Source organism: Blautia acetigignens (assembly GCF_025566865.1).
GTDB lineage: Bacteria > Bacillota > Clostridia > Lachnospirales > Lachnospiraceae > Blautia_A > Blautia_A acetigignens.
Genome location: NZ_JAOQJM010000008.1, coordinates 1 through 57,671, shown reverse-complemented (window position 1 = coordinate 57,671; position 57,671 = coordinate 1). Strand labels below are relative to the sequence as shown.

Here is a 57,671-nt window from a genome sequence, read left to right as displayed (position 1 = left end):
TGTAAAAATGGAGACAACAATATTTACGGACAGTTTTACTATCCAGCTGATTTTGACGAAAACCAGACTTATCCGGTGGTCATTATGAGTCACGGAATCGGCTCCACTTCCCAAATGATGGAGCGTGCGAAATGGCCGGAAAAAGCAGCACAGGACGGCTATGTGGTTTATACCTTTGATTTCTGCGGCGGTTCCCAGAATGGAAACAGCGATATGGATTTTATGGACATGACGGTTATGACAGAGAAGTCTGATTTAAGCGCAGTTATGGATTTTGTGAAATCAAAGGATTATGTGGATCAGGATCATCTGTTCCTTCTTGGACAGAGCCAGGGCGGACTTGTCAGTGCGCTGACAGCGGCAGACCGTGCGGATGATGTGGCGGCTATGATCCTAGTTTATCCGGCACTTTGCATTGCGGACAATGCAAAGGAGACCTATGCATCTGCAGAAGATATTCCAGAAGGCGAGGCGGAGATGCCAGTTGGAACGGTTGGCTCTGAATATGTGAAGGCAGTTTATGATTTAGATGTTTATGGAACCATCAGTGCGTATGACGGAGATGTTATGCTAATTCACGGAATTAATGACAGCCTGGTTCCATATAGCTATTCTGAAAAAGCACTGGAAGAGTCTTATACAAGTGAAGGCTCTGTTCTGGTTCCGATATATGGAAAGCGTTCTACTCATGGATTTGAGATGAACTTCGAAGAGGGAAGGGATTATGCGGAAACGGTAGGCTTGGAATTCCTGGATGCTCACTTAGAGGAAAAATAATCTCAGATTGAATTGCTGGAAATAAAATATGGGGTGCTCTTATCGAGTGCCCATTTTTTAAAAGGAGGAGAAAAGTGAAAAGGAAAAAATTTGAGGCCGCAGCTATGGCAGCAATTCTGGCTGCCATGTCTTTGAATGGATCACTGATACACGTAAGTGCAGCAGAAAATAACGGAAGTGAGGACGACTTTGCCAATCAGATTGCAGCGGAATTTTCCCAGCCGGAAATGAAATATAAACCTTATGCCCGCTGGTGGCTGGCAGAAGGTTCTCATACAGATGAGACTTTGCGGGAATCTGTGCAGGAACTTTATGACGATGGTTATGGCGGAATTGAGTTTGTAACTCTGGATGAGTCCCGGTATTTGGACAAGGAAACCTACGCGTGGGGTTCTCCAGAGTGGATTCATGACACGAAAGTGATTATTGAGGAATGCAACCGTCTTGGGATGAGCGTAAGCATGACAAGCGGAACCCACTGGTCCACAGCCAACCTGATTTCCATTACACCGGATGAGGAAGCGGCATCTCAGGAGCTTGGGGTATCTCCAAGAGTGGAGTACAAGGAGGCAAATACAAAGCTTCTTCCGGTTATGAGAAGTGCAGAGGATGCAGATTATCTCTATCTTTATCACTACATGTATGAGGATGAGGAAAACTACGAGGGTGAAATTTCACTGGATGGAATTTATGAGCCTTATGTGATCGACACCTGGAGCGGAAACGTGGAAAAGGTTCAGGGCGTCAGCTATGAAGATGGCAGAACTGTGCTGCATGTGGATGCGGCACCTGGAGAGACGATGGTGTTTGCACTGAAGCATGGGGATGACGGAGAAAACTCTGTGGAGCAGATTGAGGCAGAGAATTCTGGAGAAGGAACAAGGAATGAAGCAAAAGACATTGCAGATACGAAATCAGAAGTTGAGAAGAATGTTTCGAAAAATGCAGCTGGTGCAAAAGAGAAAGAAGGCAATGAAGCAGTAGATGAACTGCAGGAAAAAAGTTCTATTAATAATGTACTTACACTGAGTAACTGGAACCTTACCATAGATTCTTACGAGCCTGGCGAGAAAGTAACCCGCACCGAGGAAAACGAGGATACCGGAGTCACCACAACAGAAGCTGCTTACACAACCAATCACGTAGAAATAGACGTCGGAACCTTGTCTGAGCTGGTTTCATGGAAAGATATAGAGTCTGTTGGTGAAACTGTGTCTGGTATTGGAACCTACACCACTACATTTGAACTTCCAGATGAATGGCAGATTGCAGAAAATACTGAAGCCAGCGAAGGCGACACAGAATCAGCTTCTTCAGAAGCTGCCAAAACGAACTCAGGCAAAATTGAATTCCAGGCCGACAGCTTCCAGGGCGGAACCGCCGCTATCTGGATCAACGACACCAAAGTCCCGGTCAACATGGACCGCCGCACCGCTGACCTCACTGCCTACATACAGCCCGGTGAAAATACCATTACCGTGCGCGTGACCAGCTCCCTTCGCAACATTATGATCACCCAGGGCTACGACGGCTGGATCTTCGGCACCCCAGACCCAGATGATTATGGAATGACTGGGGAAACGAAACTTGTGTATACAAAATAAAATCTATATAGAAGATATAAGTCAAAAGGCATTACAGGAAGCGAAAATCCTGCAATGCCTTTTCAAATACTGATTATTTCTCCGGGAACATTTTGCCGAAGAGGAAGCGGATAAGGGGACCGCAGTACATGAGCTGCCAGAAGAAAGCAACTGGGAAGTTCATGAAGGTTGTCTGGAACCATACGGCAACGAACTGGGAACCTGCGTTTTTGAATAAGATTGTGGCAATCAGGCTCATGACCGGGCACATGATGCAGATGATCATAATGGAAATTGCTACTGTGATTGCAAATGGTCTGTCCTTTGGTGTGACGATGCGGAAGGCAAGTTTATGAGCAAGGTTGTCCACAATAAAGAATTCCAGCACAAATGCAACCGGCCACATGATTTTCATTTCACCGAAGGCCATCAGGAATACCTGGTTGCTCATTCCGCCGATGTTCAGGGAAATGTTGTAGCAGATCATGGCGTAAACCATGAGAAAGGACATCATCAGGGTAAAGATTACATTTTGAAACTTTGTTTTTGGCATAAAATTTTTCTCCTTTTTTGAATTTTGAGTACAAAAAAGACACATGTGTTGTTCGTTATCAAGCGTACACTTGTGTCGTTTCCAATTTTATACCAGAGCTAATTTGTTATGAAGTTGTTTACCGAGTGATTATTATACCAGATAATCGGAGAATTGCAATTAAAAAATTTCAAATACCAAGTAAAAACTATCGTTGCTTTTGCACAAAATTTATGAATTATTAGCAAGCCACAAATCCAACTGCCGTTGATTTTCCTCAATTATCTGGTTGATCCCGGCATCACTTAGCAGTACATTCATATTTTTCACAGCTCCCTCCACATCTGCAATCATCCCGCATTCCAAAGGCGGCAGATATTCGGAAAGCACCCGCATAACGGCGGCATACTCAGAGGCAATCGGTGATACGTCAAAGGTGTAGCCAAGAAGCGGGCTGACCGTGATATTGTCTCGGAAATCTTTTAAATCCTGGTAGAAATCTTCTGTAACGGGCTGCCACTGGTAAATGTCCATAAAATCTCCAAAAACAGAGAAATAGCGGCTGTATCCAATATTATCAGCAGAAACGTTGTCTGGGTAAGTGATAATGCGGTCGCTTACCTTCTGATATTCCTGGCCTTCAATTCCATTCATCAGCAAATTGGAAATTTTAGAATTGGAATACATCAGATTAAGAAATTCCATGGCTTTTTCCGGATTACGGGAGGTGGAACTGATTCCCCATCCATCTTCCTGCACCTGGCTGGTGCGAAGGGGCGTCTGGGAAGTGGTGGCAAACATATCCACCTGAAAACCATAATTTTTTGCCTGCAAAGCTTCCTCCACCGGATTGGCAGTGAGCCATGTCATAAAAATTTCCTCATTCTGGAAAAGCTGATTTACCAGAAGGCCTGAGGTAAGAGAATCTGCTGGAAGCCATCCGTTTTGCTGCCACCGCCTGAGAAGCTGACAGTATGCAAGATATTCTTCTGTTTCAAAAACATTTACAATATCAGTTCCGGAATCGCCGGACACAGAGACTCCATTTGCGTACATACTGCTTCCCACCGGAACAACTGATGGGAAAAAGGTTCCAAGCAAAATCGGGTTATCACTGCCATCCCCCTGTGAAAGCAGGTATTTCCCGTGCTGATGGAGCGCTTCGGCAATAGCTTCGATTTCTTCCACAGACATGGTTTCTGAGAGGTGGATGTTATATCTGTCTGCCATATCTTTGTTGTAAAGAAAACCGGAATTTCCCCCGCAGTAAAGATTTGCAGGGACGGAGTAAATGTGGTCGTCAATCATGTCTGCTTTGATCAGGTCGCCTGCTTTTTCCAGAAGCGCAGAGCCATGGCTGGTGAGAAGGTCATCGAGAGGCAGCAGGGTTCCATCCGCCACCATCTCAGAAAGGGAAACGGTACGTCCGGTATTGATAATATCAAGCTGGTCATTCTGGGCAGACATCAGGCTGATGCGTGTGGCATGGTCGGAGATGGGGATGTTTTCAATTTTTACGGTGCAGTTGATTTCCGGAAGGGTGATGGCGCTGACGGCATCCGCTACTTTCTGAAGGTCAGGCATAGGGGTATCGCCAAGGGTCAGATGCTCGATCACGATCTGGCAGGGGGCATCCTCTGCGACGACTGTTTGGGCAGAATCCCCAGCTGGAATTCCAGAGCATCCCAAAAGAAGCATGCAAAGTGTACCTCCAGCAGCTAAGGTGATTCCACAGAGAAAATGCTCTTTTTTAGCTAAGCATTCCGATGTCCGGGAAGTTTTTCTGGAAAAGGTTTTTTCAAATAAATTCTGTAAACATAATTTATGATGCTTCAATGTTGCTCCCCCCTGTTGGTTATGGATTTGTGATTATTCACGAATGGAATTTTGTCAGATACATTTGGTGCACAGTGAGAATTGCGCTCTATTTCCCATACTGCTTGCGGTATTGCCCCGGGCTCATTCCCATATTGCGCTTAAATACCTTCATAAAATAAGTGTAATTATAATAGCCAAGCTGCACCGCAATATTCTCGATGGAAGAATCTGTGGACAGCAGAAGCTCCTTTGCCCGCAGAATCCGCTGCTCCGTCACATATTCCAGCACAGACATGTTGGTCTCTTTTTTGAAAAGACGCATCATGTATTGAGGATTCAGGGAAACATTCTGTGCAAGCTCCGACACGGTAAAAGGCTCCGTGAGATTCTGGTGAATGTAAGGTAGCACTTTTTGGCGGATAATGTCCCGGCCGGATTCCGGCTCCTTTTCCGGTTCCTGCCGGTAGGCTTTGCTTCGGAGATTCAAAGCCTCCACCGCTTTTTTCAGGCTGGCTTCCAGGTCTTCCTCATCCACTGGCTTCAGCAGATAATCCTGGCAGCCAAGCTGCATGGCTTTGCGAAGAAAGCTGTATTCCGGGTGGCAGGTAAGCATAATGCAGATCATGGGATCCTTGCTGAAACGTGCATATTCCATGGCCCATTCCACCAGGTCAAGGCCGTTTTCCCCTGGCATTTCAATGTCGCAGATCAGAATATTGACCGCATTCTTTTTCAGGAATTCCTTTGCCTGGCGGACGGAATACACGCCATGTACCTGGGAAATGCCGCATTTTTCCCAGTGGATATCTTCCATCAGCACATCTACTGAAAATTCTTCATCATCCAGAATAAGAACCGAATAAGTATTCATAACCGACCTCCTAATTTTCACATTGATTCAGGTGAATGGTGATTTCCACAACTGCGCCGTGGGGAAGTGCATTATAGCAGCGAATCTGGGCGCGGTCCTGATAGATCAGGTTAAGCCTTTCGATGCAGTTGTAGATACCGGTGCCAAGCAGTTCATTTTTCACATGAGTTTTGTGGTACTCCTCGATGGCCTCAAGGATTTCCGGGGAAAAGCCTTCGCCCTGATCCTGCACGCTGATACGGATTACAAAAGGCTCCACCTGTACAGCCTGGATCCGGATCATAATTTTTTCCTGCTCATCCTGGCCGTATTTCAGACTGTTTCCGATGAAGCTTTCCAGGAGAAAAGGCGGGATAGGGACAATGTCAATTCCGTCTTCGCAGAGGATTTCGTAGTCCAGCTTTCTGGGAAAACGGATTTTTTGAAGCTTGAGAAAATTTTCAATATGGTCCAGCTCCTGACCAAGGTTTACATAACGGGATTCGATGTTGACCACGTAGCGGTAATACTGGGAAAGAAGACGAATGATTTTCCGGGTGGCTTCCACATCACGGTTGCTGTAGGTGTACAGGGTGTTCAGGGAATTCAGGATAAAATGAGGCTGGATCTGCTGGCTGAGATAGCGCAGCTTTGTTTCATTTTGTTCCAGCTCCTGTTGGTAAATCTGGATCTGCATATCTTTGAGCTGGTCCATCATATGGTTAAATTCTGTCTCAATTTTCTCGAATTCCAGGCTGGTGCCGGACGGATTCTGAAGCCGGTGCTCAATATTTCCAGAGGCGATTTCCTCAATTCCCTGGGTCAGTTCTTTTACAGGGGTGAGTACCCAGTGGGAAATACAGAGGACTACGCAGATTACCAGAAGCAGGGCCAGGACGGTAACTGCGGCAAAGCTGCTGGAATACCAGTGGGGGGAAAGCCCAAGTTCAGCTGTCCCAAGGATTCTGGCAATGTACACGCCTGGATGAAGCGCCTGGCAGGTGATAAAAAACTGCCCATCCTTTTCCACAGTAGCGCCAAGATCTTCCCTGGGGATGACGGTTATGCCACCCTGGGTAGTGAGCACGTTTCCGGCAAAGTCTGTGAGAAGATAAGTGGGGGTATCTGCCGCTGCTGTACTTTCATTCTGACAGATATAGGAAAGGAGCGCATCATAGGAAATCCAGGAACCAAGACAGTAGCCGTCTCTTTTATAAAGCCAGTACAGATAATAGCCGTTGGCGGTGGAAACGGTGTTCCAAAGCTTGGAAGAAGCAGCAGAACCTGAGAAATTTTCCGCCTGTTTTCGAATCACGGCAGTCATTTCCGGATTTACTTTTTCATTGAGAAACAGGTTTTGCTCCGGGTAGTACACGAAAATATTTTCCATGAAGGGGTAGATCTCTTTTATGGAAGAAATCTGTTCTTTTATGCTGATCAGCAGGCTCCAGTGCCTCTGGGTATCAGACTGGGGAAAGGAGACCAGCTGGTTGAAGCTGTTGTTGTTGATTGGAAGATATAAAAGGGTTTCCTCCAGAATGTCAAAAATGTGATCCATGGAGGAGGCATATAAAGCAAGGTCATCTTCCGCTTTGGTGATCTGCTGCTCCTGCCAGTTCTGCCGTGTGCTGCGGCCGTTTTGGTATACCATGAAAATCACAGGAAAAACAATCAGCAGAATGACAATGGTGATCTTGCCTGTAAGGGTCTGGATAAAGTGTTTCATAGAGAAATCCTCGCAGTGCTTCTGTGTGGTTTGTGAAATTGAGAATTGCGGGAGCTGCTTTGCAGCGGAGCAATTCGTGGATATCGAGTTAGGGTCAAAAGCCCTTTTGCCCCTAACATCCTAATAAAAGTATAGCAAAACCATGAAATCCGTCAATAGAAAGTCATAATAGGAAAGGTTTGTGTCATTTACGGACATTATAGCCGGGGTGGTTTGCTGATAATATAAAACCAGAAGCATTCCGGGCAATGAACGCGGAATGTGCAGATATTGTCAAAATATGAAAAAGGAGAGCGAAGCAAATGAAAAAGTTAATGGTACTGGCAATGACAGGTTCCCTGCTGCTGACAGGAAACGCAGTTGCTGTACTGGCGGAAGAAACCGTCAGCGAAGAGACTACGGATGAGGCTGTCAGCGAAGAAGCACCAACAGAGGCTGAAGCAAAAAATGCAGATGATGCCTCAACAGAGGCTGAATCTGACGAGACAGAGGAAAACAGTGCACAGGGTGATGCTGTATCCGATGACGAGATTTCCCCATACCGTGCCTGCGAGCACACCAACAGCTACAAGCTGGCAGAGGACAGCCATGAGGCCACAGATACGGAAGGAGGTCTTCGTCATTATGTGTGCAGCGAGTGCGGTGCAGAGTATTCTTACCAGACAGATCCCCTTGTATATGAAACAAACCCGAAAACAGGAGAGCCGGCAGACCAGTCTGGTTCCAGCAATCCGCTGCTTCCATCCTGGGAGTATGTGCCGGATGGAGAACCTCACGTATTCTGGTCAAGAGATGATGAAGAGTGGCGTGTATATCTCTATGGCTCCCACGACAAAGAGGGAAAAAGCATGTGCAGTGCCGAGCAGGTTCTGTGGTCTGCACCTGTCTATGATTTAAGCGACTGGAGATATGAGGGCGTGATCCTGGATATTTCCGAGGGAAATACTTACGGCGGAAACATGCTGTTTGCTCCGGATGCAGAGTATGACGTGACTACAGATACTTATTATATGGTATCCAGCCAGGTATTTGAGAATTCTGTCCTTCGTTCTTCCACAAGCCCGGCAGGCCCATGGGACCCGGATCAGGCACTTCTCACCATTCCAATCAAGAATAGCTACGATCCAAGTCTTTACATTGAAAACGGAACCATTTACATGGCTGTTTCCAACATGACCTCCGGTTATGCAGATAACGAAGAAATCAGCAAAATGGTAGAAGAAGACAATTACACAACCGGCATGAAGCATGTGGCTTCTATCTACAAGCTGGACGGAAATGCAGATGACGGATATGAAATTGCAGAAACCACCTGGTGCCCAACCGATGAACGTGGTTTCCTTCCGATTTTTGAAGGACCGTCCCTGACTGGTTATGTGGATGAGCTTGGCGCTTATGTGCTTCTCTATGTAAGCTACGAGGTTGGCGCAGACGGAGCTTTCTACAATTCCGCAATCTCTTACGTATGGACCGATGACCTGATGAACGGCACCTGGCACTATGGTTCCAACGGAATTGACAATGATGTTGTAGGCTATGACACCAGCGTTCTTGTCAGCGGCGATCACGGAAATGTAATCTCCGATACCAGCGGACGCTATGTGAAAAATCAGGAAACAGGCGAGATGGAGTTTACGGATTTTGCAACTTATATCAGTGGAAACAACCACGGCGGAATGGCAAAGGTAAACGGAAAATGGTACTTCTTCGGACATCGCCAGACAAATGCAAGCAACGCTTCCAGACAGGCAATTGTCGGTCAGATCGGCGTTGGCCCTGCAGAAGACGGCAGCCCGGTAATCACTCCAATGGAACTTACCTCCTGCGGTGCAGCTGACAGCATGGATGCATTTTCCACATGGAATGCAAATACCACAACCTATCTTCTTGAGGCAGTGGATCACCCGGCACCATCCACAGAAGGGGACAACGTGCACAGTGACTGCCTTGTAAACGGACCATATGTTGTGGCAGACCGTGACCAGGATGCCGTTCACACTACCTGTGTAACAAATCTGAAGGACGGTAATATTGTAGGCTACAAATATCTTGATTTCGGTGATGCCGGAACAGATACTCTGAAAATGCTGGTTTCCAAAACCGCAGACTGTGCAGATGGTTCTGTTGACCTTTATCTGGATGCACCGTCAGAAGACCAGGGAGGAACTCTTGCAGGAACTCTGGAGCTGACCGCTGACGCAGTAGAAAATGCCCAGAATAAAGAGGATGGCTCCAACGAAACCTCCTGGAGTTGGCTTAAGGCAGACTGCCAGCAGGAAATCTCCGGGGTCCATGCAGTATACTTCGTTTTCCACGGCGAGGAAGGCAAGATGATCTGCAGCTTTGACCAGTTTGGATTTGAGAGAAATTAAGGAATAAAGAAAGGCATTGTGAGAATTGCACATTTTCACAGTGCCTTTTTTGTGCATAACTGTGAAGGAGTAGCAGCCCGTCCTGCAAGCTGCGCATCGGTTTTGTACTACTTGCGATAAATTTCATACACTTTGCGCTAAAAACGGGTACGGGAAAATTCAGATGCTATAATACTTGCATAAAGTAAAACATGCTGTCTGCTGATTGGGAAGCTTATGTTTAAGCGCGGGCAGCAAAGCAAAAATAGTAAATGGAGGATGAAGTATGAAAACAAAGCAGGCTGTAAATCCGTATTTGCCAAGCTGGGAATACGTGCCGGACGCAGAACCGCATATTGTGGACGGACGTGTATATATATATGGTTCTCATGATCTTTTTAACGGCTTGAATTTCTGTCTTGGAGACTATGTATGCTGGTCAGCACCGGTAGACGATCTTGGCAACTGGCGTTATGAGGGTGTTATTTTCAAAAGAGAGCAGGATCCGGCAGCGCCGAAGATCCGTCTTACAAATGGTCTGGCAGCACCGGATATGATCCAGGGATCGGACGGAAGATTTTATCTTTATTATTTCATGGGCGGCACCAAGATGATCTCTGTGGCTGTCTGTGACAAGCCGGCAGGCAAATATGAATTCTATGGTTATGTAAAATATGCAGACGGCACTCCTATTGGAAAGAAAGAGGAGCCACTGCAGTTTGACCCGGGCATTTTTATGGATGACGATGGAAAGCTGTATCTTTACACAGGCTTTGCCCTTCAGGGAAATCCCCTTCTGCTTGATGGCTCCAAGCCGACTGAGCACGGTGCAATGTGCTTCGAGCTGGACCCCGCAGATATGCTTACTGTAAAAATGGGACCGAAATACATTGGAATTGCCAGTGAGAAAGAAGCACCAGGAAGTTCTTATGAGGGACATCCCTTCCTGGAGGCAAGCTCCATGCGTAAATTCAATGGAACCTATTACTTCATCTACAGCTCCCTGAACAGCCATGAGCTTTGCTATGCAACAAGCGATAACCCTACAGAGGGCTTTGAGTTTGGTGGTGTTCTGGTCAGCAACGGGGACATCGGCCTTCCTGGAATCACAGATGTAAAAAATGCAAGAAACTGTACCGGAAACACTCACGGAAGCCTGATCGAGATTAATGGAAGCTATTATGTTTTCTATCACAGACACAGTAACCGTAAGCAGTCTTCCCGTCAGGCTTGTGCAGAGCGCATCCGCTTCGAGAATGGCAAATTCTATCAGGCAGAGATGACCTCCTGTGGTCTGAATGACGGACCGCTTAAGGGAAAAGGAAACTATCCTTCCTACATCGCCTGCAACGTATATGGCAAAAAGGGAACCCGTTTCCTGAGCATGATCAAGCATTTCAAGTCTGGTCATCCATATCTGACACAGGAGGGAAAAGACCGTGAACAGGGCTCTGACCAGTATGTGGCAAATATGTGCGACGGAGCAGTGGCAGGTTTCAAATATTTTGACCTGCGTGAGACCTCAAAGGTTCGCATTAACATTAAGGGAAAAGCAACTGGAGTTGTTTATGTGACCACAGAGGAAGGCGGCAAGCCAGTGGCAAAGATCCAGGTGAAACCTTGCAAAGAGCAGCATGGCTTTGCGGCTGATTTAAGCGGACTTGGCGAGAAAGAGGCACTGTATTTCAGCTACAAGGGAACTGGTGCGTTTGACTTTATGTCCTTTGACCTGAAGTAAAAACGCCTTAAAAAGCAAGAAATACTTTATCTGCTAATAGCAGACAAAGTTTAAATAAAAGGGAAAAGAGTTTATCTTAAGAGTCAAATAAACCCAGGAGGCGAAACACTTGAACATTACTAATTTTGCAAAAAAAGTTGCAGAAAAGCCGGTTTTCAAAACCAGGATCAAGTCTGATGAGGTGAAAATCCCGGAAATGATCATCGGTTATTTTCTGGCTCCATTCTGTGCCATGTTTGCCAACTCCATCTTTGGTGCATATCTGAACCGTTATTATGTGGATGTACTTGGCTGGACAAAATTCGGAGCATTTGCTACACTTCTTCCAATCGTATCCGTGATCTTCGTAGTTCTCGGAAACCTGATGATTGGACAGTGGATCGACAACACCAGATCCACACAGGGAAAAGCAAGACCGTACCTGATTCTTGCAGCTCCTATGCTGATCGTGGCAATTATCCTTATGTTTATGACACCAAACAAGGGAAGCAATGCTATTCAGATGATCTGGATCGCAGTTTCCTACAATCTGTACTATGCGCTTGCATATCCGTGCTTTTACTGCGCACACAGCTCCATGGTTTCTCTTTCCACCAGAAATTCTGAGAGCCGCGGACTTCTGGCAACCCTGTCAAATGCAGCAATGGTTGCATCCGCAGGAGTTGGAGCCAGCATTCTTGTGCCGATCCTTCTGCAGAGCTTCCTGTTTGTGACAAAGGACGGCGGAATTGATGTGGATGCCAGCTATGCGCACTGGAGAATCATTTCCATCGTGCTTTGCCTAGTAAGTGCATTTGGCTGTATGCTGGAGTACTATTTTACAAGAGAGCGTATTACAGAAGAGACAGCAAACCTGAATGTAAAGGAAGAGAAGCTTCCGCTGAAGAAACAGCTGGAAGGCTGTATCCACAATAAATACTGGTGGATCATCATTCTTTACTTCCTGATCTTCCAGTTTGGTCAGCTGATCAAGAACAGCTCCATGAGTTTCTATGTAAGATGGATGTTTGATAGCGTTATCAATTCTTCCAATCCGGAGCAGACTTCCGGAGTACTGATGTCAACACTTGGTCTGGTTGGCGGAATCCCAACTGCGGTTGGTATGGTAGTGGCATGGCCCATTGCCCGTAAGCTTGGTAAAAAGAGAGCCGTTGTTTCAGGACTGTGCTTCTCCGTTGTAGGCGGACTGGTTTGCTTCTTAAATGTACACAGCTTTGGAATGGTTGCAACCAGTATGGTACTGAAGGGAATCGGAAGTATTCCGGCAGTGTATGTCACTATGGCACTTCTTTCTGATGTACTGGATCACCTGGAAGCGAAAAACGGTTTCCGAAGCGACGGATTTACTATGTCTGTTTACAGCTCCATTATGGTTGGTCTTAGCGGACTTTGCATCGGTGTACTGAACAGCCTTCTCACATTTGCAGGCTACAGCAACACTGGTATTGCATGCAACCCGCAGACACTGGAGATCATTGAAAATGTGGCAAATTACACCGGCCAGGTGGTTTACCGCCAGATGGGCGGCGTGGAGCAGGTGCTTGCGTTTGCGTTCCTGGCTGCGGATGTGATTACTTATGCCGTTGTTATTATCCTTATGAGCCGCCTGGATGTGGAGAAGCACATCGAGGAGGATCAGAAGACTATCAAGGAAAACCAGAAAAAGGCAGCCCTTAAAAAATAAAATATAATTGTTTCAGAACCTGATTCCTGTTATACTATGCTTATTAAGCAAGTATAAGTGATTCGGCTCTCTGGCGCAGTGATCACTGTACCGGAGGGCCGTTTTTTATGAAAAGTACCAGCAGTATGGAAATTCAGAGGGGGAATGGAAATACTGTGAAGCGCAGGCGGACGCAGCTGGTTTTCATATTAGAGAGATATTACGGAACGGGTGAGGAACAACTATGGTAAGAATTGCGATTGTGGAAGATGACCGGCATGACCGGGAAGCTTTGAAGAAATGTCTGAGCAGATACGAAAAAGAAAATCAGGTGAAATTTTCTCTTACGGAATTTCAGGACGGAGAGGACATTGTGACTGACTATACAGCCAGCTACGATCTGATTATTCTTGACATCGAGATGGCTTTTCTCAACGGAATGAAGGCAGCGGAAAAAATACGCGAGCTGGATACCAACGTGATTATTATTTTTATCACAAATATGCCCCAGTACGCCATTCAGGGGTACAAGGTCAATGCGCTGGACTATATTCTCAAGCCCATTTCCTACTTCTCTTTTTCCGAGAGCATGGCAAGGGCGCTGTCCAAGGTGAAGGCTCCTGAGAAGGAATACATTACCATTGTCTTAAAGGGCGGCAAGAAGAAGCTGGATGTAGCACGGATCTGCTATGTAGAGGTGCAGGATCATGTGCTGATCTACCACACCCTGGACGGGGATTTTGAGACAAAGGGAACTATGCGGGATACGGACAATCAGTTCAACCCCAAGCGATATTTCCGGTGCAACCGCTGTTATCTTGTGAATCTGGAATTTGTGGAGACCTATCAGGGCAGTGACATTATGGTAAACGGCGATACCATTCAGGTAAGCCGCAGCAGGCGCAAGCCATTTCTGGATGCCCTGAATGAATATATGAATGAGGTGGGAAAATGAGCAGTACAGTAGTGAATACACCCGGTTATTATTATGCCATTTCTTACTGGCTCTCTGCTTTTGTAATGGTAATTGTAGAAGGTCGTGGAAAAAAGGACTGGTGGAAATATCTGTACAGCGTGCTCAGCTTTATCAGTATTTTCCTGGTAATGTTTTTCACGGACGGGATTAAGCAGATTTTCTTTATCCCTCTTATGCTTTGTGTGTTTGGCCTGATGCTTCTGTATATTAAAATGGCAGGGGAACTGTCCTGGCGGGAGACCGGGTTCTTCTGTGCAAAGGCGTTTATCAGCGCAGAATTTGCGGCTTCTCTTTGCTGGCAGATTATTTATTTTTATACAGGCGATTTCCCTGCTGTTGAAAGTGGAAATATGAAGCAGCTGATCTGGAGCTGTGTTCACATGGTATTGATTTATGCGGTAATTTACGCAATCATTTATTTTATTGAGCGCTATCTGAAAAAAGATATTGAGGAACTGCAGATTACCAGACGGGAGATGATCGTTGCCTGCATTGTGACCGCAATTGTATACGGCATCAGCAATCTCAGCTATGTAGATGCAAACAGTCTTTTCAGCGGCGGAACTGCTATGGATATTTTCATTATCCGTACCCTGGCAGACTTAAGCGGTATGGCGGTGCTTTATGCATATCATATCCAGGTGAAGGAGATTCAGCTAAGATTCGAGAAGGATACCCTTCGGAATATTATGAACATGCAGTACAGCAATTATAAGCTTTCCAAGGAGAGCATTGACATTGTAAATCAGAAATATCACGATCTGAAGCACCAGATCAATCTGCTGAAAAGCGGCGCGGATTCTGAGAAATCCGGGGAATATCTGGCGCAGATGGAGCGCGAGATCAAGATTTATGAGACACAGAACAAGACAGGCAATAAGGTTCTGGATACCATTCTTACAAGCAAGAGCATGCATTGCCAGAGGCATGGCATTGAGCTGAAATTCATAGGTGAAGGCCAGCTCCTGAATTTTATGGAGGATATGGATATCAGTGCACTTTTTGGAAACATGCTGGACAATGCCATTGAGAGCGTGGTGAAGATCAAAGAGCGGGAGAAGCGGCTGATTGCCCTTCACGTAATTCAGGACAGACAGTTTATCCGTATCCGTACAGAGAATTACTGCGAGGAGGACATTCAGTTTCAGGACGGACTTCCGATCACAACCAAGGCAGATAAACGTTTCCATGGTTATGGAATGAAGAGCATGAAGAAGATTGTGGAAAAATACGGCGGCTCTGTGGTTGCCGGCAAGACGGATAACTGGTTTGAACTGAAGATTTTGATTCCTATGAAACGATAAAAAAACACCCCGCAGCGATGCAGGGCATTTTTGAATTATTTTTTCTTCTTGGATTTCTTGGTCTCGGTCTGGGCTGCCTGAGCTTCCTCTGCAGATTTCTTAAAGCGGGCGAAGAAGCCTTTTTTCTTCTTGGCCGGGGCTTCCAGATTGCCGCGGATGCCTTTGACACCGACTATGTAAAGTCCGCTGACCTCTGCCTTGATCTCTTTCTTCACCGGGATCAGGTCGAATACCTTCTCATCTGCGATAAGAATGGAAATCTTCGGACCAACCTTAGCCTTAACGATGGGAAGCTTGGAACGGCGAAGAAGCTTGGGAGTCTGGTCAATGACCATCTGTGGGAGACCGGATTCCTTAAGTGGCATTCTCTTCTTATCAATAACGAGCATGGAAACGGTCTGTTTGCTTGCTTCGATCTGTGCCTGCTGTTCTTCCTGTTTCTTCTGGGTCTTCTTGCCAAAGAAATACAAACCAATCAGTAATCCGATGAGGATTACGAGAATCACCAGAAGGACAATTGTTACTGGATGCATACTTATCCTCCTACCATAAAAAGTTTCTTATTGCTTACATAAACTCTATTTTACCATTGTTTTATAGAAAAGGCAATTAAAAAATCGGCATCCTGACAAGATATGGCATGGAAGAATTGTGGGAAAATAGGTGGTAATTCATATAAATATCATGTATAATGGAAAACAGCGGTTACAAAATGGATAGTTTTATCTGATATGGTTAAAATGTTAATGTCAGAATCGCTGTCGAATCAGTTTGTGACAGCCTGTTATGAGCAAGACAGATATGTTCCATGCTGTTTCCCATAACAGATCAACGGGGGGGAGCTGACAGGACAAATAAGGAGTTATACACAATATGAAGAAAACGGATACAGAACAGCAGGAGACTTCTGTTCTGGAAGAAAAACAAGCCCCCGACAGCAATACGGAAGGGACGCTTGATAAAGAATTACAGGAATTAGACAAGGAGAGTAAGCAGGAAGAAGCGTATTATGAAGAGCGGCGGAAAGAGAGACACCAGCGTAATCTTCAGAGAAAGAAGAGGCAGATGCGGAATCGTAATCTGGCTCTTATTGTTACTGTTTTGATACTCCTTGGAGGAGCAGGATATTTCTGGGGTGATCAGATCGGACTGAAGGATGGTGTGGAGACCCTTGTAACCCGTGCGAAAGCTTTGATTCCTGAGAAGAAAGAAGATACAGAAACAGCGGAAGCTACGGCAACGCCTGTTCCGGAGAAAGAATCGGAAGAGCAGAATGAGACGGAAGATTCCAAAGAGACGACAGATCCGGCGGATTCAGCTGAATCCGAAGACTCAAAGGAAGCAGAGAATCCAGATGATTCAGGAAATGCGGATGACGAAGAAGCAGATTCTGAGGAAAATAAAACAGCAGATCCTACTGTGACACAGGCTCCGGTGAAAGCAGAGGCAGATTTCATGCCCCAGGCAGCCGCCGCAGGAGCAGGTTTTATCCACAGACAGGTTCGCCATGAGAAGAAGGTTCTGACCACTGCCAAGAATAAGGCGGCTCAGTACGATTATGACGGAGCCATCAAGCTTTTGAAAAATGACAATGCATATCAATATAATGTGCATTTTCAGAATGCAGCGAAGAAATACAAAAAAGAAAAAGACAATTGCGTAGCCTGGTCCCCGGAGCAGGTGACACATATTTTTTACCATTCTCTTATTGTAGACACCTCCAAGGCATTTGACGGGGACTACAAGCAGGATGGCTACAATCAGGTAATGACCACGATGGATGAGTTTAACAAGATTACCCAGATCATGTATGAGGAAGGGTATGTCATGGTCAACCTTTACGACCTGGCAGGACTTGATGATGACGGCAATATGAAAGCCAAGACCGTTTATCTGCCTGAGGGCAAGACGCCCTTTGTATTATCACAGGATGATGTATGCTACTATCATTCCCAGGACGGAGACGGAATTGCCACTAAGCTTGTCGTAGATGAGGACGGCAAGGTGCGCAATGAGTATGTGCAGGATGATGGAAGCACTGTGGTGGGCGACTATGATGTTGTGCCGCTGATCGACCGCTTTGTGGAAGCGCATCCGGATTTTGCATATCACGGACATAAGGGAATTGTGGCACTGACCGGATATAACGGTATTCTGGGCTATCGCACGGATATCAGCTACCAGACAAGACCGGATGACCTGAATGATGACAAGCTTGCATGGCTGAATGCGCACCCGGATTTTGACCTGGAAACAGAGCGGGCAGGAGCCAAGAAAGTTGCAGATGCCATGAAAAAAGAGGGCTGGACCTTTTCCAGCCACACATGGGGACACAAGAATATGTCCACGGTTTCCATGGAACGTCTCCAGACCGATACTACCAATTTCAAGGAAAATGTGGATCCGCTTATTGGAGGAACAGACATTATCATCTTTGCATTTGGTGCGGACATTAATAATGGAGGCGCTTACACAGGAGATGAGAAGTTTAATTATCTGAAGTCACAGGGCTATGATTATTACTGCAATGTAGATTCCAATAAATATTTTGTACAGATCACAGATGAATATTTCCGCATGGGAAGAAGAAATGTGGACGGATACCGAATGTATTACAATCCGGATCTGCTGTCGGATCTGTTTGACGCAAGTGAAGTATTTGACTCTTCCAGACCGACTCCGGTACCGCCTATGAACGGCGGCTGATAAGAAAGCCTCTAATTCTTAAGAAAAAATGAAATGTGCTGGCAGGCTTTCTTTTTGGAAGAAAATATGTTAGTTTTAATAGAAGAGAAACTGAAGGGAGTTTATTTAGTATGAAAAGAAAAGCATATCTTGCAGCGCTGGTGATGTGCATGGCACTTGCCGTGAATGGCTGTGGAAATAATAAAAGCGAGGCAGACTCAAGTGACGCACAGGCTACTGAGCAGGAGGCAGATACCTCATCATCCAAGACGGATTCTGAGGGCAACACCCGCCTGGTTTCCGTTGACAGTGTTGAGAAGTACGTCACGATTGCAGATTATAAGGGAATCACCCTGGACAATACCGTACAGGAGGTTACAGACACAGATATAGACAATCGTGTTGCCGAGAACCTCCAGAATAAATCAGAAACAGTGAATGATGCAGATGCAGTTATTCAGAACGGCGATACTGCTACCATTAATTTCGTAGGAACTAAGGACGGTGAGGCATTTGAGGGCGGAACTGCCAATAATTACGATCTTGTGATCGGAAGCGGCACCATGATCCCGGGATTTGAGGAAGGAATCGTGGGAATGAAGAAGGGCGAGACCAAGGATGTCACCGTCACTTTCCCGGAGAGCTACAGAAATTCAGACCTGGCAGGACAGGAAGCCGTATTCCAGATTACGGTGCAGAGCTTTAAGCGTCCGCCGGAACTGACCGACGACTGGGTAACTGCCAATACAGATTATCAGAATACAGATGAGTACAAAGAATCTGTGCGCAGTGAGCTTGAGCAGGAGAACCAGGAGCAGGCAGAGAACAGCCTTAGAAGCACTGCATGGAACACTGTATACACCAATTCTGAGGTTGTGGAATACCCGGAGGAGGATGTAAATGATGCTGTGGAGACCTTTAAGAAGCAGGCGGAGGCATACGCGAAGCAGGCAGATATGGAACTGGAAGACTTTGTAGAGTCCCAGGGAGTGTCTATGGATGATTTCGAAGCGCAGTGCCAGCAGTATGCACAGGCGAAGGTAAAACAGAATCTGATCATTCAAGGGATTATGGATGCAGAGGGCATGACTTTGGATGCTGAGGAGTGCCTTGCTATTCAGGACCAGCTGGTTGAGCAGTATGCATCCGGTGATCTTGCTGCACTGATTGACACTTATGGTCAGGTTGCAGTAGATGAGACGATTGGCCTGATGCGAGTTGAAGATTTTATTATTGCAAATGCAAACTATGACCAGACTGCAGGAGAAGATGCAGAGGCAGCAGATACCGAAGAGGGACAGACCACAGATGAGGCTGGTGAAGAGCAGACAGCCGCTGGTGAAACAGAGGAAGAGAAACAGGATACTGCAAATGACGGTGCAGACAGCGAGAAAGCTGACAGTAATGCAGATGCACAGGATACCAATACAGAAGATTCATCCCAGGAGGGGGCAGAATAATCATGATCATTAAAAATGGAGAAGTATTTCAGGAAGATGGAAGTTTTCAGATACAGGATTTATATGTAGAGAATCATAAGATCGTAGCCACTGAGGCAGAGGTTACAGACAAGACTGTAATAGATGCCAAAGGACTGAAGGTGCTTCCAGGACTGGTGGATGTACACAGCCACGGTGCATTTGGCCACGACTTTTCCGATGCAGACCCGGAGGGGCTTAAGATTATTCTGAAATATGAGAAGAGCCATGGAGTGACTTCCTATTGTCCGACCTCCATGACACTTCCGGCAGAGGAACTGAAGGAAATCTTCGCAACCATAAAGACAGTAGGAGATTTCCCGGAAGGTGCTACAGTAAGAGGCATTAATATGGAGGGACCGTTCCTGGACCCGAAGAAAAAAGGTGCCCATGTAGAAGGCTATATCCGCAAACCGGACGCAGAATTTTTCCGTGAGCTGAATGCTTATTCCGGCAATATGGTGAAGCTTGTGACTCTGGCTCCGAATGTAGAAGGGGCTATGGAGTTTATTGACGAAGTACATAACGAGGTTTGTATTTCCCTTGGACATACAGGTGCAGACTATGAGACGGCATCTGAGGCAATGAGAAGAGGCGCGCATCATGTGACCCATCTTTATAATGCCATGCAGCCGCTGGCTCACAGAGCACCGGGACTGATCGGTGCAGCCTCTGATGATGAGCAGTGCATGGTGGAAATGATCTGTGACGGAATTCATATCCATCCTTCTGTAATCCGTGGAACCTTTAGAATGTTCGGACCGGAGAGAATTGTACTGATCAGTGATTCCATGATGGCCACTGGTATGGAGAATGGAACCTACCAGCTGGGCGGACAGGAAGTAACCATGAAGGACTGCAAGGCTACCCTAAAGGACGGTACCATTGCAGGCTCCGCTACTAACCTGTATGACTGCATGCGCAAGGTAGTTTCTTTCGGTGTGCCTGTGGAGGAAGCTGTTTTTTCGGCTACAAGAAACCCGGCTAAGAGCATTGGCATTTACGATGAGGTCGGCTCTCTTTCTGTGGGAAAAAAAGCTGACATCCTGCTGGTAACAGACGATCTGGAGCTGAAAAAAGTGTTATAAGGGATTTTTGCAACAACGGATAAAGAGGGAAGTTATAAATGGATAGAAGTGTTATACGCGAAAGAATGCGTAAAAAGCAGCGCCAGATACGACGAAGGAAGATCATTAAGCTGATTACTTATGTGGTGGCTATGGTACTTGCCGTCATATTTGTAATACGCGGGGTGATTTTTCCTATTGTGAGCCGCATTGGAGGGAAGAGTACCGGGGAGTCCCAGCAGGTGCAGGCAGATGCGGAGCAGACCGCGGATCCTACAGCTGCACAGCGGCAGCCTCTGAAAGGGCAGAGCGATCTGACTAAGGTTTCCACCCTTACACCGGGATGGCATGAGGATGACAACGGCCGCTGGTATCAGAATGCGGACGGTACATATTATACAGGTGGTTTTGCAGAAATTGACGGTGTGACATATGCCTTTGATGACAATGGCTATATGCAGACCGGGTGGGTGACAAAGGGATCACAGGATTATTACTTTAACGACGATGGTTCCTATAATGCTTCTGAGAAGCGTCCGATGATTGCACTGACATTTGATGATGGCCCGGGAGAGTATACCTCTGAGCTTCTGGACTGCCTGGAAGAAAATAATGCACACGCAACCTTCTTCATGCTTGGCCAGAATGTTCAGAACTATCAGGATGACGTGAAGAGAATGCTGGAGCTTGGCTGCGAGATCGGCAACCATTCCTGGGATCATGCCAATATGTATGAATTGAGCCTGGACAGTGTAGTGAAGGAGTTTAATGATGCAGACCAGGCGTTGATCGATGCCTGCGGTCAGGCTTCAACTGTAGTGAGAGCTCCTTACGGAAATGCCAACGAGGACATTATGAATGCGGTGGGGAAACCGTTCTTCATGTGGTCTCTGGATTCCCTTGACTGGAAGTATAAGGATGTGGATCTTGACTACAAATCCATTATGCAGGATAACAGCAGTGTGATCAAAGACGGTACCATTATTCTGATGCATGATATTCATGAGCCTTCTGTGAAAGCTGCAGAGAGGATTATTCCGGAGCTGATTAATATGGGCTTCAAGCTTGTTACCGTAAGCGAGATGGCAGAGGCCAAGAATGTTACTCTTCAGAATGCTTCTTACAACAACTTCTGGCAGGATATCCTGGATCAGGGGCTGGTACCTGGTTATGCAGGAAACAGTACCTCTGATGCAGATACTTCTGACGGTACAGAAGATTCCAGCGATGGTTCTGAGGATGGAAGCGGCAGCGACGGCAGTGAAGACTATTCCGACGGCAGTGAAGATGGAAGCAATTCCAGCGAATAATATTTAACGAAAATAACGCTTGTACTTTAGAAGGAATTTCGAAAGTACAGGCGTATTTTTTTACAGGAAAGCTCGATTTTGGTATGATGTTTTTGGGAATAATAGACAATTTAATTGTGGCGTGGAGGAAAAGAGTATGTTATAATGTGCGTAAGGATTTTTACGAAAAGAATATGACTGTTTGTACAGAAATATTCATGAATGAAAGTTTAGGGAGGTAACTTTCTGATGGGAGAGAAATTACAGTTTACAGAACTCGATCAGTACCTGTTTGGACAGGGAACCCATTATGATATTTACAGAAAGCTTGGAGCACATCCTGTGAAGGATGGTGATGAAGAGGGCGTCTATTTTGCAGTATGGGCACCCAATGCACAGGGGGTCTCGGTAATTGGAGAATTTAATGAATGGGATGAACAGGCGAACCCCATGACGAAGGCAGGCCCGATCGGTGTATTTGAAACATTTGTTCCAGGCGCGAAGATTGGCCAGCTGTATAAGTTCTTTATTATTGGAATGAACGGGGAGCACATTTACAAAGCAGACCCTTATGCCAATGAGGCAGAATTAAGACCGGGAACTGCATCCAGAATTACAGACATCCGCGACTTTAAGTGGAAAGACGGAACCTGGATGAAGAACCGCCAGAAGTTCGATGAGACCAAGAATGCCATGTCCATTTATGAAGTGCATCCAGGCTCCTGGATGAAGCATCCGGCTACCGAAGAGGACGAGAAGGGCTTTTACAATTACAGAGAACTGGCAGTGAAGCTGGCTCAGTATGTAAAGGATATGGGCTACACACATGTGGAACTGATGGGAATTGCAGAGCATCCATTTGACGGCTCCTGGGGCTACCAGGTAACTGGATATTATGCGCCTACATCCCGCTATGGTACTCCACAGGATTTTAAATATCTGGTAGATTATCTTCACAGACAGAAGATTGGTGTTATCCTGGACTGGGTACCTGCCCATTTCCCCAAGGATGCACACGGTCTTGCTAATTTTGACGGCACAGCGGTTTATGAGCATGCAGACCCGAGACAGGGCGAGCACCCGGACTGGGGAACCAAGATATACAACTATGGCAGACCGGAAGTTAAGAACTTCCTCATTGCCAATGCCCTGTTCTGGATCGAGGAATGCCATGTAGACGGACTGCGTGTGGATGCAGTTGCGTCCATGCTGTATCTGGACTATGGAAAAAATGACGGCCAGTGGGTAGCAAATAAATATGGTGGAAACCAGAACCTGGAAGCAATCGAGTTTTTCAAGCACCTGAATACGGTTGTCCTGGGAAGAAATCATGGAACGGTCATGATCGCAGAAGAGTCTACTGCATGGCCGAAGGTTACAGGTAAGGCTGAGGATGACGGACTTGGATTTTCCCTGAAATGGAACATGGGCTGGATGAATGATTTCCTGGAATACATGAAGCTGGATCCTTATTTCCGTAAGTTTAATCATAATAAGATGACATTCTCCATGACCTACGCATACAGTGAGAAATATGTTCTGGTCATTTCCCATGATGAGGTTGTGCATCTGAAGAAATCCATGCTGGAGAAAATGCCGGGAGAGCCGGATGACAAGTTTAAGAACCTGAAGGCTGCTTATACCTTTATGTTCTGCCACCCTGGCAAGAAGCTTCTGTTCATGGGACAGGAATTCGGTCAGCTTCGTGAGTGGAGCGAGGAGAGAGAACTTGACTGGTTCCTTCTGGGAGAAGAGAAGCATCGCGACCTGAAGGATTTCGTGAAGGCTCTTCTGAAGATGTACCGCAAGTATCCGGCACTTTACGGAATGGATACAGATCCTTCCGGATTCGAGTGGATCAATGCAGATGACGGGGACAGAAGCATCTACAGCTTTGTAAGGAAGTCTCCTACAGGAAGAAATAATCTTCTGGTGATCTGCAACTTCACCCCTATGGACCGTCCGGACTACCGGGTTGGCGTTCCCAAGAAGAAACAGTACACGCAGCTTCTGGATGAGAACGGCATGACAGCGAAGAAGGTATTTAAGGCAGAGAAACAGGAATGCGACAACCGTCCGTTTTCCTTTGCATATCCCCTTCCAGCTTACGGAGTGGCGATCTTCCAGTATTAAAACATTCTGTAATCAGAGAATCCGTAATAAAAATGCCTAAAGAACCGGGCAAAATCAGGCTTTGTTTGTGACTGTTGGGGATTTTTCTCACAAGCCCAAAAATCTGTTGAAATTTGGGAAAAGTTGCGCTATAATGAGCCCGACGAAAAGAAATGGAAAAAAGTGTTACATGTTGAAAGGAGAATATTGACATGAAGGTATCTAATATTAAAGACATTGAGAAATTTTTTAGTGTAGTAGACAGCTGTGCAGGTAAAGTAGAGCTGGTAACTGGCGAAGGAGACAGACTGAACCTGAAATCTAAATTATCACAGTATGTATCTCTTGCAAACATCTTCTCCAACGGTGAGATTCCGGAGCTTGAGATTGTTGCATATGAGAAAGAAGACATTGATAAGCTTATGCACTTCATGATCAACGGCTGATCTGCATAAATCTGTGAATTTGGGATAATATATCAGGGGGGATGTGACATTGTCATGTCCCCTTTTCTGACAGGTAGGGCAAACTAGGGCCTTTTTTAAACATGCTCTAGCCCTGCCAAGAGGCAAAGAACCAGGGGGTATTTATGCTTCCTGGTCAAAACATGTTATGCGAAAATCCCGGTGCCGAATAAAGCATTCTTGGAATTTTTTGAAAAAAAATTCTGAAGATGCGAATCTGGTGCCCCGTAGAATAGAAAGGGGAAATACAAAATGGTAAAGATTGACATTATCTCCGGTTTCCTTGGAGCCGGTAAAACAACACTGATCAAGAAGCTTCTGAAAGAGGCTTTTGAAGGCGAGCAGGTAGTACTGATCGAGAATGAGTTTGGTGAGATTGGTATTGACGGCGGTTTCCTGAAGGATGCAGGTATTGAGATTCGTGAGATGAATTCCGGATGTATCTGCTGCTCTCTGGTAGGTGATTTCGGTGCTTCTCTGAAGGAAGTTGTAGAGAAATATCATCCGGACCGTATCCTGATCGAGCCATCAGGCGTAGGTAAGCTTTCCGACGTGATCAAGGCTGTACAGGGTGTTGAGGAAGATGTAGACATCCAGCTGAACAGCTACACCACAGTAGTGGATGCAAAGAAATGCAAGATGTATATGAGAAACTTCGGCGAGTTCTTTGACAACCAGGTACAGTATGCCGGCGCTATTATCATGAGCCGTACCGATATTGTAGATGAGAAGAAAGCTATGGAGTCTATGGAGCTTCTTCGTTCCATCAATGAGAAGGCTGCTATCATCACTACTCCAATTGAGAAGCTGGACGGCAAGAAGATCCTTGAGGTTATGGAGCATCCGGTTTCCCTGGCAGATGAACTTCTGAAGGAAGAGCATGAGCACCATCATCACCACGATCACGATGAGGAGTGCGGCTGCGGACATGACCATGATCACGAGCATCATCATGACCATGATGAAGAGTGCGACCACGATCATGAGCATCATCATCACGACCATGACGAGGAGTGCGGCTGCGGACATGACCACGATCACGAACATCATCACCACGACCATGATGAAGAGTGCGGCTGCGGACATGACCACGATCACGAGCATCATCACCACGACCATGATGAGGAGTGCGGCTGTGGACATGACCATGATCACGAGCATCATCACCACGATCACGATGAGGAGTGCGGCTGCGGACATCATCATGATCATCACCATCATCACGCAGACGAAGTATTCACAAGCTGGGGACGTGAGACAATCAAGAAATTCACACGAGAAGGTCTTGAGAAGATGCTTGAAAGCCTTTCCACTTCAGAGGAATATGGCGTAATTCTCCGTGCAAAGGGAATGCTTCCGGCAGAGGATGGAACCTGGATCTACTTTGATATGGTTCCGGAAGAAACTGAGATCCGTGAGGGATCACCGGAGTACACAGGACGTCTCTGCGTGATCGGTTCCAAACTGAAGGAAGACAAGCTGGCTGAACTTTTCGGCGTAGCATAATGACAGTAAAAAATACAGGGAGGTTTCTGTAACATGGATGAAATTACAGTACCGATTTATCTCATAACCGGATTCCTGGAAAGCGGCAAGACCTCTTTCCTCAGCTTTACCCTGCAGCAGGATTATTTTCGCACAGAGGGCAAAACACTTCTTATTCTCTGCGAAGAGGGTGAGGAAGAATATGATGAGGATGCCCTTGCAAAGGACAATGTTGTCATAGAGGTTATTGAGAAGGAAGAAGAGTTTACACCGGAGCGTCTCCAGGCTCTTGATATTATCCACCAGCCGGAGCGTGTGGTTATGGAATACAATGGAATGTGGCTGGTAAGCAAATTTGAGGAAATGCGCCTTCCCCAGGGCTGGGGCATTGAGCAGCACATCACCTGTGTGGATGCAAGCACATTTCAGGTTTACATGCAGAACATGAAATCCCTTTTCATGGATATGGTCCGCAATGCGGATATGGTAGTGTTCAACCGCAGCAAGATGGAATATCCTCTTTCCAATTTCCGCAGAAGCATTAAAGTGGTAAACCCAAGTGCCGAGGTTATTTTTGAGGATGAAGAAGGGGAGATGACAGATATCTTCGCAGATCAGATGCCATTTGACCTGGATGCAGATATCGTGGATATTCCGCCGGAAGATTACGGTATCTGGTTTGTGGATGCCATGGATCATCCAGATCGTTACGTTGGTAAAACACTGCGCTTCAAGGCCCGTGCAAGACGCCCGAGAGGAATGGGAAGCAAGTTCTTTATTCCAGGACGTACTGCTATGACCTGCTGTGCAGATGACACTTCTTTCCTTGGCTATATCTGCAAGAGTGCTTATGCGCCCAAGCTCAAACCAGGCGAATGGGTAGAGGTAACTGCCAAGGTTGCGTTTGAGAACCGTTCAGAATACCAGGGCGAGGGAATTGTGCTCTATGCAGAGAATGTAACTCCATGCGAGCCGTTGGCAGATGAAATGGTTTACTTTAACTGATGAATATAAGGATTGTAGATTATGTATTTAGTTGTTGGACTGGGAAACCCCGGGAAGCAGTATGAGGCGACCCGCCACAATATGGGTTTTGATACAATTGACGTGCTTGTGGAGCGTCATAAGATTCCACAGGGCGGCGTAAAATTTAATGCCATGTATGGCTCCGGCTTTATCGGCGGCGAGAAGGTGATTTTCATGAAGCCTTTGTCTTTCATGAATCTCAGCGGCGGTCCGGTGCAGGAGATGGCAGCATATTTCAAGATTGATCCGGAGAGCGAGCTGATCATCATCCAGGATGACATTGACCTGGAGCCAGGACAGCTTCGCATCCGCAAGCAGGGCAGCGCAGGAGGCCACAATGGCCTGAAGGATATCATCGGCAGACTGGGCACACAGAAGTTTATGCGTGTGAAGGTCGGCGTAGGCGCTAAGCCAAAGGGATGGGATCTTGCCGATCATGTGCTTGGACGTTTTTCAGCAGATGACCGCAAGCTTGTGGATGAGGCCATTGAGCTTGCCGCAGATGCAGTAGAAAAAATCATCACAGATGGTCCGGATGCGGCCATGAATGAATATAATCGAAAGAGGGTTACTGAGTAGTTAGCTCAGCAATATACTTCGCGATGCATAGAAAACAGTAATGAAGGAAGTCCAGTCAGTAAGCTGGGCTTCTTTTGCCCCTGGAACTTTTTTTCAATATGCTCCTGGGGCGGCAAAAATCGATAAAGGAGGAAAGCCATGCTTTCATTTACCCAGCCCCTGAAGGGGATGGCAGAATTTGAAGAAATAGAAAAAAGTCTTGAGAAGAACCAGGGAATTGTTCAGATCACAGGCTGTCTGGAGTCACAGAAGGCGCACCTGATCCATGGACTTTCCGGCAAAGCACCCTTGCGCCTTGTGATCGCAGGAGATGAGCGCCAGGCGAAGGAAACCTTCGAGGACCTGCGCTTTTATAATAAGGATACCCTGTTTTATCCGGCGAAGGATCTTTTGTTTTTCCAGGCAGATATTCAGGGAAATCTGCTGATTCGCCAGAGAATGTGTGTGGTAAAGGCGCTTCTGGAGCAGGAGGACCTGACTGTTGTCACAAGCATTGACGGCTGTATGGACTACCTGATGCCCCTGGAAGAAATCGGCAAAAAAGTACTGCATTTTTACGGGGACAGCGTTATCAATATGGATCTTTTGAAAAAGGCGCTGGTGGATCTGGGCTACGAGTGGGTAGGCCAGGTGGAAATGCCGGGACAGTTTTCCGTGCGGGGCGGAATTGTGGATATTTACTGCCTGACAGAAGAGAATCCCTGGCGAATCGAGCTGTGGGGAGACGAAGTAGATTCCATTCGAAGCTTTGACGCGGAGAGCCAGAGGTCCCTGGAAAACCTGGACGAGATCGCCATCTATCCGGCAGTGGAATGGACCAGCGGCAAAAGGCTGGTATCCTTCCCGGATTATTTTCCCAGGGAAAAAACACTGCTGTTTCTGGATGAGCCCAACCGTATTCTGGAAAACGGACTTGGCGTAGAGGAAGAGTACCGCCAGAGCCGTATGCACAGGGAGGAAAAGGGGGAGCAGGATCTTCCGGTACAGTGGCTGTGTGAATTTTCCAAAGTGCAAAAAGAATTGAATAAGTGCAGGGCAGTTTCTTTGTCTGCACTGGAACCGCGGGCTGTGGAGTGGAATTTTGCTCCGGAGAAATTTAATCTGACCGTGCAGAGCGTGACCTCCTACAACAGCAGCTTCGAGCTTCTTGTGGAGGATCTGAAGAAATATAAGAAACAGGGTTACCAGATTGCCCTGCTTTCTGGTTCTCGTACCAGGGCGGAACGACTGGCGAAGGACCTTCGGGAAAATGACCTGAATGCTTTTTACGGACAGGACTATGACCGCCAGATTCATCCAGGCGAGATTATGGTAATGTACGGTCATGCCCGGAAAGGCTTTGAGTATCCGCTGATCAAGTTTGCGGTGATCACGGAAACAGATATTTTCGGTCAGGAGCAGAAAAAAAAGAAAAAGAAGAAAACCTACAATGGAAAGCGAATCCAGGATTTTGCAGAGCTTTCCATCGGGGATTATGTGGTTCATGAGAAGCATGGACTTGGAATTTACCGGGGAATCGAGAAGGTGGAAGTGGACAAAGTTGTCAAGGACTACATCAAGATCGAGTACCGGGACGGAAGCAATCTGTATATTCTGGCAACCCAGCTGGATGCCCTGCAGAAATATTCCGGCGCGGACACTGCCAAGACGCCGAAGCTGAATAAGCTTGGAAACCAGGAGTGGAACCGCACCAAGTCAAAGGTAAAGGGCGCGGTCAAAAATATCGCCAAAGAGCTGGTGAAGCTTTATGCGGTGCGCCAGGAAAAAGAGGGATATGTATGCGGACCGGATACCGTATGGCAGCGTGAGTTTGAGGAAATGTTCCCTTATGAGGAAACCGAGGATCAGCTGAATGCCATTGAGGATACCAAGCGGGATATGGAGAGCACCAAGATCATGGACCGTCTGGTTTGCGGTGACGTTGGCTATGGCAAAACGGAGGTTGCCCTTCGCGCTGCCTTTAAGGAAGTGCAGGAGAGCAGACAGGTTGTGTATCTTGTGCCTACCACCATTTTGGCCCAGCAGGTTTACAACACATTTATCCAGAGAATGAAGGAGTTCCCGGTGCGAGTGGATCTTCTCTGCCGTTTCCGAACTTCTGCCCAGCAGAAAAAGACCATCCAGGATCTGAAAAAGGGCCAGGTGGACATTGTGATCGGTACCCACAGAGTGCTTTCCAAGGATGTGGAGTACCGGAATCTGGGGCTTTTGATCATTGATGAGGAGCAGCGTTTCGGCGTTACCCATAAGGAGAAGATCAAGCAGCTGAAAAAGGATATTGATGTGCTTACCCTGACTGCAACGCCGATTCCCAGAACCCTCCATATGAGCATGATCGGAATCCGTGACATGAGCGTGCTGGAGGAGCCGCCTATGGACCGTATGCCTATTCAGACTTATGTTATGGAGTATGACGAGGAGACCGTTCGCGAGGCAATCGGAAGAGAGCTTCGGCGAGGAGGACAGGTTTATTACGTTTATAACCGAGTGACAGATATTGACGAGGTTGCCCTTCGGATCAGCAAGCTGGTTCCGGAAGCCAGGGTGGATTTTGCTCATGGACAGATGAGCGAGCGGGAACTGGAACGGGTAATGTATGACTTTATCAATGGGGATATTGATGTGCTGGTTTCTACCACGATTATTGAGACTGGGCTGGATATTTCCAATGTAAATACCATGATCATCCATGATTCTGACAAATACGGACTTTCCCAGCTTTACCAGTTAAGAGGACGAATCGGGCGCTCCAACAGGACGGCCTATGCCTTCCTTATGTACAGGAGAAATACCATGCTGCGGGAAGTGGCGGAGAAACGTCTTTCTGCGATCCGGGAATTTACAGATCTTGGAAGCGGGTTTAAGATCGCAATGCGTGACCTGGAGCTTCGCGGCGCAGGAAATCTGCTGGGAGCGCAGCAGCATGGACACATGAATGCAGTGGGTTATGACCTGTACTGCAAAATGCTCAGCGAGGCGGTCAAAGAGGCGAAGGGCATTCACACAATGGAGGATTTCGAGACCACCATTGATCTGAATATGGATGCGTTTATCCCGGATACTTATATCAGCAATGAGTTCCAGAAGCTGGACATTTACAAGCGTATTGCGGGAATTGAGTCCCAGCAGGAGTATGATGATATGCTGGAGGAGCTGATCGATCGTTTCGGTGAGCCGCCGAAAGCTGTTTTGAATCTGCTTGCCATTGCAAGACTGAAGGCTGTGGCTCATCAGGGATATATTACAGAAATCAAGCAGCTGCAAAAGGAAATCCGCATTACCCTTTATGAAAGTGCAAAGCTGAACCCGGAGGGAATTCCGCCGCTGGTTGCCAAATACCGCAGACAGCTGCAGTTCAAGCCGGACAAAGAGCCGAAATTCCTGTTTGCGCCGGTGGGGGATATTGTGCAGGCACTGACGGTGTTTGCGAAGGAACTGATGGAACTGGTGGAAGAGGAAGGAAAGAGCGAAAAGCAGTAGACGGCTGGGCTGTTGAATGCTTTCGGATATTTTGATTTAAAGTAGGCTTTGGGTGGGGAAAATCCGATGGAAATTCGCGAAAATTGTGTGAATTCTATCAGATTTTCCCCTTTCTACTTGCCCTCATGGGAAAAAAGTTTTATACTCTTATTAGCGTGTCCGCATTGGGGGATCATGCCGGCTGTGCGTGGTGACTCAGTGGCACATCAGTGAAAGGGTAATTGGTGATCAATATGAAGAAAATCGTGAAGAACACAACCGTAGTGGCATTAAGTGGCGTAATGGCAATTGGAATGCTTTCCGGATGTGGAAGTAAGTCTATAGATGGAGAGAAGACCGTTGCAACTGTGGATGGCACAGACATTCCTATGGGGGTTGTAAGTCTGTACGCACGTGAGTCACAGGCACAGACGGTTGCCATGTATAAGAGCTTTATGGGAAGTGCTGGAAATATCTGGAGCCAGGTTGTAGACGAAGATGCTGGCACTACATACGGCGAGCAGGCTGTAGGACAGTTCCTGGAGCAGGTTGAGCTGATGTACATCATGAAGGAGAAGGCTGCAGACTATGGCGTTGAGGTTACTTCTGATGATGAGACTGCTATTGCAGATGCAGCAGCACAGTTTATGCAGGACAATGACGAGGACACTCTGAAGGAGCTTGCTGTTTCCGAAGATCAGGTTAAGACTCTTCTGGAGCTTGAGACTTACCGACAGAGAATTTACGATCCGATCCGCAACGAGGCTGAGGTTAACATAACGGATGAGGAGGCACAGCAGTCTTCTTTCAGCTATGTAAGTATTTCCATCAGTGGAGATGACCTTACCGATGATGATATTGCTACCCGCAAGGAGCAGGCACAGGAGATCCTGGATAAGATGAAAGAGGATCCGACAGCAGATATGGGCGAGACAGCCAAGGCTGTTGATGATACTTACAGCGGACTGACCGGAACTATTTTCACAAATGACAGTGATGACGAGGATATTTCCAATTCCTATGATGATGCAGTTGTTGAGGCTCTTAGAACTCTGAAGGACGGAGAGGTTTATGATGAGCTGGTTGAGACAGATACCAACGTATATGTTCTTCGTATGGACAAGGTAAATGATGAGGATGCAACTGCTTCCAAGAAGGAATCCCTTGAGAATACCAAGCGCAGCAACTATTATTCTGAGACAACCCAGCAGTGGCTGGATGATGCAGAGATCACTGTGAATGATAAGGTGCTTGCTACTTTGACAATTACAGATGACCACAGCTTCACAATCAAGGATACCACCGCTGATACAAGCGAGGATGCAGGCACAGATACTGCAGCAGATACCAGTGAAGCAGCTGATTCTGAGGACAGCGAGGCAGCTGACAGCAGCGAGGACACGACTGCAGCTGATGATACAGAAGAGACAGATGCAGCGGAGAGTACAGACAGCACCGATGAGACTGCTGCAGACGAGAGTGCCGACAGCGAGACTGCAAGTACAGATTCTGCTGATACTGCCGAGGAAACAACTGAGGAAAACTAAGAATCGCTAAACGATAATTGAAGTTCTTAGGTAAACGAATGAGAACTGCATAAGTTGGATAACATGATAAAAGAGCCTGCCTGGGGAAGATTCGGGCGGGCTTTTTTGGCAGATGGTGCAGCGCCAGACGAGTTGCCAAGAGTTGATGTTCAAATATCAAATGAAGGAGAAACGCATGAAAAAAATACTTCTCATTGCTACCGGAGGTACCATTGCATCTAAATATACAGCAGATGGACTGGCACCGCAGATTTCGGCGGAGGAATTGCTGGAATATATTCCGGAGGCGAAAGAATTCTGTACCATTGATACGGTGCAGCCCTTTGCCCTGGACAGCACCAATGTGTGTGCAGATCACTGGCTGAAGCTGGCGAGACTGATTGAGTCGAAATATGAATTTTATGACGGGTTTGTGCTTTGCCATGGAACCGATACCATGGCATATACAGCTGCGGCTTTGTCTTATCTTATTCAGAATAACCGCAGGCCCATTGTAATTACCGGAGCGCAGAAGCCTATTGATCTGGCAATTACAGATGCAAGGTCTAATCTGATGGACAGTCTGCGGTTTGCTTCCCATGACCGGGCCCATGGAATTTCCATTGTGTTTGGAGGCAAGGTGATCGCAGGTACCCGGGCGAAGAAGGAATTTTCCAAAAGCTATAATGCTTTTTCCAGCATTAATTATCCGGATATTGCGTCCATCCATGATCAGAAAATTATTTTCTACATTGATGACAAGGACCAGTCTACCAAACCGCTGGTGTTTTACCATGAGATGAACCAGAAGATTTTTCTTCTGAAGCTGATACCTGGAATTGACGGGAAGGTGCTGGATGCCCTTTTCCCGGCTTATGACGGGCTGATCATTGAGTCCTTCGGTGTGGGCGGGCTGCCTCATTATGAAAATGACGATTTCATGGAGGCAATTGGGCACTGGATCGAGGCTGGGAAGCCGGTGTGCATGGCGACCCAGGTTACCCATGAGGGCAGTGATATGGAAGTTTACCAGGTGGGAAAAATCATCAAGGAGCGTTTCCCGGTGCTGGAGTCCTATGACATGACTCTGGAGGCGTCTGTGACGAAGATGATGTGGGCGCTTGGGCAGACACGGGATATGGAGAAATTTAAGGAACTGTTTTATACGACGATTAATCATGATCTGCTATTTTTATAGAAGGAGCTTATACACATGAACAAAAAAGAGATTTCCGAAATCAAGAAGCAGTTTACACCAGCCAACTGCGACATTACCCGCATTTGCGGCTGCTATGTAGATGCTGAGAAAAATAAAAAGACAGAGCTGAAAGAAGCATTTCTTTCCCTTTCCGAGGAAGAGATGTTCAAATATTTTGAGATTTTCAAGAAAACACTTTCCGGTACACTGGGAAAGAACCTGATGAATATGGAGTTTCCATTAGAGGAGGAAAAAGAGGGCGGCAAGCACGAATTCCTCATGAAGCTTCGCAAAAGCAAGTTAAAGGATGACCAGCTGATCGAAAGCTTTTACGACAAAATTATCGAGAACTATGACTACCCGGAGAATTATTACATAATCCTTGTCCATGCCGTATACGATATTCCGGGAAAAACCTCTGACGGCATTGAGATGGACGACGCTTCCGAGGAAATCTACGAGCACATTCTTTGCAGCATCTGCCCGGTGAAGCTGTCCAAGGCGGGACTTTGCTATAATGCGGAAGCAAACCTGATCCAGGACCGTATCCGCGACTGGATCGTGGAAATGCCGGAAAATGGATTTCTTTTCCCGGTGTTTAATGACAGAAGCACAGACATTCACGGAATGCTCTATTACGCCAAGAATGCAGAGCAGCTCCATGATGTTTTTGTGGACGAGATGTTCGGATGCACAGCGCCGCTGTCAGCTGGCGGACAGAGAGATTCCTTTAACCTGCTTGTGGAGGAAACTCTTGGCGAGGACTGCCAGTACGATACAGTTGTGAACATTCATGAGAAGCTGAACGAGATCATCGAAGCCCAGAAGGATTCTCCGGATCCGGTGGTACTTACCAAATCCGAGGTGAAGCGCCTTTTCGAGGACTGCGGCGTAGAAGAGGAAAAGCTGGAAACCTTCGATGACCAGTATGACGTGGCAGCCGGAGAAAAAGCCACCATGGTTGCCTCCAACATCACCAACACCCGCAAGTTCGAGATCAAAACCCCGGACGTTGTCATCCACGTTGAGCCTGAGAAAGTAGAACTGGTCGAAACCCGCATCATCGACGGCCGCAAATGCCTGGTGATCCCCATGGAAGATGTGGAGATCAACGGCATTCGCGTGAGAATGGGCGGTGAGAGCAGTGAACATGATGACTATGATGACTATGAGCAAGCGTTGGAGTAATCTCTGTTAATTGATACGACGTGTATAAACGACATTTGTCAAGTACAGTATAGAAAAGAGGAATCCGTATGACCCTGGCACAGCTTCGCTATGCGATTACCGTGGCGAATTCAAATTCTATGAATGAGGCAGCGCGTACACTTTTTATTTCACAGCCAAGTCTTTCGTCGGCGATACGGGAGTTGGAGGAGGAAATTGGGGTGGAACTTTTCCGAAGGACCAACCGTGGAATTTCGGTAACTCCTGAGGGGGAGGAATTTTTAGGCTACGCCCGTCAGGTGGTAGAGCAGTACGCCCTGATTGAATCCAAGTACGTTTCTAAAGAGCGCACCAAGAAAAAATTCAGCGTGTCCATGCAGCACTACACCTTCGCGGTCAATGCCTTCGTGGAAATGGTCAAGCAGTTCGGAATGGATGAGTATGAGTTCGCGGTCCACGAAACCAGGACCTATGACATTATCACCGATGTAAAGGATTTCAAAAGTGAGATTGGAATCCTGTACCTCAATGATTTCAACCGCAAAGTCCTGGAGAAGATTTTCCACGAGTCCAACCTGGAATTCCATCCCATCCTGGAATGCAGCATCTACGTCTACATGTGGAAAGGGCATCCCCTGGCTGACCGCGATCTGATCACCCTGGAGGACCTGCGCGAGTACCCCTGCCTCTCCTTCGAGCAGGGCACCTACAACTCCTTCTACTTCGCCGAAGAAGTTCTGAGCACCTACGAATACAAACGCCTCATCAAAGCCAACGACCGTGCCACCCTCCTGAACCTAATGGTAGGCCTCAACGGCTACACCCTCTGCTCCGGAATCATCTGCGAAGAACTAAACGGCTCCGACTACTGCGCCGTGAAGCTAGACTCCGACGAGGTCATGACCATCGGCTACCTCGCTAGGAAGGGCACCACGATTAGTAAATTAGGGCAGAAATATCTGGAGGAAATTGCCAAATACAAAGACAAAGCATTACGATAATCCACTCACTTACGCAAACTTCCATTTGCAACTAAAGCTGAACCTAACCACCCACCCACTACACCCCCCCCGCTGGCGTCCACCTTAGCTATAGTTTTATCCTATAACTAGCCCTAACTTTTAAGAATTAACACTTTTACTCCAATTGTGTTATAGTAACCATATCGACGATGAAACACCACTTAAAGGAAAGAGGAAAGACATGTCTTCAATATTAATCCAAGATGTGAGCAAAACCTTCGAAACCAAAGACGGTTCCGTACAAGCCCTGAACCACGTAAGCCTCTCCATTGAAACCGGAGACATCTACGGAATCATCGGAATGTCCGGTGCAGGAAAAAGTACCCTGGTACGCTGTATGAACTTTCTGGAAGTACCATCCGAAGGAAAAGTATTAATAGACGGAAAATCCCTCAGCGAATTTTCCCCAAAAGAACTCCGCAAAGAGCGAGAGAAAATAGGAATGATTTTCCAGCATTTTAACCTGCTCATGCAGAAAAACGTACTGGAAAACGTCTGCTTCCCACTGTACATCCAGGGGAAGAAAAAAGCCGAAGCAAGAGCAAAAGCCCTGGAGCTTCTGGAAATCGTAGGACTGGCAGACAGAGCGAAAGCATATCCCGCACAGCTCTCCGGTGGACAGAAACAAAGAGTGGCAATCGCCAGAGCCCTGGCCTCCGATCCACAGATCCTGCTCTGTGACGAAGCCACAAGCGCCCTGGATCCCCAGACCACATCCTCCATACTTGAACTTTTGCAGGACATCAATCAGAAATTCGGAATCACCATTGTGATCATTACCCACCAGATGTCAGTTGTCCGTGAGATTTGTACTCATGTGGCAATTATGAAAGACGGTGAAGTAAAAGAACAAGGCCTTGTAGAAGAAATCTTCAGCCACCCGAAATCACAGGTAGCCAAAGAACTGATCAGCAAGGATTCTGGAAACGATGTAGAAAGCAAAAAGCTTACCCAGTCAGAAATCCAGGACGGCGAAATCGTTCGAATCGTATTCTCTGAGAACTCCGCATTCGAACCAGTAATCGCAAACCTTATATTAACCTTCCACGAACCTGTAAACATTCTGAAGGCAAACACCAAAAACGTAGGCGGTGTAGCCAAAGGAGAAATGATCCTCCAGTTCATGAGTGACAGTACCAATGTACCGGAGATGAAGAAATTCCTTACAGAACGTGGACTTGAGATAGGGGAGGCGAACTGATTATGTGGACGAAACAAGTAACCGATATGATAATCGCAGGTGTAGGGGAAACATTATATATGACCCTGTTTTCCACCTTCTTCGGATATGTATTTGGAATGCCTCTTGGAATCCTGCTGAAAGTATCCGACAAAGAGGGTCTGCGGCCAAACGCAGTACTATATAAGATTCTGGATGTGATAGCAAACATTTTCCGAAGCATCCCATTCCTGATCCTGTTGATCCTGCTTATTCCATTCACCAGATTTCTGGTAGGAAAAAGCTATGGAACCACAGCCACCATCGTACCCCTTACCATTGCGGCAATCCCTTTTATCGGACGAATGGTAGAGTCTTCCTTAAATGAGGTAGACCCGGGAGTTATCGAGGCTGCAAGATCCATGGGAGCAAGCAATCTTCAGATCGTATTTAGGGTAATGCTGGTAGAAGCAAGAACATCCCTGATCTCAGGAGCTACCATTGTAACAGGAACTATCCTTGGTTACTCCGCAATGGCAGGAACCGTAGGAGGAGGCGGACTTGGAGACATTGCAGTACGTTACGGATACAACCGCTGGCAGACAGACATCATGCTGGTGACCGTTATCCTTCTGGTAGTACTGGTACAGATTTTCCAGACAATTGGTATGTTCATAGCCAACAAGCTGGATAAAAGAAAATAAGCCACAGATTATTTTATAAGAAATGGTATCTGTGAGCAGTAACCAAAATCGATAATTGACAGGAGTTTTTAGTAGCCCCTGTTTATTATAAAAAATGATTGTAATGTAGAAACTAAATATATTTTTCAAAAAACAAGGAGGAAGTTTATTATGAAAAAATTAATCGCAGCAGCACTCACAGGAGCACTTGTACTTGGAACCGTTGGAACATCCGTTGTATTCGCAGCAGATGACGACAAAACCATCACAGTAGCAGCTTCCGAGACACCTCATTCTGAGATTCTTGAGGCAGCAAAGCCAATTCTTGAGGAAGAGGGATATGACCTTGAGGTAACTGTATTTGATGATTATGTACAGCCAAACGAAGTTGTAGAGAGCGGAGATTTCGATGCAAACTACTTCCAGCACATTCCATATCTGAACAGCTTCAATGAGGAGAAAGGAACCCACCTTGTAAACGCAGGCGGAATCCACTATGAGCCATTCGGAATTTACCCGGGAACAAAATCCAGCCTTGATGATATCGCAGACGGCGACACAATCGCAGTACCGAACGACACCACAAACGAGGCAAGAGCGCTTCTCCTTCTTCAGGACAACGGAATCATCACTCTGAAAGATGGCGTTGGTCTTGAGGCAACTGTAAACGACATTGAGGAGAACCCATACAACGTAGAGATCGTTGAGCTTGCAGCAGAGCAGGTAGCACGTGTTGCAGAAGAGACTGCTTACATTGTCCTGAACGGAAACTATGCTCTTCAGGCTGGCTACTCTGTATCCAAAGATGCACTTGCATACGAGACCTCTGATTCCGAAGCAGCAAAAACCTATGTAAACGTAATCGCAGTAAAAGAAGGAAATGAGAACAGCGACAAGATCAAAGCTCTTGTAGACGTATTAAAATCTGACGAGATCAAAGACTTCATCAACAAGAAATATGACGGCGCAGTTATCCCATTTGATGACAGCGAGGACGCAGCAGATGAAGCTGACGCAGAGGAAAGCACAGAGGCTGAGGCTGACGGAGATGACGCAGAGGCTGAGGCTGATGCAGAAGCAACAGACGCTGAATAATCTGCTTCCGTTACAGAGTATTTTCCATAATAAGAAATGAAGCGCAGGCAGACTGGAATCCCTGTAAAACAGGTGTATTCCAGTCTGTTTTTCCCCGTGTAAAAACAGTTGAAAAAGCGCTGAAAATCTGCTATTATAGAGACGAATTTTTTAAGGTATCGAGGTGAGGCCTATTGAAGAAAAATGAATGGAAAAATCGCTATATCTGCCTTTTTCTTGGCATGATACTGGCGATTTTATGTATCTTTTTCGCCAGCATGGAGGCGAAGAGCATTCTGCATGTTTCTGATCTGATCCCGGCCTCCGCTTCTTTGATATCACCGGAGTTTTCCAGAAGTACCCACACCAGTGCCGAAGAACTGACAGGAATCAGGCAGGTGTCTGTGAGACTGGAGGCGGACCAGCGCCTTCGGCAGAATGGGATGACAGGAACAGAGCTGGTGATCATCATGCTTGCAGTTCTGCTGGCGAATACCGTATTTTATAAAGAAAAGAAACGTCTGCTTACCATAAATGACGCGGATGGAAGAAGATTTATTATCTGTTACATCCACCACCAGGACGGGCAGAAACACTGAAGACCATATTCTGTTGTTTGATTGCTGCAGGACTCGCAGTGATCATTTTCCATGTAAACACAGATATGATCGGAGGTAAAACTATATGTTACTTAATATATTTATAGGAATAATGATTGTGGCAGCCATTGGAGTGGGACTCTGGATGGCATGGTTCGACAGTCATGGAGGAAAGAAATAATGGCACAGATTTTAGCAGTAATTATTTTCCTGGCGATGTTCATTCTGATCATCACAGAAATCTGGGAAAGACACATTGTTACTCTGGGATGTGCGCTCCTTACACTGGTTCTTGTATTTGGCCTTTGTATGCACAGTCCCTCAGCAATTATTGAAACACTGAACATACATAGTATTTTCTCGTCGGGATTCTGGCACACCGCAGGGGAAGCAAGCGAAGCTTCCGCCGGAATCAACTGGGAGACTATCGTGTTCATCGCTGGTATGATGATCATGGTAGAAGGTATGGCAAAATCCGGATTTTTCCGCTGGTTATGCATGAAGATCGCGAAACTGGTAAAATACCAGATCATCCCGATCTTTATCACATTTATGCTCCTGTCCTTTGTACTGGCAATGTTTATTGACAGTATTACCGTTATCCTGTTTCTGGCAGCAGTTACCGTAGAGCTTTCACAGCTGTTGAAATTCAATCCGGTACCGATGATCCTGGCAGAAATTTTCTGCGCAAACCTTGGTGGATCCGCAACTATGTGCGGAGACCCGCCGAACATTATCATTGGAACATCCCTTGGATTTTCCTTTGCAGACTTTGTAACAAACACCGGTTTGATCGCATTTATCGCACTGGTTCTGGTAGTAATTTATTTCTACTTTGTTTTCCGCAAGGAGCTTACAGAGAATGCAGGCAAGATCGATCCGTCTACTCTGCCGGATCCTTCTGAAGCAATCACAGACAAGAGAGGTTTTATCATCAGCTGGATCATCTTCCTCTGCGCAGTTGTTCTGCTGGTAAGCCATTCACAGACAGGACTTACCGTATCCTGCATCGGTGTATTTATTGCAGCAGTGACACTGATCACAGCCGGCAAGGATGCACTGGAGCTTCTGAAAAAGGTTGACTATAAGACCCTGTTGTTCTTTGTCGGACTTTTCGTAGTAGTAGGCGGTCTTGAGCAGACTGGCATCCTTACTATCCTGGCTGGATTTATCGGCAAGGTAAGCGGCGGAAACCTGAAGGTAATGATCGCAATCATCATCTGGGTATCTGCAGTTGCAAGTGCATTTATTGACAACATTCCGTTTGCAGCTACCATGATTCCGGTTATCGACAGCCTGGCAGCAGCACAGGGAATCGATATTTCCATTCTTGCATGGGCTCTTGCAATGGGTACTGATATCGGCGGAAGCGCAACCCCAATCGGAGCTTCTGCAAACGTAGTAGGAATCGCTACCGCAGCCAAGAGCGGCCACATGATTAAGTGGGGCAGATACTGCAAAGCTATGGCACCGGCTACGATCATCGTAATCTTTGTATCAATGTTTATGATCTATGCAAGATATTTATAATGCCAGATTGGATTGCGGAAGCAGCTCAGCTGGTCCGCAATCCGCGGCATGAAACTATGGAAAAGGAGGGGATACCATGAAAACACAGAAACAGGTGATCATTTCCATCGGACGAGAGTTCGGAAGTGCGGGACATGAGATCGCAGAGCGAATCGCCAAGCGCTATGGACTTTCCTTATATGATCACAACCTTTTGAGAGAGGTGGCAGACAGCCACAACGTAAGCAGCGAGGAGCTTGAGATCTTCGACGAGATGAAGCACAACAAATTCCTTTACCGTACCGTTAAGGGAATGAGCAGTTCTCCGGCAGACAACGTTGCCCTCATGCAGTTCAATTTCCTTCGGGAAAAAGCAGAGAAAGGCGAATCCTTCGTAGTAGTAGGACGCTGCTCTGAGACCATCCTGAAGGACTATCCGGGACTGATTTCCATTTTCGTTCTTGGAAATATGGAAGACAAAATCGCCCGTATTTCCCGTCTTTATGGAAAAACAGAAAAAGAAGCAGAACGTTTTATCAAAGAGAAAGACAGAAAGAGAAAGAAATATCATGACAGTCACTGCAAGACCAAATGGTCTGAGACTCATACCTATGATCTGAGCCTGAACAGCAGTACACTTGGTATTGAAGGAAGCGTTGATTTCCTGTCTGAATATATTGACAAACGAATAGCGAGAATGAAATAAATGGTCAGAGGTTCTGTCAAGACGCACACAGCTGTCATGACAGGACCTTTTTGTCTACAGGAGGAAAACATGTTTACAGATGACGAAAAAGATTACCTTATGCGTATCATTAAAGAAGTAGCTCGTGTGCTGGCAAGCGTAATGCTTGGAAAAAAATATGTGCAGGTAGAGCTCCCGGTAGAATCCAAATACCAGATTTCCGGTGATAAGCTTCACCATCTGAAAACAATGGTGGACAATGGGGAAATCAACGAGGCGGAGAACGAGCTTCTGGACAGAATCGATTATTCTGACAAGGAAGACCTGGCAGAAGCCATGTTTTTCTACGAGTATGCAGCATCCAAAGGGGATGAATTCCTGGAAGCCCACAACTACTCTTTGGAAGAGGTTAAGGATGGCCTGCAGCAGCTGGCCCAGGACGCTGGCTATGGCAACATTATGAATATGTTAGACATTGGATAAGAAGGAGATTAAAGATGTTTCTTGAAAAAAACAGGGACCGGATAGAGAAAGACTTTGAGGATTTTTCCAGGGAACTTCCAGGAAAAGCAGAAGAAATCGAGAAAAGAATGGAAACCTTAAATGCAGATATTGTGATTGGAATGAAGTATCTGTACAGCAACATGCCTTACAGCGATGTGGGAAATTACACATTCGACACCTATCTGGATTATGTCCAGCAGGGAATCTGGCTTTGGGAAAATTCCCCTTATGTGAAGAAATACCCGGAGCTTTATTTTCTGAACTATGTGCTTTTTCATCGAACTAATGATGAAGAAATTAAACCCTGCCGTACTTATTTCTGGGAAAAAATAAAGGACCGGATCCAGGGCATGAGCATGATGGAAGCTGTGCTGGAGATCAACCACTGGTGCGCTGGCGAAGTGATGTATCAGGGAACGGATATGCGTACCGGCTCTGCTCTGGAAATCTACAGAAGCGGTGTGGGACGCTGCGGTGAGGAAGCGGTTTTTGTGGTAAATGTGCTGCGAAGTGCAGGAATCCCTGCGAGACCAGTATATGTGCCAAGATGGTCCCACTGTGACGACAACCACGCCTGGGTGGAGGTCTGGTGCGACGGCGACTGGCATTACCTGGGAGCCTGTGAGCCGGAAGCAGTTCTGGATAAGGGCTGGTTTACCAACGCTGCATCCAGAGCAATGATGATCGGTTCTAGATGGTACGACCGTGCCATGCCGGACGAAGATGTCATTGGAAAAGACGGAATGAACAGGATCATCAATCTTCTTGGCAAATATGCAAAGACCAAGCGGATCACCATCCGGGTAGAAGATCTGGAAGGAACCCCGGCTGGCGGCGCAAGGGTGCAGGCCGAGGTTATGAATTACGGGGAGTTTTCCCCAGTGGCGAAGATAAGCGCTGATGAAAACGGATGCATTTCTTTTGTTACAGGCCTTGGAAGTTTGCTGATCTGTGCAGTTTATGAGGGCACTTACGGCGAGCGGGTGATCGACACCAGAGATGGAGATGAATTTGTCTGCACCCTGGGAGAGGAATATGAGGACGAGCTGTGGGTGGATTTCGATATGATCGCCCCGGAAGATACAGGCCGGACCAAGTGGAATATTTCCAAAGAACAGGAAGAGGAAAATAACAGAAGAATTGCAGAGGAAGGCGAGCACTGCCGCCGCAAGATTGCCAAATTCCAGCCTCTGTGGAAGCGCTGCCTGTATGGACACACCATGGAAGAGGTAGAGCCGATGATGGCAGTTCTGTCTGAGAAGGACAGAAGGGATGCTTTTCCGGAGGTGCTGGAAGGCCACTATCAGGAGGCTTCTGTTTACCGGGAATTTAATCCGGACGAGATCTATATTCCTTATGTGTGGAATCCAAGAGTAGAGAACGAGGTTCTCACGAAATGGAGAAAGAAGATTCTGGGTTATTTCGATAAGAAACAGAGGGATGCCTTCGAGTCTGATCCTAAGCGGATCTGGACCTGGATCAAGGAAAATATTTCTGTTCGCAATGACAAGGAGCGTCTGACGGCTTACACCACTCCTGGTGCAGCGCTGGATCTTAAGATTGCAGGGGAGAAATCCCATAAAGTATTGTTTGTTGCCATTGCAAGAACCCTTGGAATTCCGTCCAGGCTGAATCCTACAGATGGTGCCATTGAGTACTGGGATGGCATAAAGTTCGTTCCGGTGCTGGAAGAGAGCCGCAAGGAAGCTCACCTTACTGTTCTGGCCGGGGAGAATGAGAACTGGAATTACTACCAGAACTGGACCATTTCTGTGACAGATGGAAAGGGCTATCTGACTCTTGATTTCAGCGGAAGCAAATGGGAAAACGGAAAGCTTGAGCTGGATATTATGCCTGGGGATTACCGGATTCTGACAGGAAATCGTCTGCCAAACGGAAATATTCTTGGCAAGCGGTATGACTTCCATATTGAAAAAGACGAGACCAAGAAGGTGGAGCTGGAGCTTCGGGAGTACAGCCTGGAGGAAATGCTGAATCGGCATTCTATTCCGGATTCCAGGCTTAGAAATAAAGATGGTGAGGTAGTGTTGATTTCGCAGGTGACAGGTACACCGTGCGCGGATGAAAATCTGGAACACGGCGATGGCGTCCAGCGTAAGATTCTCTTCTGGCTGGAGGAAGGCCGTGAGCCTACGGAGCATATCCTCAACGAGATTATGGATTTGAAGGAAAAATATGAAAAAATTCAGCAGAACCTTGTGTTTATTTTAAGAAATGAGGATGCACTGAAGAACGCGACTCTTTGCAGATGTCTGGAGATGCTGCCAAAGATTCAGGTATTTTTCCATGACTTCGGCAAAGATAAAGAGATGACAGCGCGCCGCATGTACGTGGATTCTGAAAAGCTGCCGCTGATGGTTGTGACGGATGGAGCGTGCCAGGGAATGTTTGCGTCTGTGGGATATTCTGTTGGTATGGCGGATATGCTGCTGCGGATTTTCCATGTGTGATTCCATTGTGCAGGCAGGATATGATGCGCACGTAAGTTGTCGGGAAGGCGGGAGAGGACGAAGATGAATCGAGACGAAATAAAATACATCGCCATGTTTACCATGCTGCTGAATCATATCGCAAATATTTTCTTAGAGCCGGGAACCCTTCTGTTTGAGATTTTTGTAGATGTGGGATATTTCACAGCCATTACTATGTGCTACTTCCTGGTGGAGGGCTATGGCTACACCAGGTCCAAAGAGAAATATGGAAAGCGTCTGTTTCTGTTTGCGGCGATTTCCGAAATCCCCTTCTGCCTGGCATTTACAGAGGAGGGAACCATCAGCTTCGTAAATATGAATATGATGTTTACCCTTTTCCTGTGCTTCCTGATCCTTGTGGTCCGGGAAAAGGTCCAGGCAGACTGGAGGCGGAATGCCTGCATAATCGTGCTTGTGGTTCTTTCCATATATAGCGACTGGGCGCTGCTGGCTCCTTTGTTTACGCTGTGGTTTGCCACCTGCGGACTGACGGATGCACAAGGCAAAATAGCAGAGGATTTCACTGCGCAGCGGCGAAAGAAGCTGTGGAAGGTGTTTGGAAACGCCATGCTGCTTTTCGGGCTGGTCAATCTGGCAGAAAACATAGAGACCATGTCGCCAGGAATGAGCATCTTGCGTTCTCTTGGCGCTGTGGCTGGAATTTTCCTTTCCGCAGTCTGCATTATTTATCTGTACAACGGACAGCAGGGGAAAAAGTACAGAACCTTTTCCAAATGGTTTTTCTACATTTTTTACCCGGCACATCTGCTGATTCTGGGACTGCTGCGGCTTGCGCAATAAAATAGAATATGCTAAAATAGAACAAGATTCGAGGGGCAAAGGAATTTGCCCCTCATTTTAACTTTTAGAGAAAGGACATATTCTATGTTTCATGTAATTCCGGGAAATTTTTTCGTCCCATTGTCCTCACCCAACCGAATTGTATACTGGGAATGTATCAGCCGGCTTTTTTCCATCATGGAACATCAGCTTTCCTTTGGAGTGGAAAGAGAGGTGCTGGCAGATGAACTGGAATTTTATTTTAACCAGGAAAACGCAGCCCAGCTGGTGGAAGAGGAATTCCAGGCATATGACAGCCGGAGCCGCGCCAACGGAATCCTGCGCCGTCTGGAATATTACGGCTGGATCGAAGTGGAGACAGACAAAAGCTATGTGCAGAGAGTGAATTTCAAAGAGTATGCAGTGAAGGTGATTAAGACGCTGCTGGACATTGCAGACGGCAAACAGATCGAGTACCAGGGCTACATTTATACCATATACAGCCTTGTGACTGGAACCATGGACAAGCCGGGAATCGTGCTGATGCAGATCTGGGAAAACACGGATCTTCTGATCACCGGCCTGAAGAATCTGAATTCCAACATCAAGCATTACATTGACGAACTGACCAAACACAGCACAGTGGCAGAGATTATGGATGCCCTGTTTAATGATTATATTACCAACATTGTAGATAAGGCCTACCACCGCCTTCTTACTTCTGACAACGTGTCAAAATTCCGGCCGGAGATCATCTCCCGACTGGAAGAGAAAAGCCATGAGGAGGCGTTTCTGGAAGAGGCGGCAAGGGAGATCGCATCTATTCGGGAAGTTTCTGTGGAAGAGGGAAGGGAGCTGATTTACCGCTATCTACATGAGATTATAGAAGCTTTCCGCGGCATGGACGATATTCTCCAGGAGATCAATCAGAAAAACACCCAGTACCAGAGAGCTGCCATAGGGCGCGCCAAGTTTCTTCTTGCAGGAAACGAGGATGTGCGAGGTCAGCTAAAAGAGATCCTTATGGGAATCAACGAAGAGATCAACCGGGAGAACATGGACCTAGGCGGCATCTACCGCATTGATTTCCTGGATGACCTGGTGCAGATCTACCAGTGCTCCATCCTGGAACAAAGTTCCCTGTATCTTGCAGTGGAAGGCAAGGGGGAATTTACTCCTGCAAGCCTGGATGAGAAAGAGCCGGACGAAGAACTGCGCCGGGAAAAAATGCGGAGGATGGCTGAGAAGATCCAGAAGGTGGTCAGCGTGGAAAAAATCCAGGACTATGTAGATCAGCAGCTTGGAAATGTGGATGAGATGAACGCCAGCCAGCTGCCCCTTGCCAATGAAGATGATTTTATTAAGCTGATCTACACCAGGCTTTACGGACAGCGGAAAAATATGGGATATACAATTGAGACAATGGAAGAACGGGAAGTGAACGGCTACCGTTTCAAAGATTTTCGGATACGGAGGAGAGAGAATGGAATATCTGGAGGGAATGCTTCAAAAAGAGAAGGATAATTTCGGCAGAGTCTGCAACCGTCTTCTGGGAACCTGCTTTTTGTGCAAAGGAAACCAGAATACCAGACCGGACTATTATTTCGTGCTGAAATACCGCAAGGAATTTAAGGAATACTTAGGGGTACTGGGCTACCGCCTGGAGATTAACGAGGAATATGGCGTGGTTCAGCTGACCAGCCCCCGGGGAATCAACCGCATGAATCTGAAGCTTTACGATTCCATTGTGCTTTTGATTCTTCGGATCCTTTATGATGAAAAGAAACGGCAGCTTTCGGCAGTGGAAGAGGTGATCGTCACCCTTGGAGACATTCAGGACCGCTTCCTCAGCTTAAATATCCGTGACAAAATAATCGACAAAACAACCATGCGAAATGCGTTGAGCCTGTTCCGCAGATACCAGATCGTGGAACTTCTGGACCGGGACCTGGGGGATGAGGAATCAAGGGTTCTGATCTATGATTCCATCCTGATGGCTGTACGCGTGGAAGACATTAAAGCTGCATTTGAGAAACTGGAAACATACAGAAAGGGAAAGAACATAAGCAATGAAGAAACTGACGAGGATGAAGCTGATTAACTGGCACAGGTTCAACAACTGTACCATAGATTTTGGAGATTCCACTCTTTTGTCCGGTGAAAACGGCGCTGGAAAATCCACTCTTCTGGATGCAATCCAGTTCGTGATCATCTGTTCCACCGGGTATTTCAACAAGGCCGCCCACGAAAACGGCAAGCGAAAGCTGACCGGCTATATCCGCTGCAAAACCGGAAAAGAGAATCAGCCTTATGAGCGCACCGGGGAGATCAGTGCCCATGTTGCGCTGGAATTTTATGAGGAAAGCAAGGATAAGTATTTCATTATCGGCGCGGTGGTAGATTCTGCTTCTGAGGGGCAGGAAACGACCGTCCGTTATCTGATGGAGAACACCAGACTTTCCGATGACCTGTTTCTTTACGGAAATCAGGTGAAATCCATTGCAGAATTCCGAGGCTCCAACATTGACATTCGCCAGTGGTGCAAGACCAATGTGGAAGCGCGAAAAATGGTCACAGCAAGGCTTGGAAGAATCGAAGACAAGTTCTTCCGTCTGATTCCGAAAGCTCTTGCATTTAAGCCTATTGATGATATCAAGGACTTTGTTTACTCCTATGTGCTGGATGAAAAAGAGGTTAATATTGAGGTTCTCCGGGAAAATGTGCGCACCTATCAGGATATGGAGCGCACCCTGGATAATGTGAAAAAGCGGATGAAAAAGCTGGAAAAGATTCAGGAACTGCATCAGCGCCTGCAGGAGCGGATGGAACGGGATCAGATGTATGAATATTTCCTGAAACGCAGTGACCTGGACCTTGTGGAAGGCAAAATAAGAAGCATAGATGCAGCCAAAAAGAACGAGGAAGTCCGTCTGGAACAGGCCAAAGTCCAGCTGGAAATGCTGCAGAAGGAACGTGCCGAGAAGCAGGAAATTGCCACCAATCTGCGGGTAGAACTGCGCCATAATCAGGAATTTGTAGCTCTTGAGGAAGAGAAAAAAGAGCTGGAAAGACAGCTGGAAAAGCGTAGAAATGCACTGCAGGATGAATCGGAACTGAAGAAAAGTGTTGCAAAGGCGGCGAAAGACAGCGAGCGGCTTCTCATGGGCGTTAAGGATGCAGGCGGTGATTCCCAGGAACTGATATCCTGCGTCCGGGAATACCGCACACAGCTGCAGAAACTGGATTCTGAGGCCAATGTAGCAGCACTGAAAAGCCTGACAGACGATGTGATCCACTGCAAGCAGAAGTATTTTGCAGGGCTTCAGGGAGAGCTTGCCAAGCTGCAGATCCAGCTGAAACAGAATCACGCAGAACGGGAAAAGCTGAACAAAAAGATCAGCAAACTGAAGCGTAAAAAGCTTACCTATCCATCAGGAGTAGAACTCCTTACAGAAACTATACAGGAAGAATTTGCCAGCCTGGGACGGGAAATCCAGCCGGGAGTTCTCTGCGAAATGCTGGAAATCCAGGATGAAGAATGGCGAAATGCAGTAGAAGGATATCTGAATACACAGCGTTTTTATGTGCTTGTGGAGCCGGAGAATTTCGACATTGCACTTGGAATCTATGACCGCCTTCGCAAGGAGAAAAAGGTCTACGGCGTGGGTCTGATCAATACCAGAGATTTGGAAAATTATGATACTGCTCCTGCAGGAACTTTGGCTTCCGTTGTAACTTCCCAGAATCAATATGCCCGCCAGTACAGCAACATGATCCTGGGAAAAGTGCAGATGTGCGAGCGTTACGAGGACCTGAAAAAGTACCCCATTTCCATTACAAAGGGCTGTATGCGCTACCAGAACCGGGTGGCAAGCGCCATCAAGCCAGAGGTATTCCGGGTGCCGTTTATCGGCAAAAATGCCTTTACCGTTCAGCTGGTTCAGGCAGAGGAGGAGTACCAGAAGATGAATGAGCTTCTGGAAAATCAGGAGAAGCAACTGGCCGGGATGAATGAAATTCTGGGACTTCTTTCCACAGACAGTGATGTGGATATCAAGTACCGCCTGGATGTGCTTCATACTCTTAGAACCGTGGACAGGGCCATTGCCAAATGCCAGGAAAACATCCAGAAGCTGAAGGAAAATTCTACATTGATTGAGAAGCAGATTCAGCTGGAAGAACTGGAAAAAGTGCTGCGTGGGCTGGATGCTTCTGTGAATTCTGATACGGAGAAAATCGGCGGAATACGAACTAGAATTCAGGATCTGATTACCAGAAAACAGGCCTTTCTGGAGAACGAGATGACAGAGAAGGGGAAGGTCTTTTCCCTGGGAGAGGCAGCTGGGGATGTCTTAAATTCCTGGAATCAGGAGTACGAGGAAGCGCTTGGAAAACGTCCGGTGGAGCAGTTCCAGAATGAGTATCTTGGCAAACGAAGAAACAACAGTGACAGGTGGGAAAAAATCAAAGACCAGATGATAAATGCCATGGTGGAATACAAGACAGAGCATGATTTCGGTGCAGCTGCCAGCCTGGAAGGTTTTTCTGAGTTTCAAGCTGTATATGACAGACTGAAAAATTCCGAGCTTTTGGATTATGAGGAGAAAGTACAGTCTGCCCGACATGCTGCGGAAACAGAGTTCCAGGAGCAGTTTCTTGCAAAGCTTCAGGAGAATATGAAGCTGGCGCAAGGGGAATTTAAGGAGCTGAACAAGGCTTTAAAGGGGATTGACTTCAGCAGTGAGCGCTATGAATTCCAGTTTATGCCAAGCAAGAAATACCGCAGCTATTATGAAATGATCATGGACGATTTCAATGTAATTCAAGGGGAATCCCTGTTTTCCGGAATGTTCCATGAGGCTCATAAGGATGTGATTGAGGAGCTGTTTGAACGGCTTTCTGTAGGCGGTGAAAACAGCACGCAGACTCTGGAGGAGTTTACGGATTACCGTACTTATATGGATTATGATATTAAGATCATACATGATGACGGCACCTATTCTTACTATTCCAAGGTATGCGAGGAAAAGAGCGGCGGTGAGACACAGACCCCGTTCTATGTGACCGTGGCAGCTTCTTTCGTACAGCTTTACAGCAACAATATTGGAGGAGAGGCGGCTGGACTGGTGCTGTTTGATGAGGCGTTCAACAACATGGATGATGAGAGAATTGGCGGCGTACTGGAATTCCTTCGCCGCCTGCCATTGCAGCTGATCATCGCGGCTCCGCCGGATAAGATTCAGTATATCGGTCCGGCTATGGATGAGATCATGCTGGTTATGACAGATCAGAAGCGGAGTTATGTGGAGGAATACCATAACGCGGTGTAAAAAAAACATTCACAATTCACAGTTGCACAGTGACAGATTACGCGTTAAAATAGATGAAAATAACGCAGAGGAGGTACCGCATATGACTACACTGGAAATTCTGGACCGTCTGCAGGGCGATGCACTGAAAGATGGAGAACTTCGCAAAAAGCTTCTGGCAACCCGTTTGGAGAAGGATCCTCTCACTGTTTTCTGCAGGCTGTGCAGAAGTCTTGGCTATGAATTGTATGAGATGGATCTGGTGTCTGCAGGAGAGGATTTCTACGCCACCATGCGCCGCAGTACCAACGGCGGAGGGGAGAATTCTCCGAAGCTGGAAGGGGAAGATGATTTCTACGAGCTGCTGATGGCAAGCCTGGAGGCAGCGGAGAAAGCGGAGTAAAGAAATGGAAGAATAGAAAAATATGGCTGAGTTGACCAAACTGCAGAAGCAGTTATTTGAATTGCAGGATTTGAAATACCGTGATTTTCACAGCAAATTAATGCCCGAAACAGACAAGGAAACGGTCATTGGAATCCGTACGCCAGTCCTTCGGAAATTTGCAAAGGAATTCGCCGGGACTTCGGAGGCAGAGGCGTTTTTGCGGCAGCTTCCTCACCGATATTATGAAGAAAATAATCTTCACATGATGCTGATCACGGGGATAAAGGACTATGAGAAATGTATGGAAGAGATTCAGAGATTTCTTCCCTGTATTGACAACTGGGCAACCTGTGATTACCCGGCACCGAAGTGCTTTGCCAGGCATAAAGATCAGGTGCTGGAGGAAGCAAAGAGATGGATTTCTTCAGGAGAAACCTATGTCATTCGTTATGGAATTGGTATGCTGATGCGCCTTTTCCTGGACGAAGATTTTTCCTCGGAATATCTTGAAATGGCGGCAGCGGTTCAATCCCAGGAGTATTATGTAAATATGATGATTGCCTGGTATTTTGCCACCGCCCTTGCCAAGCAGTGGGATGCCACGGTTCCCTATATTGAACAGCATAAATTATCAGACTGGGTACACAGAAAGACCGTTCAGAAGGCCGTGGAAAGCTACCGGATCACACCGGAACAGAAGGAATATCTGAAAGGATTTCGATAAAAAGACAATCATAAATGCCAGAGATAAAAGCATTTGCATATAGATGCAGAGTGCTTTTTCTCTGGCATATTTTTATATGATAATGCTAACAGAACTATTGGCAGCGAATTTATTACTTTTTATGGAACACAATTGCCCGGTCATACACGATTTCATAATAGGAAGCCCCTACGTTGTTCTCATCCATATATGCCCGGAAGGCCAGAAGAAGGGTATCACCATTGTCTACACCATAGAATTTTCCCTTCTCATTTCCGGTAGAATGTTCGATGATGGCGGTGTAATCATCCATCTGGGTACGGGCCATTTTGTACACATAATAATCGTCTGCATTGTCGCAGTCTTCCTCAAGATAGGAAGCCGCGCTGCCTGGGAAAAGGGAATCGTACACGCTGCATACGCCGTTGAGCATAGGGCGGGCATAGAGAACCGCGTTGGAGTATAAGGCCTTTCCGGTCTGAGTGTGATTGACTCCGTAAACAACAACGAAATCCTCATCGGAATTTAAGGTAAAATCTTTTGTCATCACATAGGCGGTATCCCGGTTGTCACCCTGTGCATTGCGGTCATTCAGGTAAGCGGTAAGTCCCTCCGGAACCGCAATATCTGTGCTGAGCTCTTCATAATCATACTCATTTGCGTAATGGGAGATGATTGCTTCCCGAATTTCATCCAGATGCTGGCTGCCATTTTTCAATTTGGAAATTTCATGTTCGCCAGTTCCGCGGGCTGTGAGAACTGCGTTTTCGTAAGGATCTGCATCCAGCTCTTTTTGCGGGGAAACACGGTAAACAACGGAGTTTGCAGAAAGACTTTCTGTGTAGCTGTCATAGGCGTCCTGATCTGTTGGCTGGGAAATGCGGCCGAGGAAACTAAAGGTGTCGGCTCCTTTTTGCAGACCCATATTATAGGTGTCTGCGGGAATCGGCATCACATTGATCATGCTTTCATCGTAGCCGGCAGCAGTCAGCTGTGCAGTTACTTTTTCGGTTACAGTCTGGTTGGCGCTGATTACAATAACCGCCTGAGAACCGTATGCGCTGTCTCCATCATGCTTGATATTTACCATATTTACAGAGTCCCCGATGGAACCGAAAATAGGGTGATACAGACCGGTTTCCTCATTTCCTGCGCTGAAAAATGCCTTTTCGTTGGTGTAATCCTTTCCCTCTTTTTGCTGGGTGAACATTACGTAATTGATGAAGGAATAGTACTTGCATTCGGGGGGAAGCTGCGTGATCAGAACGATAGCTTCGTCCTGCCCAAGCTTATACTGCCAGCCGCCCGGGGCAAAATATGGATTCGCCGGAGCATTTTCTACATTTGGATCATCATAGAGAGTGGCTGTCTCGTCCGGCCAGTTGTAGTCTGGATTTCCCTTGGCATTGTCCTGTTCCGGGGCGGCAGGAAGATTGAAGACCGTGTAGGAGGAACCTGCATTATTGCCGAAACAGCTGAGAAGACGGCCAGCGGAAGCCTCCTTTAATGTGTCCAGTTCATAGAAGGAACCTTGCTGAACATAGAAGCCTTCGTTTTCCAGAAGGGTCTGAAGCTGGCTGGCATTGTTGTCTTGTGCGGTGTCAGAATTTTCTGGGGCTTCAGTGGTCGATTCTTCGTTTGCGCTTACCAGAACCGTGCTGGAAACAAGTCCGCCTGCCAATATCGCTGCTGCAAAAATTCCCGCTGCAAATGTATTAAAAAACTGCTTTTTCTTCATAGGCTCATACTCCTTTATCAGTTAAATGTTATGTTGGAGTAAGTATAGCATGAGAAAAAGCAGTTTTTGATTTTCAGGGAATGAAATACATGCTTATGGAATAAAATGCTGCGGTGCGGATTGACAGCAGCAGATCTTACATGAAGTCATTCGCCGTATTTATGCGCGGTACGTTCATTAACGGAAGCTCTTGAGCCAGTTTACCAAGGAATCATGCCAGATGTTGTCGTAAACGGTTTTCTTCATCTGGTCGGTTACCGGGCCGTTGTTTGCCATTTTGGCAAGGATGCCAGCCTGGAGTTCTTCCACAGTCATGTCTTCCAGTGACTTGGTCCAGTCTACGGTTACTTCGGATTTCTCGGAAGCTGCCTGGGAAGTAGCTTCATTGTCGGCAGCGGCTTCTTTGTCTGCAGAAACATCGTTGGAAGCTGCGACTTCTGAAGCTGCGGGATTTACAGCGGATTCAGAGGCAGCTGGCTCAGCATCTGATTTATAGTTGGAAGCCTTTGCTTCAGTTGTAGAAGCGGCTTCTGTTTTTGCTGTATTCGCTGAACTGTTCTCGGAAGATGTCTCTGGTTTTTTCGCAGCCATGTCAACTGGCTTATACTCCGGCATGTCCCCGGCCGGAACCCAGATATTTCCGCTGTTTCCAGCAACGGTTACATTAATGCGGCCATTTTCCACGGAAACCTTTTCCCCGGTAAGTGTGCCTACATATTCAGCAGCATTTCCAGCTGGCAAATTCATGGAAGCGGCATTATCATCGTTGTTTACAGTTACGATCACGCGAACTCCATCAAGGTCACGGGCGAAAGCATACTGGCGGTTGGTCAGCATCAGTTCTGCGTAGCTTCCATAGTTAAGTGCCGGCGTATTCTGGCGAACCTTTCCAAGAGCGGCAATAAGCGCGGTGCAAGGATTTTTCTCAGTGGCATCTGCGTAGTCCGCAAGATTCAAAGCAGGCCTTAAGCTGTCATCGGAGGTTCTTTCCTTGCGGCCTTCGATTCCAAATTCAGAACCATAGTAAATGCTTGGAACGCCTGGAAGCGTATAGAGCAGTACGTGAACCGGAGCAAAATGCGCTTTGTTGGAAAGCTTGGTGTAAATACGCTCCACATCATGGTTGTCCACGAAATTGTAAAGATCCAGGTCGCCCATGTTCTGCAGATATTTCACAGTATGTGCGATCTCGAAATAGTTGTGGTCGTTGTGGCCGCTGTAAAGTGCCTTGTGCAGGGCATAGTTGGTAACGCTGTGCAGGGTGCTTCCATTTACCCAGCGGCTGTAATCGCCGTGGATTACCTCGCCCATCAGCCAGAAATCCGGTTTCACTTCTTCAGCAGTGCGGCGAAGCTGTTTCATGAAATCAAAATCCAGAACATCAGCAGCATCGAGACGAATTCCATCCACATCAAACTCAGAAACCCAGAAACGGATCACATCGCAGATATAATTCTGTACCTCCGGATTGCGCTGGTTTAATTTTACCAGAAGGTTGTATCCGCCCCAGTTCTCATAGGAAAATCCATCGTTATACTCGGTATTTCCGGAGAAATTCACGTTGCAGTACCAGTTTACATAAGGTGAGTTCTGGTGCTTTTCCTGAATATCTTTAAATGCGAAAAAATCACGTCCGGTGTGGTTAAATACACCGTCGAAGATAACTTTAATTCCTTTTTCATGACATGCTGCTACGAAATTCTTCAGATCCTCATTGTCACCCAGACGGGAGTCCAGTTTCTTATAATCTGTTGTCTCGTAACCATGTCCCACACTTTCAAATAAAGGACCTATATATAAAGCGGTGCATCCGATTTCCTTAATATGGTCGATCCAGGGAAGAAGCGTATTCAGCCTGTGAACCGGCTCCTCATACGCATTCTGCTTCGGCGCACCTGTCAAACCCAATGGATAAATGTGATAAAAAACTGCTTCGTTATACCAACTCATGTCTAACACCTCTGTCGTTTAAATAAATTTGTACGTTCAATGTCTTTTATCATAGCAGATTTTGGGAATTTATTCTATATAAAAATATGACGATAGTGTTGTTTTTGCAAGAATAACTTTGATATCCATATAGTATTTGGATTGATGATTTGCATGAAATTATTCAGATCCTGTTTGACTGGGATGGATACCACATGCATGATTTTCGAATTCCAAGTGATGATATTTTGATTGAGCAGGATACTGGAGAGGATAACTTCTGGAATTATGGAGGTTACAAAGAAAATAAGCCGCTATTAAAAAAATAACCTCTAAAATGCAAAAAGATATCTATCGTAGAATTAAGAAATTCTCCGAGAATATGGAGGCAATGCTGCGGGTATACGGTATGCTGGAATTAGAGGACGCATACAAAATTTACTGTACATTGTATGACAAAAATCAGGACAAAACAGAGTTCTACAGATATGTTTACTGGTATGGCAGCTTTAACTGTATTTTTAAAACTGCTTATACAGGTGATGGAAGATGTTTTTCTTTTATAGAAGATATTGATTCGCAGAAAGTAATTGCCATGCAGGAAAAATATGCAGCAGATATGGACTATGCTTCATTTTCCATAGAAGATATTCGTTTACTTTCGGAAAACCTGGCAAATAGAACAGAATGGATTGATATTTTGTTTTCAAAGCTACGTTATCAGGTAAACATACCGCTGGAAGCAGCCGAGAGATGTCTGATATCTACTGTAATCGGTATAATGAACGGAACTACTTTAGAGGAAGCTTTTGAGGCTATATCAGAATGGAGCAATGGGAAATCTGACATTGCGGCAAATGCAGAAGTCTGGATGGCAATTTCTGGAATTATGCTGGAACTGGAATTGCCTATGCTAAAAGGAAGAAGCCGGACAGAATATGCAAGAGAAAAAAATATGTCGCCCTGGAGCGTGGATATGGTATCAAATCATGCGGCAGTATTTTCCGATAAAAAACTGCACATGTATGAATTCCCAAAAAGTGTTCAGGAATGGATGTATAATGCCTGTGAATTTGGAGAATCCCATGAGATACAAAGGCTTTTCAACTTAAAAAAACAGGAAAATGTATGCTCAGAAGAATTCATATATTTGCTTTGCGATACATGTATTACATTTGGAAAAGAGGCAGAAGTAGAAGCTTTGCTGAAAGAACTGGAAAACAGTTCAAGTTTTGGAAGAACAGCGGCAGATAAACTCAGAGATCGATTACAGGGACGGTATGACGCATTCGATGAGGAATATGATGACGAGTTTGACGAGAAAAATATGTTCCCTTGGATAAACGCAAAACCTCAGGTTCCATTCATCCGTGAAAGTCCCAAAATAGGAAGAAATGATCCTTGCCCTTGCGGCTCTGGAAAGAAGTATAAGAAATGTTGCGGGAAATAATAGACGATTACGAAGGGGACAGAATGCTATGAAAAATAAAAAATGGAAAAAATTTCAGCTGCTGACAGAAGAATGCTACAACAATATGATTGGTTTCGGCGAGAATAATGACTGTTGGAAGCTATATTCATCGCAGGTCGTCGCAACACTTCGCCGAGCTAACTGTCAACTGCGACTAAACATCTCAGGAGAGCCTTCACGATTAAGCCGTAGTTAGCAGTTAGTTCACCGGAGCGTTGCACCGACCTGCGTGGAATAACAGGTGTTCAGAGGCGTCCGCCTTGATTCACTAAATTACGTTAACGCAGCTCATTTGCTTTCATATTATAGAAACACCTCTGCATACACTGTAAAAACAACGTCTTCGGAGGCGTTTCTTTTGAAAGAATATATTGAAGAACGGGCAGTGGAAATTGGGAACTATATTATTGAGACGAAGGCAACAGTGAGACAAACAGCGAAAAAGTTTGGGGTTAGTAAGAGCACGGTACATAAAGACGTAACAAGCAGGCTTGTGAGCCTGAATCCAGCGCTTGCCAGGCAGGCACGGGAGGTGTTGGATGTGAATAAGTCGGAGCGGCATATTCGTGGCGGGCTTGCGACCAGGGAAAAGTATTTGCACCAGCATAAAGAATTAGAATAAAGAAAAGAAGATATGGCAGGCGTGGTGACGCGCCTGCCATATCTATAACCTGCACAAAAAAATATGTAATTATTTGTAAAAAGTGCTTGACTTCTCCTTGCGGCAGTGGTATATTAAACAAGCTGTCGCAAGGAATTGCTTCTGAAATACTGAA

44 protein-coding genes and 1 pseudogene (1 of these 45 running past the window's edge) are annotated in these 57,671 nt (G+C 46.4%); 38 read left to right on the top strand and 7 right to left on the bottom strand.

Going from position 1 to position 57,671, the window contains the following annotated elements:
- Together OCV70_RS11145 and OCV70_RS11140 are read left to right on the top strand one after the other, a co-directional pair.
- Positions 1-777: the 3' portion of an alpha/beta hydrolase family protein gene (locus OCV70_RS11145; protein WP_021924848.1), read on the top strand. The gene continues 228 nt to the left of window position 1, outside the view; 777 of the gene's 1,005 nt are visible here — the last part of the coding sequence; the start codon falls outside the window, past its left edge; the stop codon is at positions 775-777.
- A gap of 74 nt (positions 778-851) precedes the next feature.
- Positions 852-2,381, top strand: coding sequence for a hypothetical protein (locus OCV70_RS11140; RefSeq protein WP_173767048.1), 1,530 nt, complete (start codon positions 852-854; stop codon positions 2,379-2,381).
- A 73-nt stretch (positions 2,382-2,454) separates the two neighbouring features.
- On the opposite strand, the gene OCV70_RS11135 is transcribed toward OCV70_RS11140, so the two are convergent.
- From OCV70_RS11135 to OCV70_RS11120, 4 genes are all read right to left on the bottom strand, one after another.
- Positions 2,455-2,913: a DUF2798 domain-containing protein gene (locus tag OCV70_RS11135; protein ID WP_173767046.1), complete on the bottom strand. Its 459-nt coding sequence runs from the start codon at positions 2,911-2,913 to the stop codon at positions 2,455-2,457.
- A 210-nt stretch (positions 2,914-3,123) separates the two neighbouring features.
- Positions 3,124-4,590, bottom strand: coding sequence for an ABC transporter substrate-binding protein (locus OCV70_RS11130; RefSeq protein ID WP_173767044.1), 1,467 nt, complete (start codon positions 4,588-4,590; stop codon positions 3,124-3,126).
- A gap of 226 nt (positions 4,591-4,816) precedes the next feature.
- Entirely contained in the window at positions 4,817-5,581 is a 765-nt protein-coding gene (locus OCV70_RS11125) for a response regulator transcription factor (RefSeq protein WP_021924852.1), read from the bottom strand.
- A 10-nt stretch (positions 5,582-5,591) separates the two neighbouring features.
- A complete protein-coding gene (locus tag OCV70_RS11120; RefSeq protein WP_173767042.1) occupies positions 5,592-7,286 on the bottom strand; it encodes a sensor histidine kinase in 1,695 nt (564 codons plus the stop codon).
- A 302-nt stretch (positions 7,287-7,588) separates the two neighbouring features.
- Between OCV70_RS11120 and OCV70_RS11115 the strand changes: the two genes are divergently transcribed.
- From OCV70_RS11115 to OCV70_RS11095, 5 genes are all read left to right on the top strand, one after another.
- Positions 7,589-9,658 carry a carbohydrate-binding protein gene (locus tag OCV70_RS11115; protein ID WP_173767040.1) on the top strand — a complete coding sequence of 690 codons (2,070 nt, stop codon included), beginning with the start codon at positions 7,589-7,591 and terminating at the stop codon, positions 9,656-9,658.
- Positions 9,659-9,923: 265 nt separating this feature from the next.
- Positions 9,924-11,375: a family 43 glycosylhydrolase gene (locus OCV70_RS11110; protein ID WP_117849374.1), complete on the top strand. Its 1,452-nt coding sequence runs from the start codon at positions 9,924-9,926 to the stop codon at positions 11,373-11,375.
- Positions 11,376-11,484: 109 nt separating this feature from the next.
- A complete protein-coding gene (locus OCV70_RS11105; RefSeq protein ID WP_243176604.1) occupies positions 11,485-13,059 on the top strand; it encodes an MFS transporter in 1,575 nt (524 codons plus the stop codon).
- Positions 13,060-13,282: 223 nt separating this feature from the next.
- Positions 13,283-13,993 carry a LytR/AlgR family response regulator transcription factor gene (locus tag OCV70_RS11100; protein WP_117849373.1) on the top strand — a complete coding sequence of 237 codons (711 nt, stop codon included), beginning with the start codon at positions 13,283-13,285 and terminating at the stop codon, positions 13,991-13,993.
- A complete protein-coding gene (locus tag OCV70_RS11095; RefSeq protein ID WP_021926486.1) occupies positions 13,990-15,318 on the top strand; it encodes an ATP-binding protein in 1,329 nt (442 codons plus the stop codon). Before OCV70_RS11100 ends, OCV70_RS11095 begins: the two co-directional genes overlap by 4 nt.
- A 35-nt stretch (positions 15,319-15,353) precedes the next feature.
- Here OCV70_RS11095 and OCV70_RS11090 read toward each other — a convergent pair whose 3' ends face one another.
- Positions 15,354-15,851, bottom strand: coding sequence for a hypothetical protein (locus OCV70_RS11090; protein WP_021926485.1), 498 nt, complete (start codon positions 15,849-15,851; stop codon positions 15,354-15,356).
- Positions 15,852-16,191: 340 nt separating this feature from the next.
- On the opposite strand from OCV70_RS11090, the gene OCV70_RS11085 reads away from it, so the two are divergent.
- The 28 genes from OCV70_RS11085 (at position 16,192) to OCV70_RS10950 (ending at position 51,778) form a co-directional block, all read left to right on the top strand.
- Positions 16,192-18,024, top strand: coding sequence for a polysaccharide deacetylase family protein (locus OCV70_RS11085; protein WP_244096241.1), 1,833 nt, complete (start codon positions 16,192-16,194; stop codon positions 18,022-18,024).
- Positions 18,025-18,134: 110 nt separating this feature from the next.
- Positions 18,135-19,463, top strand: a complete 1,329-nt coding sequence (gene tig / locus OCV70_RS11080; RefSeq protein WP_262579695.1) for a trigger factor — start codon at positions 18,135-18,137, stop codon at positions 19,461-19,463.
- Between the two features lie 2 nt (positions 19,464-19,465).
- The gene (gene nagA / locus OCV70_RS11075) at positions 19,466-20,569 is read left to right on the top strand and encodes an N-acetylglucosamine-6-phosphate deacetylase (protein WP_173767036.1); all 1,104 of its coding nucleotides are present in this window, start codon (positions 19,466-19,468) and stop codon (positions 20,567-20,569) included.
- Between the two features lie 38 nt (positions 20,570-20,607).
- Complete coding sequence (locus tag OCV70_RS11070) at positions 20,608-21,858, top strand: polysaccharide deacetylase family protein (RefSeq protein WP_117849370.1); 1,251 nt, start codon at positions 20,608-20,610, stop codon at positions 21,856-21,858.
- 228 nt (positions 21,859-22,086) lie between these two features.
- On the top strand, positions 22,087-23,970 hold the full coding sequence (gene glgB, locus OCV70_RS11065; protein ID WP_021926480.1) for a 1,4-alpha-glucan branching protein GlgB: 1,884 nt from the start codon (positions 22,087-22,089) through the stop codon (positions 23,968-23,970).
- 191 nt (positions 23,971-24,161) lie between these two features.
- On the top strand, positions 24,162-24,395 hold the full coding sequence (locus tag OCV70_RS11060; protein ID WP_021926479.1) for a hypothetical protein: 234 nt from the start codon (positions 24,162-24,164) through the stop codon (positions 24,393-24,395).
- A 270-nt stretch (positions 24,396-24,665) separates the two neighbouring features.
- Positions 24,666-25,919 carry a CobW family GTP-binding protein gene (locus OCV70_RS11055; RefSeq protein ID WP_117849369.1) on the top strand — a complete coding sequence of 418 codons (1,254 nt, stop codon included), beginning with the start codon at positions 24,666-24,668 and terminating at the stop codon, positions 25,917-25,919.
- A gap of 33 nt (positions 25,920-25,952) precedes the next feature.
- Positions 25,953-26,903: a TIGR03943 family putative permease subunit gene (locus OCV70_RS11050; protein WP_021926477.1), complete on the top strand. Its 951-nt coding sequence runs from the start codon at positions 25,953-25,955 to the stop codon at positions 26,901-26,903.
- Positions 26,904-26,924: 21 nt separating this feature from the next.
- Positions 26,925-27,503 carry an aminoacyl-tRNA hydrolase gene (gene pth / locus OCV70_RS11045; protein ID WP_173767034.1) on the top strand — a complete coding sequence of 193 codons (579 nt, stop codon included), beginning with the start codon at positions 26,925-26,927 and terminating at the stop codon, positions 27,501-27,503.
- Between the two features lie 138 nt (positions 27,504-27,641).
- A complete protein-coding gene (gene mfd, locus OCV70_RS11040) occupies positions 27,642-30,983 on the top strand; it encodes a transcription-repair coupling factor (RefSeq protein ID WP_173767032.1) in 3,342 nt (1,113 codons plus the stop codon).
- A gap of 233 nt (positions 30,984-31,216) precedes the next feature.
- Entirely contained in the window at positions 31,217-32,509 is a 1,293-nt protein-coding gene (locus OCV70_RS11035; protein WP_173767030.1) for an FKBP-type peptidylprolyl isomerase, read from the top strand.
- A gap of 175 nt (positions 32,510-32,684) precedes the next feature.
- A complete protein-coding gene (locus tag OCV70_RS11030; RefSeq protein WP_021924377.1) occupies positions 32,685-33,686 on the top strand; it encodes an asparaginase in 1,002 nt (333 codons plus the stop codon).
- 15 nt (positions 33,687-33,701) lie between these two features.
- Positions 33,702-34,874, top strand: coding sequence for a DUF4317 domain-containing protein (locus tag OCV70_RS11025; RefSeq protein WP_021924378.1), 1,173 nt, complete (start codon positions 33,702-33,704; stop codon positions 34,872-34,874).
- A gap of 68 nt (positions 34,875-34,942) precedes the next feature.
- Positions 34,943-35,854, top strand: a complete 912-nt coding sequence (locus tag OCV70_RS11020; protein ID WP_173767028.1) for a LysR family transcriptional regulator — start codon at positions 34,943-34,945, stop codon at positions 35,852-35,854.
- A gap of 202 nt (positions 35,855-36,056) precedes the next feature.
- Positions 36,057-37,076: a methionine ABC transporter ATP-binding protein gene (locus OCV70_RS11015; RefSeq protein WP_117849364.1), complete on the top strand. Its 1,020-nt coding sequence runs from the start codon at positions 36,057-36,059 to the stop codon at positions 37,074-37,076.
- A 2-nt stretch (positions 37,077-37,078) separates the two neighbouring features.
- Positions 37,079-37,738: a methionine ABC transporter permease gene (locus OCV70_RS11010; protein ID WP_117849363.1), complete on the top strand. Its 660-nt coding sequence runs from the start codon at positions 37,079-37,081 to the stop codon at positions 37,736-37,738.
- Positions 37,739-37,888: 150 nt separating this feature from the next.
- Complete coding sequence (locus OCV70_RS11005) at positions 37,889-38,812, top strand: MetQ/NlpA family ABC transporter substrate-binding protein (RefSeq protein WP_173767026.1); 924 nt, start codon at positions 37,889-37,891, stop codon at positions 38,810-38,812.
- A 173-nt stretch (positions 38,813-38,985) separates the two neighbouring features.
- Entirely contained in the window at positions 38,986-39,390 is a 405-nt protein-coding gene (locus OCV70_RS11000) for a hypothetical protein (protein WP_173767024.1), read from the top strand.
- Positions 39,391-39,570: 180 nt separating this feature from the next.
- Positions 39,571-40,920, top strand: a complete 1,350-nt coding sequence (locus OCV70_RS10995) for an ArsB/NhaD family transporter (RefSeq protein WP_021925246.1) — start codon at positions 39,571-39,573, stop codon at positions 40,918-40,920.
- 76 nt (positions 40,921-40,996) lie between these two features.
- Complete coding sequence (locus OCV70_RS10990) at positions 40,997-41,605, top strand: cytidylate kinase-like family protein (protein WP_173767020.1); 609 nt, start codon at positions 40,997-40,999, stop codon at positions 41,603-41,605.
- A gap of 69 nt (positions 41,606-41,674) precedes the next feature.
- A complete protein-coding gene (locus OCV70_RS10985; protein ID WP_173767018.1) occupies positions 41,675-42,067 on the top strand; it encodes a DUF6483 family protein in 393 nt (130 codons plus the stop codon).
- Positions 42,068-42,081: 14 nt separating this feature from the next.
- Positions 42,082-44,559, top strand: a complete 2,478-nt coding sequence (locus tag OCV70_RS10980; protein WP_021925243.1) for a transglutaminase family protein — start codon at positions 42,082-42,084, stop codon at positions 44,557-44,559.
- Between the two features lie 63 nt (positions 44,560-44,622).
- Positions 44,623-45,381 carry a TraX family protein gene (locus OCV70_RS10975; protein WP_173767016.1) on the top strand — a complete coding sequence of 253 codons (759 nt, stop codon included), beginning with the start codon at positions 44,623-44,625 and terminating at the stop codon, positions 45,379-45,381.
- Positions 45,382-45,465: 84 nt separating this feature from the next.
- The gene (locus tag OCV70_RS10970; RefSeq protein WP_173767014.1) at positions 45,466-46,884 is read left to right on the top strand and encodes a Wadjet anti-phage system protein JetA family protein; all 1,419 of its coding nucleotides are present in this window, start codon (positions 45,466-45,468) and stop codon (positions 46,882-46,884) included.
- Positions 46,844-47,461 carry a DUF4194 domain-containing protein gene (locus tag OCV70_RS10965; RefSeq protein ID WP_021925240.1) on the top strand — a complete coding sequence of 206 codons (618 nt, stop codon included), beginning with the start codon at positions 46,844-46,846 and terminating at the stop codon, positions 47,459-47,461. The genes OCV70_RS10970 and OCV70_RS10965 overlap by 41 nt, the downstream gene beginning before the upstream one ends.
- Positions 47,430-50,690, top strand: coding sequence for an ATP-binding protein (locus OCV70_RS10960; protein WP_262579694.1), 3,261 nt, complete (start codon positions 47,430-47,432; stop codon positions 50,688-50,690). The genes OCV70_RS10965 and OCV70_RS10960 overlap by 32 nt, the downstream gene beginning before the upstream one ends.
- A gap of 82 nt (positions 50,691-50,772) precedes the next feature.
- The gene (locus OCV70_RS10955) at positions 50,773-51,072 is read left to right on the top strand and encodes a hypothetical protein (RefSeq protein WP_021925238.1); all 300 of its coding nucleotides are present in this window, start codon (positions 50,773-50,775) and stop codon (positions 51,070-51,072) included.
- 22 nt (positions 51,073-51,094) lie between these two features.
- Positions 51,095-51,778 (top strand): DNA alkylation repair protein, encoded by a 684-nt coding sequence (locus tag OCV70_RS10950; protein WP_021925237.1) that lies wholly within the window; start codon positions 51,095-51,097, stop codon positions 51,776-51,778.
- A 112-nt stretch (positions 51,779-51,890) separates the two neighbouring features.
- Here the strand turns inward: OCV70_RS10950 and OCV70_RS10945 are convergent, their stop codons facing one another.
- The gene (locus tag OCV70_RS10945; RefSeq protein ID WP_173767010.1) at positions 51,891-53,495 is read right to left on the bottom strand and encodes a hypothetical protein; all 1,605 of its coding nucleotides are present in this window, start codon (positions 53,493-53,495) and stop codon (positions 51,891-51,893) included.
- Positions 53,496-53,672: 177 nt separating this feature from the next.
- The gene (locus tag OCV70_RS10940; protein WP_173767008.1) at positions 53,673-55,445 is read right to left on the bottom strand and encodes an alpha-amylase family glycosyl hydrolase; all 1,773 of its coding nucleotides are present in this window, start codon (positions 55,443-55,445) and stop codon (positions 53,673-53,675) included.
- 134 nt (positions 55,446-55,579) lie between these two features.
- On the opposite strand from OCV70_RS10940, the gene OCV70_RS10935 reads away from it, so the two are divergent.
- The 3 genes and pseudogenes from OCV70_RS10935 to spoIIID all read left to right on the top strand — a co-directional run bounded on the left by OCV70_RS10935 (position 55,580) and on the right by spoIIID (position 57,517).
- Positions 55,580-55,753 (top strand): IS1096 element passenger TnpR family protein, encoded by a 174-nt coding sequence (locus OCV70_RS10935; protein ID WP_117849352.1) that lies wholly within the window; start codon positions 55,580-55,582, stop codon positions 55,751-55,753.
- 1,037 nt (positions 55,754-56,790) lie between these two features.
- Positions 56,791-56,874, top strand: a pseudogene (locus OCV70_RS19785) (SEC-C metal-binding domain-containing protein); the annotation flags it as partial.
- Positions 56,875-57,253: 379 nt separating this feature from the next.
- A complete protein-coding gene (spoIIID, locus tag OCV70_RS10925; protein WP_173767004.1) occupies positions 57,254-57,517 on the top strand; it encodes a sporulation transcriptional regulator SpoIIID in 264 nt (87 codons plus the stop codon).
- Positions 57,518-57,671: the final 154 nt, after the last annotated feature.

Coding starts and splice junctions, on each gene's coding strand:
- OCV70_RS10980 (WP_021925243.1), top strand. CDS start 42,082: ATGTTTCTTGAAAAAAACAGGGACCGGATAGAGAAAGACTTTGAGGAT.
- OCV70_RS10985 (WP_173767018.1), top strand. CDS start 41,675: ATGTTTACAGATGACGAAAAAGATTACCTTATGCGTATCATTAAAGAA.
- OCV70_RS10965 (WP_021925240.1), top strand. CDS start 46,844: ATGGAATATCTGGAGGGAATGCTTCAAAAAGAGAAGGATAATTTCGGC.
- OCV70_RS11030 (WP_021924377.1), top strand. CDS start 32,685: ATGAAAAAAATACTTCTCATTGCTACCGGAGGTACCATTGCATCTAAA.
- OCV70_RS11020 (WP_173767028.1), top strand. CDS start 34,943: ATGACCCTGGCACAGCTTCGCTATGCGATTACCGTGGCGAATTCAAAT.
- OCV70_RS10990 (WP_173767020.1), top strand. CDS start 40,997: ATGAAAACACAGAAACAGGTGATCATTTCCATCGGACGAGAGTTCGGA.
- OCV70_RS10955 (WP_021925238.1), top strand. CDS start 50,773: ATGACTACACTGGAAATTCTGGACCGTCTGCAGGGCGATGCACTGAAA.
- OCV70_RS10975 (WP_173767016.1), top strand. CDS start 44,623: ATGAATCGAGACGAAATAAAATACATCGCCATGTTTACCATGCTGCTG.
- OCV70_RS10945 (WP_173767010.1), bottom strand. CDS start 53,495: ATGAAGAAAAAGCAGTTTTTTAATACATTTGCAGCGGGAATTTTTGCA.
- OCV70_RS11005 (WP_173767026.1), top strand. CDS start 37,889: ATGAAAAAATTAATCGCAGCAGCACTCACAGGAGCACTTGTACTTGGA.
- nagA (WP_173767036.1), top strand. CDS start 19,466: ATGATCATTAAAAATGGAGAAGTATTTCAGGAAGATGGAAGTTTTCAG.
- OCV70_RS11135 (WP_173767046.1), bottom strand. CDS start 2,913: ATGCCAAAAACAAAGTTTCAAAATGTAATCTTTACCCTGATGATGTCC.
- glgB (WP_021926480.1), top strand. CDS start 22,087: ATGGGAGAGAAATTACAGTTTACAGAACTCGATCAGTACCTGTTTGGA.
- mfd (WP_173767032.1), top strand. CDS start 27,642: ATGCTTTCATTTACCCAGCCCCTGAAGGGGATGGCAGAATTTGAAGAA.
- OCV70_RS11090 (WP_021926485.1), bottom strand. CDS start 15,851: ATGCATCCAGTAACAATTGTCCTTCTGGTGATTCTCGTAATCCTCATC.
- OCV70_RS11130 (WP_173767044.1), bottom strand. CDS start 4,590: ATGCTTCTTTTGGGATGCTCTGGAATTCCAGCTGGGGATTCTGCCCAA.
- OCV70_RS10950 (WP_021925237.1), top strand. CDS start 51,095: ATGGCTGAGTTGACCAAACTGCAGAAGCAGTTATTTGAATTGCAGGAT.
- OCV70_RS10940 (WP_173767008.1), bottom strand. CDS start 55,445: ATGAGTTGGTATAACGAAGCAGTTTTTTATCACATTTATCCATTGGGT.
- OCV70_RS11050 (WP_021926477.1), top strand. CDS start 25,953: ATGGATGAAATTACAGTACCGATTTATCTCATAACCGGATTCCTGGAA.
- OCV70_RS11110 (WP_117849374.1), top strand. CDS start 9,924: ATGAAAACAAAGCAGGCTGTAAATCCGTATTTGCCAAGCTGGGAATAC.
- OCV70_RS11120 (WP_173767042.1), bottom strand. CDS start 7,286: ATGAAACACTTTATCCAGACCCTTACAGGCAAGATCACCATTGTCATT.
- OCV70_RS11055 (WP_117849369.1), top strand. CDS start 24,666: ATGGTAAAGATTGACATTATCTCCGGTTTCCTTGGAGCCGGTAAAACA.
- OCV70_RS11085 (WP_244096241.1), top strand. CDS start 16,192: ATGAAGAAAACGGATACAGAACAGCAGGAGACTTCTGTTCTGGAAGAA.
- tig (WP_262579695.1), top strand. CDS start 18,135: ATGAAAAGAAAAGCATATCTTGCAGCGCTGGTGATGTGCATGGCACTT.
- OCV70_RS11060 (WP_021926479.1), top strand. CDS start 24,162: ATGAAGGTATCTAATATTAAAGACATTGAGAAATTTTTTAGTGTAGTA.
- pth (WP_173767034.1), top strand. CDS start 26,925: ATGTATTTAGTTGTTGGACTGGGAAACCCCGGGAAGCAGTATGAGGCG.
- OCV70_RS11100 (WP_117849373.1), top strand. CDS start 13,283: ATGGTAAGAATTGCGATTGTGGAAGATGACCGGCATGACCGGGAAGCT.
- OCV70_RS10960 (WP_262579694.1), top strand. CDS start 47,430: ATGAAGAAACTGACGAGGATGAAGCTGATTAACTGGCACAGGTTCAAC.
- OCV70_RS11070 (WP_117849370.1), top strand. CDS start 20,608: ATGGATAGAAGTGTTATACGCGAAAGAATGCGTAAAAAGCAGCGCCAG.
- OCV70_RS11025 (WP_021924378.1), top strand. CDS start 33,702: ATGAACAAAAAAGAGATTTCCGAAATCAAGAAGCAGTTTACACCAGCC.
- OCV70_RS11035 (WP_173767030.1), top strand. CDS start 31,217: ATGAAGAAAATCGTGAAGAACACAACCGTAGTGGCATTAAGTGGCGTA.
- OCV70_RS11015 (WP_117849364.1), top strand. CDS start 36,057: ATGTCTTCAATATTAATCCAAGATGTGAGCAAAACCTTCGAAACCAAA.
- OCV70_RS11125 (WP_021924852.1), bottom strand. CDS start 5,581: ATGAATACTTATTCGGTTCTTATTCTGGATGATGAAGAATTTTCAGTA.
- OCV70_RS11115 (WP_173767040.1), top strand. CDS start 7,589: ATGAAAAAGTTAATGGTACTGGCAATGACAGGTTCCCTGCTGCTGACA.
- OCV70_RS10970 (WP_173767014.1), top strand. CDS start 45,466: ATGTTTCATGTAATTCCGGGAAATTTTTTCGTCCCATTGTCCTCACCC.
- OCV70_RS11095 (WP_021926486.1), top strand. CDS start 13,990: ATGAGCAGTACAGTAGTGAATACACCCGGTTATTATTATGCCATTTCT.
- OCV70_RS11010 (WP_117849363.1), top strand. CDS start 37,079: ATGTGGACGAAACAAGTAACCGATATGATAATCGCAGGTGTAGGGGAA.
- OCV70_RS10995 (WP_021925246.1), top strand. CDS start 39,571: ATGGCACAGATTTTAGCAGTAATTATTTTCCTGGCGATGTTCATTCTG.